General features: G+C 35.8%; 56 protein-coding genes, 3 tRNA genes and 1 riboswitch. Of the genes, 28 read left to right on the forward strand and 31 right to left on the reverse strand.

Translation table 11 applies throughout. The features are described from left to right. Window positions 1–259 precede the first annotated feature (259 nt). Window positions 260–1,675 carry a sugar transferase gene (locus tag KKG99_12595; GenBank protein ID MBU1013836.1) on the forward strand — a complete coding sequence of 472 codons (1,416 nt, stop codon included), beginning with the start codon at window positions 260–262 and terminating at the stop codon, window positions 1,673–1,675. Between the two features lie 6 nt (window positions 1,676–1,681). On the opposite strand, the gene KKG99_12600 is transcribed toward KKG99_12595, so the two are convergent. From KKG99_12600 to KKG99_12625, 6 genes are all read right to left on the reverse strand, one after another. Then, window positions 1,682–2,206 (reverse strand): DUF4294 domain-containing protein, encoded by a 525-nt coding sequence (locus KKG99_12600; GenBank protein MBU1013837.1) that lies wholly within the window; start codon window positions 2,204–2,206, stop codon window positions 1,682–1,684. Between the two features lie 153 nt (window positions 2,207–2,359). Then, on the reverse strand, window positions 2,360–3,595 hold the full coding sequence (clpX, locus tag KKG99_12605) for an ATP-dependent Clp protease ATP-binding subunit ClpX (protein MBU1013838.1): 1,236 nt from the start codon (window positions 3,593–3,595) through the stop codon (window positions 2,360–2,362). 12 nt (window positions 3,596–3,607) lie between these two features. After that, window positions 3,608–4,282, reverse strand: coding sequence for an ATP-dependent Clp endopeptidase proteolytic subunit ClpP (gene clpP, locus KKG99_12610; protein MBU1013839.1), 675 nt, complete (start codon window positions 4,280–4,282; stop codon window positions 3,608–3,610). A gap of 10 nt (window positions 4,283–4,292) precedes the next feature. Next, on the reverse strand, window positions 4,293–5,645 hold the full coding sequence (tig, locus tag KKG99_12615) for a trigger factor (protein MBU1013840.1): 1,353 nt from the start codon (window positions 5,643–5,645) through the stop codon (window positions 4,293–4,295). A gap of 114 nt (window positions 5,646–5,759) precedes the next feature. Beyond that, a tRNA-Leu gene (locus KKG99_12620) sits at window positions 5,760–5,841 on the reverse strand. 402 nt (window positions 5,842–6,243) lie between these two features. Continuing rightward, window positions 6,244–7,482 (reverse strand): ABC transporter permease, encoded by a 1,239-nt coding sequence (locus KKG99_12625; protein ID MBU1013841.1) that lies wholly within the window; start codon window positions 7,480–7,482, stop codon window positions 6,244–6,246. Between the two features lie 127 nt (window positions 7,483–7,609). Here KKG99_12625 and KKG99_12630 point away from each other — a divergent pair. Further along, window positions 7,610–7,685: transfer RNA gene (locus KKG99_12630), tRNA-His, on the forward strand. 534 nt (window positions 7,686–8,219) lie between these two features. Next, window positions 8,220–8,402: a hypothetical protein gene (locus KKG99_12635; GenBank protein MBU1013842.1), complete on the forward strand. Its 183-nt coding sequence runs from the start codon at window positions 8,220–8,222 to the stop codon at window positions 8,400–8,402. A 51-nt stretch (window positions 8,403–8,453) separates the two neighbouring features. Here the strand turns inward: KKG99_12635 and KKG99_12640 are convergent, their stop codons facing one another. From KKG99_12640 to KKG99_12655, 4 genes are all read right to left on the reverse strand, one after another. After that, window positions 8,454–8,987 (reverse strand): DUF255 domain-containing protein, encoded by a 534-nt coding sequence (locus KKG99_12640; protein MBU1013843.1) that lies wholly within the window; start codon window positions 8,985–8,987, stop codon window positions 8,454–8,456. 14 nt (window positions 8,988–9,001) lie between these two features. Continuing rightward, window positions 9,002–9,451 (reverse strand): SsrA-binding protein SmpB, encoded by a 450-nt coding sequence (smpB, locus tag KKG99_12645; GenBank protein ID MBU1013844.1) that lies wholly within the window; start codon window positions 9,449–9,451, stop codon window positions 9,002–9,004. Window positions 9,452–9,580: 129 nt separating this feature from the next. Further along, a complete protein-coding gene (locus tag KKG99_12650; GenBank protein MBU1013845.1) occupies window positions 9,581–10,417 on the reverse strand; it encodes a prohibitin family protein in 837 nt (278 codons plus the stop codon). Between the two features lie 97 nt (window positions 10,418–10,514). Continuing rightward, window positions 10,515–12,884, reverse strand: a complete 2,370-nt coding sequence (locus tag KKG99_12655; protein MBU1013846.1) for a TonB-dependent receptor — start codon at window positions 12,882–12,884, stop codon at window positions 10,515–10,517. Between the two features lie 44 nt (window positions 12,885–12,928). After that, window positions 12,929–13,023: riboswitch (TPP riboswitch) on the reverse strand. A gap of 422 nt (window positions 13,024–13,445) precedes the next feature. Here KKG99_12655 and KKG99_12660 point away from each other — a divergent pair. Further along, on the forward strand, window positions 13,446–13,865 hold the full coding sequence (locus KKG99_12660; GenBank protein ID MBU1013847.1) for a 3-dehydroquinate dehydratase: 420 nt from the start codon (window positions 13,446–13,448) through the stop codon (window positions 13,863–13,865). Here KKG99_12660 and KKG99_12665 read toward each other — a convergent pair. Genes KKG99_12665 through KKG99_12675 form a run of 3 tightly spaced genes read right to left on the reverse strand, consistent with a single transcriptional unit; the run spans window position 13,862 to window position 16,103 of the window. Further along, on the reverse strand, window positions 13,862–14,191 hold the full coding sequence (locus tag KKG99_12665) for a multidrug efflux SMR transporter (protein ID MBU1013848.1): 330 nt from the start codon (window positions 14,189–14,191) through the stop codon (window positions 13,862–13,864). The two genes, KKG99_12660 and KKG99_12665, sit on opposite strands and share 4 nt — an antisense overlap. Further along, on the reverse strand, window positions 14,191–15,213 hold the full coding sequence (locus KKG99_12670; protein ID MBU1013849.1) for a glycosyltransferase family 2 protein: 1,023 nt from the start codon (window positions 15,211–15,213) through the stop codon (window positions 14,191–14,193). The genes KKG99_12665 and KKG99_12670 overlap by 1 nt, the downstream gene beginning before the upstream one ends. Window positions 15,214–15,227: 14 nt before the next feature. Next, window positions 15,228–16,103 carry a lysophospholipid acyltransferase family protein gene (locus KKG99_12675; GenBank protein MBU1013850.1) on the reverse strand — a complete coding sequence of 292 codons (876 nt, stop codon included), beginning with the start codon at window positions 16,101–16,103 and terminating at the stop codon, window positions 15,228–15,230. A 203-nt stretch (window positions 16,104–16,306) separates the two neighbouring features. Between KKG99_12675 and KKG99_12680 the strand changes: the two genes are divergently transcribed. The 20 genes from KKG99_12680 to KKG99_12775 all read left to right on the forward strand — a co-directional run bounded on the left by KKG99_12680 (window position 16,307) and on the right by KKG99_12775 (window position 31,593). After that, window positions 16,307–16,391, forward strand: a tRNA-Ser gene (locus tag KKG99_12680). A gap of 376 nt (window positions 16,392–16,767) precedes the next feature. Beyond that, window positions 16,768–17,067, forward strand: a complete 300-nt coding sequence (locus KKG99_12685) for a metalloregulator ArsR/SmtB family transcription factor (GenBank protein ID MBU1013851.1) — start codon at window positions 16,768–16,770, stop codon at window positions 17,065–17,067. Window positions 17,068–17,123: 56 nt separating this feature from the next. Then, on the forward strand, window positions 17,124–17,357 hold the full coding sequence (locus tag KKG99_12690; protein MBU1013852.1) for a TM0996/MTH895 family glutaredoxin-like protein: 234 nt from the start codon (window positions 17,124–17,126) through the stop codon (window positions 17,355–17,357). A 10-nt stretch (window positions 17,358–17,367) separates the two neighbouring features. After that, window positions 17,368–17,778, forward strand: a complete 411-nt coding sequence (locus tag KKG99_12695; GenBank protein ID MBU1013853.1) for a hypothetical protein — start codon at window positions 17,368–17,370, stop codon at window positions 17,776–17,778. Between the two features lie 2 nt (window positions 17,779–17,780). After that, on the forward strand, window positions 17,781–18,479 hold the full coding sequence (locus KKG99_12700; protein MBU1013854.1) for a sulfite exporter TauE/SafE family protein: 699 nt from the start codon (window positions 17,781–17,783) through the stop codon (window positions 18,477–18,479). A gap of 73 nt (window positions 18,480–18,552) precedes the next feature. Continuing rightward, window positions 18,553–19,896: a permease gene (locus KKG99_12705; protein ID MBU1013855.1), complete on the forward strand. Its 1,344-nt coding sequence runs from the start codon at window positions 18,553–18,555 to the stop codon at window positions 19,894–19,896. Between the two features lies 1 nt (window position 19,897). Then, window positions 19,898–20,269 carry a metalloregulator ArsR/SmtB family transcription factor gene (locus KKG99_12710; GenBank protein ID MBU1013856.1) on the forward strand — a complete coding sequence of 124 codons (372 nt, stop codon included), beginning with the start codon at window positions 19,898–19,900 and terminating at the stop codon, window positions 20,267–20,269. 63 nt (window positions 20,270–20,332) lie between these two features. Beyond that, the gene (locus KKG99_12715) at window positions 20,333–21,751 is read left to right on the forward strand and encodes a rhodanese-like domain-containing protein (protein ID MBU1013857.1); all 1,419 of its coding nucleotides are present in this window, start codon (window positions 20,333–20,335) and stop codon (window positions 21,749–21,751) included. A gap of 10 nt (window positions 21,752–21,761) precedes the next feature. Beyond that, window positions 21,762–22,133: a putative zinc-binding protein gene (locus tag KKG99_12720; GenBank protein ID MBU1013858.1), complete on the forward strand. Its 372-nt coding sequence runs from the start codon at window positions 21,762–21,764 to the stop codon at window positions 22,131–22,133. 18 nt (window positions 22,134–22,151) lie between these two features. Beyond that, window positions 22,152–22,925 (forward strand): NAD(P)-binding domain-containing protein, encoded by a 774-nt coding sequence (locus KKG99_12725; protein MBU1013859.1) that lies wholly within the window; start codon window positions 22,152–22,154, stop codon window positions 22,923–22,925. 3 nt (window positions 22,926–22,928) lie between these two features. After that, window positions 22,929–23,399, forward strand: a complete 471-nt coding sequence (locus KKG99_12730) for a thioredoxin family protein (protein ID MBU1013860.1) — start codon at window positions 22,929–22,931, stop codon at window positions 23,397–23,399. Window positions 23,400–23,474: 75 nt separating this feature from the next. Then, entirely contained in the window at window positions 23,475–23,801 is a 327-nt protein-coding gene (locus tag KKG99_12735; protein MBU1013861.1) for a metalloregulator ArsR/SmtB family transcription factor, read from the forward strand. Beyond that, the gene (locus tag KKG99_12740; protein MBU1013862.1) at window positions 23,802–24,215 is read left to right on the forward strand and encodes a rhodanese-like domain-containing protein; all 414 of its coding nucleotides are present in this window, start codon (window positions 23,802–23,804) and stop codon (window positions 24,213–24,215) included. Then, window positions 24,212–24,646 carry an arsenate reductase ArsC gene (locus tag KKG99_12745; GenBank protein MBU1013863.1) on the forward strand — a complete coding sequence of 145 codons (435 nt, stop codon included), beginning with the start codon at window positions 24,212–24,214 and terminating at the stop codon, window positions 24,644–24,646. Before KKG99_12740 ends, KKG99_12745 begins: the two co-directional genes overlap by 4 nt. Window positions 24,647–24,696: 50 nt before the next feature. Continuing rightward, window positions 24,697–25,773, forward strand: a complete 1,077-nt coding sequence (gene arsB / locus KKG99_12750) for an ACR3 family arsenite efflux transporter (protein MBU1013864.1) — start codon at window positions 24,697–24,699, stop codon at window positions 25,771–25,773. A gap of 162 nt (window positions 25,774–25,935) precedes the next feature. Further along, the gene (gene mnmH, locus KKG99_12755) at window positions 25,936–26,976 is read left to right on the forward strand and encodes a tRNA 2-selenouridine(34) synthase MnmH (protein ID MBU1013865.1); all 1,041 of its coding nucleotides are present in this window, start codon (window positions 25,936–25,938) and stop codon (window positions 26,974–26,976) included. After that, a complete protein-coding gene (gene selD, locus KKG99_12760) occupies window positions 26,966–28,003 on the forward strand; it encodes a selenide, water dikinase SelD (protein MBU1013866.1) in 1,038 nt (345 codons plus the stop codon). Before mnmH ends, selD begins: the two co-directional genes overlap by 11 nt. A gap of 36 nt (window positions 28,004–28,039) precedes the next feature. Beyond that, the gene (locus tag KKG99_12765) at window positions 28,040–29,458 is read left to right on the forward strand and encodes an IgA Peptidase M64 (protein ID MBU1013867.1); all 1,419 of its coding nucleotides are present in this window, start codon (window positions 28,040–28,042) and stop codon (window positions 29,456–29,458) included. A gap of 82 nt (window positions 29,459–29,540) precedes the next feature. Beyond that, window positions 29,541–30,287, forward strand: a complete 747-nt coding sequence (fabG, locus tag KKG99_12770; GenBank protein MBU1013868.1) for a 3-oxoacyl-[acyl-carrier-protein] reductase — start codon at window positions 29,541–29,543, stop codon at window positions 30,285–30,287. A gap of 67 nt (window positions 30,288–30,354) precedes the next feature. Then, window positions 30,355–31,593: a M48 family metallopeptidase gene (locus tag KKG99_12775; GenBank protein ID MBU1013869.1), complete on the forward strand. Its 1,239-nt coding sequence runs from the start codon at window positions 30,355–30,357 to the stop codon at window positions 31,591–31,593. 1 nt (window position 31,594) lies between these two features. On the opposite strand, the gene KKG99_12780 is transcribed toward KKG99_12775, so the two are convergent. From KKG99_12780 to KKG99_12790, 3 genes are all read right to left on the reverse strand, one after another. Then, window positions 31,595–32,404 (reverse strand): sugar transferase, encoded by an 810-nt coding sequence (locus KKG99_12780; protein MBU1013870.1) that lies wholly within the window; start codon window positions 32,402–32,404, stop codon window positions 31,595–31,597. A gap of 66 nt (window positions 32,405–32,470) precedes the next feature. Beyond that, on the reverse strand, window positions 32,471–33,274 hold the full coding sequence (locus tag KKG99_12785; GenBank protein MBU1013871.1) for an ABC transporter permease: 804 nt from the start codon (window positions 33,272–33,274) through the stop codon (window positions 32,471–32,473). Beyond that, window positions 33,258–34,169: an ABC transporter ATP-binding protein gene (locus KKG99_12790; protein ID MBU1013872.1), complete on the reverse strand. Its 912-nt coding sequence runs from the start codon at window positions 34,167–34,169 to the stop codon at window positions 33,258–33,260. Before KKG99_12790 ends, KKG99_12785 begins: the two co-directional genes overlap by 17 nt. A 166-nt stretch (window positions 34,170–34,335) precedes the next feature. Here KKG99_12790 and KKG99_12795 point away from each other — a divergent pair, with 166 nt between their 5' ends. Beyond that, on the forward strand, window positions 34,336–34,845 hold the full coding sequence (locus tag KKG99_12795; GenBank protein ID MBU1013873.1) for a peptidylprolyl isomerase: 510 nt from the start codon (window positions 34,336–34,338) through the stop codon (window positions 34,843–34,845). 139 nt (window positions 34,846–34,984) lie between these two features. On the opposite strand, the gene KKG99_12800 is transcribed toward KKG99_12795, so the two are convergent. From KKG99_12800 to KKG99_12850, 11 genes are all read right to left on the reverse strand, one after another. Next, window positions 34,985–35,704 carry an SAM-dependent methyltransferase gene (locus KKG99_12800; protein ID MBU1013874.1) on the reverse strand — a complete coding sequence of 240 codons (720 nt, stop codon included), beginning with the start codon at window positions 35,702–35,704 and terminating at the stop codon, window positions 34,985–34,987. Continuing rightward, complete coding sequence (locus KKG99_12805; protein MBU1013875.1) at window positions 35,705–36,661, reverse strand: pyridoxal-phosphate dependent enzyme; 957 nt, start codon at window positions 36,659–36,661, stop codon at window positions 35,705–35,707. Window positions 36,662–36,669: 8 nt separating this feature from the next. After that, complete coding sequence (locus tag KKG99_12810; protein ID MBU1013876.1) at window positions 36,670–37,134, reverse strand: low molecular weight phosphotyrosine protein phosphatase; 465 nt, start codon at window positions 37,132–37,134, stop codon at window positions 36,670–36,672. Window positions 37,135–37,234: 100 nt separating this feature from the next. Further along, the gene (gene dnaA, locus KKG99_12815; GenBank protein ID MBU1013877.1) at window positions 37,235–38,671 is read right to left on the reverse strand and encodes a chromosomal replication initiator protein DnaA; all 1,437 of its coding nucleotides are present in this window, start codon (window positions 38,669–38,671) and stop codon (window positions 37,235–37,237) included. Window positions 38,672–38,918: 247 nt separating this feature from the next. Continuing rightward, window positions 38,919–39,533 carry a YigZ family protein gene (locus KKG99_12820; protein ID MBU1013878.1) on the reverse strand — a complete coding sequence of 205 codons (615 nt, stop codon included), beginning with the start codon at window positions 39,531–39,533 and terminating at the stop codon, window positions 38,919–38,921. 66 nt (window positions 39,534–39,599) lie between these two features. Beyond that, window positions 39,600–40,760: an aminotransferase class V-fold PLP-dependent enzyme gene (locus tag KKG99_12825; GenBank protein MBU1013879.1), complete on the reverse strand. Its 1,161-nt coding sequence runs from the start codon at window positions 40,758–40,760 to the stop codon at window positions 39,600–39,602. A 38-nt stretch (window positions 40,761–40,798) separates the two neighbouring features. Next, entirely contained in the window at window positions 40,799–42,094 is a 1,296-nt protein-coding gene (locus tag KKG99_12830) for a (Fe-S)-binding protein (protein ID MBU1013880.1), read from the reverse strand. 4 nt (window positions 42,095–42,098) lie between these two features. After that, the gene (locus tag KKG99_12835) at window positions 42,099–42,725 is read right to left on the reverse strand and encodes a hypothetical protein (protein MBU1013881.1); all 627 of its coding nucleotides are present in this window, start codon (window positions 42,723–42,725) and stop codon (window positions 42,099–42,101) included. Between the two features lie 15 nt (window positions 42,726–42,740). Further along, window positions 42,741–43,058 carry a TusE/DsrC/DsvC family sulfur relay protein gene (locus tag KKG99_12840; protein MBU1013882.1) on the reverse strand — a complete coding sequence of 106 codons (318 nt, stop codon included), beginning with the start codon at window positions 43,056–43,058 and terminating at the stop codon, window positions 42,741–42,743. Window positions 43,059–43,471: 413 nt separating this feature from the next. After that, entirely contained in the window at window positions 43,472–44,326 is an 855-nt protein-coding gene (locus tag KKG99_12845; GenBank protein ID MBU1013883.1) for a DMT family transporter, read from the reverse strand. Between the two features lie 46 nt (window positions 44,327–44,372). After that, entirely contained in the window at window positions 44,373–45,629 is a 1,257-nt protein-coding gene (locus KKG99_12850) for a glycosyltransferase (protein MBU1013884.1), read from the reverse strand. 82 nt (window positions 45,630–45,711) lie between these two features. Here KKG99_12850 and prmC point away from each other — a divergent pair, with 82 nt between their 5' ends. After that, window positions 45,712–46,584 (forward strand): peptide chain release factor N(5)-glutamine methyltransferase, encoded by an 873-nt coding sequence (gene prmC / locus KKG99_12855; protein MBU1013885.1) that lies wholly within the window; start codon window positions 45,712–45,714, stop codon window positions 46,582–46,584. Between the two features lie 74 nt (window positions 46,585–46,658). On the opposite strand, the gene KKG99_12860 is transcribed toward prmC, so the two are convergent. Both KKG99_12860 and KKG99_12865 read right to left on the reverse strand, forming a co-directional pair. Next, entirely contained in the window at window positions 46,659–48,911 is a 2,253-nt protein-coding gene (locus KKG99_12860; GenBank protein ID MBU1013886.1) for an inorganic phosphate transporter, read from the reverse strand. A 154-nt stretch (window positions 48,912–49,065) separates the two neighbouring features. Further along, window positions 49,066–49,509, reverse strand: a complete 444-nt coding sequence (locus KKG99_12865) for a VOC family protein (GenBank protein ID MBU1013887.1) — start codon at window positions 49,507–49,509, stop codon at window positions 49,066–49,068. 139 nt (window positions 49,510–49,648) lie between these two features. On the opposite strand from KKG99_12865, the gene KKG99_12870 reads away from it, so the two are divergent. Next, window positions 49,649–51,265 (forward strand): sodium/sugar symporter, encoded by a 1,617-nt coding sequence (locus KKG99_12870; GenBank protein ID MBU1013888.1) that lies wholly within the window; start codon window positions 49,649–49,651, stop codon window positions 51,263–51,265. Here KKG99_12870 and KKG99_12875 read toward each other — a convergent pair whose 3' ends face one another. Next, window positions 51,266–52,729, reverse strand: coding sequence for a hypothetical protein (locus tag KKG99_12875; GenBank protein MBU1013889.1), 1,464 nt, complete (start codon window positions 52,727–52,729; stop codon window positions 51,266–51,268). Between the two features lie 132 nt (window positions 52,730–52,861). Between KKG99_12875 and KKG99_12880 the strand changes: the two genes are divergently transcribed. After that, on the forward strand, window positions 52,862–53,377 hold the full coding sequence (locus tag KKG99_12880; GenBank protein MBU1013890.1) for a hypothetical protein: 516 nt from the start codon (window positions 52,862–52,864) through the stop codon (window positions 53,375–53,377). 14 nt (window positions 53,378–53,391) lie between these two features. Here KKG99_12880 and KKG99_12885 read toward each other — a convergent pair whose 3' ends face one another. Beyond that, window positions 53,392–54,843, reverse strand: a complete 1,452-nt coding sequence (locus KKG99_12885; GenBank protein ID MBU1013891.1) for an aminoacyl-histidine dipeptidase — start codon at window positions 54,841–54,843, stop codon at window positions 53,392–53,394. Between the last annotated feature and the right edge of the window lie 278 nt (window positions 54,844–55,121).

A 55,121-nucleotide genomic window follows, 5' to 3' on the forward strand; every position in this document is an offset into this window, starting at 1 on the left:
AAATAATGAATGTTTATTGACAATCAACAAAACAATTAATAAACAAGAATTAGAGTTGGAATTAAATGGATTTATGTACAGATATAACTATCAAAGAAGGCATTCTGCTTTAAATTATAATACCACTTTAGATAAACTGAAAAAAATCGTTAATTTGTTACCCGAATTATGAAGTATGACACTGCGGCAGGCAGGTGCTCGATTTGACTAGTAATTATTCACTTTGGTATTTTAGACAGTCCTATAATTAATGAAGCTGATGAATAAAAAATGGCAAACAGCGAAATATGTAATCTCAGATTTGATATCTGTTATTCTTTGCTGGCATTTTTTTTATTCATATTTTATTTTAAACAATACGCAGAGTGAGTTTTCATCATTCTTTTCATTAATCCAAAATTCCAACTATCTATATGGCTTAATTGGGTTTTCATTGATCTGGCTATTTCTATATACCATCATCGGTAATTACAGAAGAATATATCGTAAATCGAGATTAAGCGAATTGGGCCAGAGTTTAATTGTATCATTTATTTGGACATTCGCCTTACTTTTTTATTTTGATAATTTACCAATAGGAGCTAAATATCAGCCTACATTTATTTTGTTTTTAACACTTTGGTTGATATTTCTTGCGGTTAATTTTTTGCCCCGATTTTTTATTACCTCAATTACAGCCCATAAAATTCATAAACGTAAGATTGGGTTTAAAACCATCATAGTCGGTAATAATGGAAATGCGATTGAAATATATAAGGCACTTGAGAATCAAGAAAAATCAACCGGGAACATCATTGTTGGCTTTGTAAATGTAAAACAGGATATTGCATATAAAATAGAAGAATACACCCCTCATCTGGGAAATTATAAAGAACTGAATGAGATTATAAAAAAATACAATATTGAAGAAATTATTATCGCTATTGAAAGAAATGAGCAGGAAACAGTTGATAATATTATTTCCATCATCGAGGATGCTGATATTATAATTAAAATTATTCCCGTCATGCAGGATTTCTTGATTGGTGCAGTCAGGGTTTCTTCCATTTTTAATGCGCCATTGATTCAGATTTCCCCTATCTTGATGCCTGCTTGGCAGCAGTCAATCAAAAGAATATTTGATATCGTAGTCTCAATTTTGGCAATGGTTTTATTAATTCCTGTTTATATGTTTGCTGCCATTGGTGTAAAAATTTCTTCTAAAGGGCCAATTATATATTCTCAGGAACGAATTGGTTATAAGGGTCGTCCGTTTATAATGCGTAAATTCAGATCCATGTATCATGATGCTGAAAAAGACGGGCCACAACTTTCAAGTAAGATGGATAGCAGAATAACCAATTTTGGACGCTTTATTCGAAAAGTCCGAATTGATGAAATTCCTCAATTTTTCTCTGTTATTAAAGGAGAAATGTCGATTGTTGGCCCTCGTCCAGAAAGGCAATTTTATATTGATAAAATTATGGAGCGTTCGCCTCACTATCGTTTATTAATGAAAGTGCGACCGGGGATTACGTCTTGGGGGCAGGTCGAGTATGGGTACGCCTCAACGGTTGATGAAATGATTGAAAGATTGAAATATGATATCTTGTATATTGAAAATATGTCCTTAGCCGTTGACTTTCGGATATTAATTTATACGATATTGATTGTATTTCAGGGCAGAGGAAAATGAGAAGTGTTAAATGCTGCCATTTTCTATCATCATCACGATAAGTTCAATTAAGCTGTCCTCGCCTCTAGGGTCATATTTTTCTTTCAAATCATAACCAAATATTCGGGCAAATGCTTGATAAAAGAAAGCGGTAAAACCACCCCTGAGCTCTTTAACCAATTCAAAAGAACAATTTCCTGTTTCACGATCAATAAGCTTTATGAGAATTTTTCCTTGCGAAAAAGTCAACTGTTTTAAATCCTCGCCAAACTCATCCTTTAATTCTTGTTCGGCACGCTTTAGGATTTTTTTTTGTTCTTTCTCATCAGGAGTTTGTAAAAGAATATCGTTATATTCCTTCAGTTTTAAACCGGCAATCTTGGCATATGGATAAACTTTTTTAACATTTCTTATGAATCGGGTCATCTGCCGAAATTCATTTTTTTCAACAATTCGGTATGCCGATACATTAACTTCTTTTAGTTGAACAACAGGAATGGTATCTCCATTAACTATTTTCGCATAAGAAACTACTTTTTTATCTTGAGCCATTACCTGGCTCAAGTTAATTAGGACAAAAAATAGTATTAGGATATGTTTTCTCATGACTAGATCAAATCAATATTTGTGCCAACGGAAGATTTCTTTCTGTTATTAATTGAGATGTGAAAATACGAATGAGTCAGATTGAAAAAAATAACAGGGTCAAGCCACTTTTAATTTTGATAGATTGGCCTTTACAAATTGTTGTTTTGCGTAAGAAAGACTAACATTCAAACTTTTCACTGATTTCTTTGAAGGTAATTCAAACATAGCATCCGTTAATATTGCCTCTACTATAGAACGCAAACCCCTCGCTCCTAACTTAAATTCAATTGACTTATCAACAATAAAATCAAGAACTTCTTTATCAAAAGAAAGTTTGATGTCATCCATCTCAAATAATTTCACAAATTGTTTAACCAGTGCATTTTTGGGCTCGGTCAAAATTAGTCGGAGCGTGGCTCTCTCGAGCGGGTTTAAATGTGAAAGTACTGGTAACCTTCCAACAATTTCCGGAATAAGTCCAAATTTTTTAATGTCAGAAGGTGAAATGTACTGGAGTATCCGCTCTTTGTCAATATTGTCTTTTTCTTTGTCGGAACCATAGCCAATCATATTGGTATTTAAACGGGATCCAATAATTTTGTCGATTCCATGAAATGCGCCTCCGGCGATGAATAAAATATTTGTAGTGTCAATTTTAATCATTTTTTGCTCAGGGTGTTTTCTGCCACCTTGTGGAGGAACATTCACTTCCGAACCTTCAAGTAGTTTTAATAAAGCTTGTTGAACTCCTTCTCCCGAAACATCTCTGGTTATAGAAGGATTGTCGCTTTTTCGAGCTATTTTGTCAATCTCATCAATAAAAACGATGCCTTTTTCAGCAGCAGAAACATTGTAGTCGGCCACTTGAAGTAAACGAGTGAGTACATTTTCCACATCTTCTCCTACATATCCGGCTTCAGTTAATACTGTGGCGTCAGCAATGCAAAATGGAACATCCAGGAATTTGGCAATGGTTCTGGCCAAAAGCGTTTTTCCTGTTCCGGTATCTCCAACAATGAGGATGTTTGATTTTTCAATCTCAACTTCATCAATTTCGTCAACGGGTTGGGTAATCCTTTTATAATGGTTGTAAACTGCTACAGATAGGACTTTCTTTGCTTCGTCCTGTCCGATAACATATTTATCCAAATGAGCTTTAATTGCACTAGGTTTGCTAAGTTTAATCTCCGATAATTGATCATATTCTTTAGTAGAAAACTCCTCTCTAACGATCATCTGTGCTTGCTCAACACAATGATTGCAAATATGAGCATTCATACCTGCGATCAGAATTCCGCTTTCTTCTTTAAGTCTACCGCAAAACGAACATTTATCAGGCGAATGTTTAGCCATAATTAAATTTTCTTAGTTTTTGTTCTTAATCAATACTTCATCAATCATCCCATATTCCTTTGCTTCATCTGCAGTCATCCAATAATCACGATCCGAATCTTTCCAAATTTTGGCATATTTCTGACCACTATGCTTAGCAATGATATCGTACAATTCCTTTTTAAGCTTTTGAATTTCCCTTGCTGTAATTTCAATATCCGAAGCTTGCCCTTCTGCGCCACCCATCGGTTGATGAATTAAAATACGAGAGTGTTTTAAGGCTGTTCGTTTGCCTTTTTCGCCGGCACATAATAATACAGCTCCCATCGATGCTGCCATTCCGGTACAAATAGTTGCAATGTTAGATGAAATATACTGCATGGTGTCGTAAATGCCTAATCCGGCATAAACTGATCCCCCGGGTGTGTTAAGATAAATCTGGATGTCTTTTTTCGCATCAACAGATTCGAGAAATAATAACTGAGCTTGAATGATGTTGGCAACATAATCGTTAATTGGAACTCCCAGAAAAATGATCCTGTCCATCATCAACCTTGAAAAAACATCCATGGTGGCAATGTTCATTTGGCGTTCTTCAATGATGGTAGGAGAGATATAATTGCCATAAACAGAAGTATATCTTTCTAATGTAAGGCTGCTTATTCCGCGTTCTTTGAGCGCGTATTTTTTAAATTCGTTGGAATCCATAATCAATTTCTTATTTAATTTGTGTTGCTAATTTAACAAATTCTTCGTAATTGACTTCTTTCTTTACTTGCTTAATGTTCGATTTAAAGAAATCCAGAAGTTTTTTATCATAAAGCTGATCGTAAATTTTTCTGACTTCCTCCTTGTTTTCCATGATAGAATTAACGATGGTATTCATGCGTTCGTCATTTTCTTCAGAACTTGTCATGGTCATATTCATGAAATAACCTTTGATGTGATTTCTCACCTCTTCTTCTTTAACCTCTATACTATGTCCTTTAACAATTTTACTCTCGATCAACTGCCATTTTAATGATTTTATATAGCTATCGTATTGAAGTTCTAATTGTTCCGGCGTGACTTTACCCTGGTTATTTTCAAGCAACCATCTTTTCAGAAATTCATCAGGTACCGAAATATCTGCTTTTTCAATCAACATTTCAACCGCGTTGTTCATAAACTGACGATCGCTTTCTGACTGGAATGAGGTTTCAGCATCTTTTTTGATTCTTTCTTTCAACTGCTTTTCGTCCTCAATTTTATCCTGAGGATAAACTAATTTGAAAAAATCTTCATTCAGTTCAGCAAGTTCTGTTCTGTCGATTTCAGTAATGGTTAATTGAATGTCGTTTTTAAAATCTGCTGCTTCAGCGGTGTTTAACCCAAGTAAGGCTGCCACTTCAATATCACTTTTAAGTGCCTTAGCAGGATTAAAGATAATTTGATCGCCTTTTTTGGCACCAACAAATTTAGTCAAGGCAGTTTTTAATTTAATATTTTCGAGTTTTAGTTGAGATGAACCTTTTAATCCCCCTTCTATCACTATTCCTTTTGTATCAACTTCAACAAAATCACCAAATAATTTATCTGATTCTTCTGCGGTTTCAGGTTTGCTTGTTTTTCCGTTTCGACCTCTTAAGTCTGATAGATATTTGTTTACGATATCTTCATCGGCTTTAATATTATAATAATTCACTTTGAATTTATCATCGAGGCTGATTTCAAATTGAGGAGTCAAGCCGATATCAAAAAAGAACTCAAATTTTTCTTGAGTGTCAAAATTCAATTCAGTGGTTTTTTCTGTATTCGGCAAAGGATAACCTAAAATGTCAATTTTATTATCAATGATATACTGGTTGAGCGAATCAGAAATAAGTTTATTAACCTCTTCTGCTAAAACAGATTTCCCATACAATTTATTTATCATACCAAAAGGAACCTTTCCGGGACGAAATCCGGGGACATTGGCTTTTTTCTGATAATCTTTTAATAAGGTCTTAACTTTTTCCTGATAATCTTCTTTTAAGAGTTCAATCTTAATGATTGCTGTAAGATCGCTTGTGTTTTCCTGAGTAATGTTCATTGAAAATTTGTTTTTGAAATTGGAGGTGCAAAGATAAATATAAAAATGATGCTGATTGACTTTCAAATATTAAAAAAACCTTAGTGCCTTTTGGGACTAAGGTTTTTGATGTTGTGCGGATGAAGGGACTCGAACCCCCACGCCTCTCGGCACTAGATCCTAAGTCTAGCGCGGCTACCAATTACGCCACATCCGCATAGGTGGTCATTTTTTTGGTCTGCAAATGTAATATTTTTTTATTGAAAAAAAACTAATTTATTTCTGAATAATTAATGAATGATTTTGGATTGGAATTGTGTTTGTAAATTAGGCCCTAATCACTCAAGTTTCGCATATTATTTTTTTGAGCTCATATCTGATAGTCAATGAAATATAATTTAATTTTGACCTTTGTGTCACTTTGTGGCTTCTTTGTGGTTCTTAGTGGCATAGCTAATAAGTTGTTACACAGAGCTGCACAAAGAAGTCACAGAGATACACAAAGAGGATTTTTGAACAGGAATGGAATCTTTATTTAACTGTATATCAATGGTATTGATGTTCAATAAAAATTTAATTATTTGATTTTCACTAAATAGGTTTAACTGCGAAACTTGAGTTAATCATTTTTGCTTTTGATTCGGACATCCAATGCTTCACGCAAACTATTTCCTAGTAACATGAAAGCTAAAACCATCAACATGATTGCAATACCGGGCAATATTGCAAGGTAAGCAGAGTCCAAAATGATGTAGGCATAATTCTCTTTAATCATTGTTCCCCACGAAGGCATGGGTGGTTGTACGCCGATCCCCAGAAAACTTAATCCGGCTTCTATTAAAATTGCTGAGGCAAAATTGGCAGCTGAAATAACAATGATCGGACTCATAATATTGGGCAGGATATGATTGAAGATGATCCGGAAATTAGTAAACCCCAGGGCCCTTCCGGCCTCAACAAATTCTTTCTCTCTGATGGTGAGTATTTGCCCACGAACAATGCGGGCTACCTCAACCCACATGGTTAGTCCAACTGCGATGAAGACTTGCCAGAATCCTCTTCCCAATGCAAATGTAATGGCTATGACTAACAATAATGTTGGGATGGACCATACTACATTGATGAGCCAAACAATGAGATGATCGACCCATGAACGGAAAAATCCGGCCAATGAGCCCAATAAAATTCCAATAATCAAGGCGATAGAAACCGAAATGAACCCAACTGATAAGCTGACTCTTGCACCAATCATCAAACGACTTAGATAATCTCTGCCATAACGATCTGAACCTAAGATAAATATTTTTCGTTTCAGATTTTCGTTAACAATTAAATTTTGTAATTCTGCAATTGTCCTGTTTTTGAAAACCGAATCAACTGTTAAATATGAAACAGTTTGTTCCGATTCATTATAAGAATAGGTATCCGGTAAAATTGCATCATAAACGTCGGCTAATAAATAAAAATATTCCTGTAAATCACCTATCAAGTCTTGGGTGTATTCATCAGTAATAATTTGATCAGCTTCAAATCGATAGTTGGAGTAAGAAATGGCATCATGATTTGTTGATTGACCAAAAAGCATTCGATTGAAGATGTTATTTCTTTTATATGTTTTATTTTGGGTGATTAGCAAAATATTTACACTGGTTCCTGGTTTTAGTGCTGCTAATTCCAATGATTGTGCATTTGCAAAAGGGGTTGAGTCGGGTGTTATAAGATATCCAAGGATACTTATGAGTAAGATGAGCAAGATAAATATCATCGAACCTATCCCAATTTTATTTTGTAATAGTTTCTTCCATGCTAATTTAGACAGGGAAGTTCCTGATATGTATTCTCTTTTTTGAAATAACATTTTTTGAATAAAACGATTAATACAAATGTAGTTAAAAGGGCGGTTTAGGGTGTTTTATTGATAAAAAAATTGAATTAATTATTTTAATAAATGAAAATTATTATTGTATATTTGCACTCCTAAAAATGGTGATTGTAGCTCAGCTGGTTAGAGCACTGGATTGTGGTTCCGGGGGTCGTGGGTTCGAGTCCCATCATTCACCCAAGATTAAGAGAGTTCAATTTTGAGCTCTCTTTTTTATTCGTGAAACTCAGATTTCAAAAACAGCCTGTCCTGCAGTTTGTGCGGGATAGTGAATTGAAATCTGTAAGATGAACGAATCCCGATAGCGCAGCGTATCGGGATAAATGAGTTTAAAATGTCTGCGGATGGGATGTACTCCGATGCTTGCATCGTCAATAAAAAGAATTTCCAAATTGATACCTCGTCAGCTTGCTGCTAGGCAGTTCATTTTTTAATGGGACGAGAAGCCTGTCCGCCGGAGCTGCCGAAGGCAGAGAAGGAGGAAGTCCCATCATTCACCCAAGAGTAAGAGGGTTCAATTTTGAACTCTCTTTTTTATTTGATATAATTTATGGTTATCGAAACTCTCATTAAAGTCAGTATATGAATTTATTACAGAATTTTTGATAGTTCAACAAAACCTTATTTTTTTAAATTTTGAAATTATTTTTCCATAATAGGGTTACCTTTTGTGGTTTTATGGAATTAACTACAAAACTTAAAGATTAAATATCATGGCTTTCAATTACTATTTAGACAACGTAGGGTTCATCTCAAGAAATAGCATCAAGGAAATTATAAATAATCCGGAATATGGTTTTACAGGCTTTATGAGGAGAAACAGCGGAGAACCCGGAGCTTTTTGCTTCATTTCTTATCAACGAAAAACACTCAAACTTGATGTGATAACTCAATAGACCTAACATACTTACTTAGCAAAAAAAACCCGCCTATTCAGCGGGTTTTTTTTATTTAATCTTACTTTCAAATTTAGATTTAAAAACTTCCCATTTTTCTGATAAAAATTTATCTTCTGCAAAAAAGTGAACGATTGGATCAAAGTCCTTAGCCTCCATATAACCCGGAACAATGGTGATTAATTCCGATTTTTTATTCATAAAAACATAGGATGGGTATGACATCTGTCCGTTCAGCAATGCTTGAGCAAGCTGATGTGTTGGTCGGCCCCCTACGCCTTCATTGATAAATTTAGTGCCTTTAAACTCCACGGGTTCTTTTCCTTCAGCATTAAATTTAACGGCATAAAAATGTTCGTTCATGTATTCGGCTATATTCGGGTGAGAAAAAGTATTGGCATCCATCTTTTTGCACCATCCGCACCAATCAGTGTATACGTCGATAAATATTTTCTTTGGATTTTCGGTTTGAAGTTTAATTGCTTCTTCGAATGAATACCATTTAATTTTTTTATTGTCCAGATTTTGGGCGTAAATATTTACTGCAAAAAATAGGATGAATGTGAATGCGATTAGTTTTTTCATTTTAGCTGTTTTAGTTATGATTCGCGTGATCTGTCTATCTCCCGTTTCGAATCTTTTTGTTTTAAAGTTTCCCTTTTATCGTAAGTGTGTTTTCCTTTAGCCAGAGCAATTTCGAGCTTTGCCAAACCTCTGTCGTTTATAAATAATGAAACAGGAATAATGGTAAAGCCTTTTTCTTTCACTTTGGTGGAAAGTTTTTTTAACTCACGTTTATTCATTAATAATTTGCGATCTCGTTTTGGCTCATGATTGTTATAGGTTCCGAAAGAATATTCTGCAATGTGCATGTTTCGTACATAAAGTTCCAAATCATTGAAAGTACAATAAGCATCGGCAAGATTAGCTTTTCCCTCTCTGATCGATTTTATTTCGGTTCCGGTTAATTGAATTCCCGCAACAATTCGTTCAACCAGAAAGTATTCGAAACTGGCTCGCCTATTTTTAATCTTTATTGTATTATTCATTACCGTAAACTTGAAGCAAAGATAGTATTTATCGGATTTGTAAAATGCTAAAAAGGTGTTAAAAAACCCGATACCATTTTCATGGTACCGGGTTTTTTCTAAAGATTGTTGTAATGCTGATAATTCGATTTACTTAATATCACCTAATATTAAGGGCATCCCGTTTTTGCTATTTCCTATAACAACAATTTTTGTATTGGTCGATTCTGACAGTCTGAGGGTTGCTTCAATTCCTTTATCCATTAAAATTTTATCTGTAATACTTGCACTAAGAACCCTATTTGCAGTAGCCTTTCCTTCTGCTTCTATCCTCTGTCTTTCGGCCTCTTTCTGAGCAATCTGTAGTTTAAATTCATACTCTAATGATTCCTGCTCCTGCTTTAATTTTCCTTCAATGGCACTTTTGATTGTTGGTGGTAAAATGATTGAACGGATTAAAATCTGGTTTAACTGAACGTGTTTGCCATCTAATAGTTTTTTTGTTTCAATATAAATTTCATCCTGTATTACATCTCTTTTTGATGAATAAATTTGTTCAGGGGTATAACGACCAATTACACTTCGAGCCGAGGAACGTAAGGCTGGAATAACAACCCTGTTCAAATAATCGGTTCCTATATTTCCGTGCAAAAATCCCAATTCATTGTGCAATGGAAGATACCATGCCGATACATCAACCCTGATCTCTAGGCCGTTAGAGGATAGTACGTTGAGTTCTTCTGCAATCTCTTGTTGACGGGTTTCATAAATTATCATTTTGTTCCATGGTGATATTAAATGAAATCCTTCTCCATAAGTATTTTTCGTATCAATTCCTCCACTAAAAACACGGAAGAGGACTCCGCCGTGACCTGCATCGATATTGACTATCATTTTGCTTCCGAATACCATTAGCAGGATAACTGCAACCACGATGATCCCAACGGGGATAATTTTTTTTAAATTAATTTCTTCTTGTTGTGCCATAATATTTTAATTTATTGGTTAATATTTGATTTAAAGGTGAGCATGCACAAATTTACTAAATATTAATGAGTGTATTACATTTAATCGAACCCTGCCTTTAAAACTTCAGTGATAGGCCAGCCATAAAGTTAATTCCGGCCTGAGGAAAATAACCATCCATTGCATATTCTGCACCATCATAAAAATAACGATAAACCCAGGCATTGCTCTCGTATTTTTCATCAAAGATATTATTGACCATCAGTCGTGCGGTAATCCCTTTCATGAATTTTGTTTTAAATTCATATTCAAAATGAAGATTATTAATGAAATATGGGTCAAGGCATCTGGCAATATTCGCTGTATTATCAATATATTGTCGGCTAACATACTTTGAAATAAAACGAACTTGAAAAGCATCACTGGCTTTCAAACTAATTGTTGAACCTGCAACAATTGAAGGAGAAAAAGACAAATTAGAATTTCCATGATTCTCTGGAATCTGGGAGTAGGGTGGACTCCAATTATCAACATACGAAGTGAAATCTTTTATTTTATTTTCACTCAATGTAGCATTGAACTCCCAATTTATTTTTGAACTGATTTGAACACCTCCACTAATTTCGATCCCTGCACGATAGCTTTTGTCAACATTGGTTAAAATAGCAGCACCCACATCATTTATCTCTCCGGTTAATACTAGTTGATCATTGTAATTCATGAAATAAAAACTAGCATTAACCGATATTTTAGGTGTTTTATAGGCATAGCCCAATTCCCAATCGAGCAATCGTTCACTCCTGGGCTGATGGTTGACATCTGCATCGCGGTAATCGCTGCGACTTGGCTCCCGGTTTGAAATGGCGAATGAAGTATAAAGACTATGCTGTTTGTCAATTTCATAAAACAAGCCTGCTTTCGGGTTGAAGAAATTAAATTGATTTGATTGAGAGATATCCCGTAGGTCGTCATGAATGCCATTGATGTCGTAATTAATATTTCTAAACTGGATATCCCCGTAAAGATTTATTTTCTCACTAACTTGAAGAGTCGCTTTCCCAAATATATTAAAATCTGTTTTGTCTCCGGTATTCGAATACCAACGATGCCTGTAATCAGCATTGCTTGCAAATTTAGCCCAGATAATTTCACCAAAATGATCCCCTGTATATTTGTTCCATGCTCCACCAAGAATGGCATTCAGATTGTCTTTGCTGTAATTTAAGGAGTAAGTCAAACCATAAAAATTATTATCCAACCATTTTTGCTGAATCAGATCGGTTTCATCAATAATAGTTCCGTTGATTGAAATTGGTTCAAGCTGGTAATCACTAAAATCACGGTCTCCTTTAAATTGCTCATAATAACCTTCACCATGGGTAAAATGGAATGCCGTATTTAAAAGTAAGTTCGAATTGATTTTTTGTGAGAACAGTACCTGATAATGATCTTGCTGATAATTATCCGTTTCATTTTCATAAGTGTAAGAATTATAAGTCCGGTCGGTTTCAAGTTTTTCTTTTGGTACTCCGTTCCATGCCTGATAGGTTCTTTCTGCACCCGAAAACATATTGATTTTAACGATGCTTGATTTTCCATAAAAAGTTCCTGAAATAAAATAGGATTTCAGATCTGAAAAAGCACGATCAATATAGCCATCCGAAGTAATTTTTGAAACACGACCATCAAAGGTAAATTTGTCATTAATGAGACCTGAACCAAAGTTTAAATTGTTTTTAAAGGTGTTGAATGAACCGCCACTGCTGTTGATTTCAGCATAAGCTTCATCTTTCATATTTAATGTTTCGATGTTGATGCTTGCCCCAAATGCCGCGGATCCATTTGTAGAAGTACCAACTCCACGTTGAACCTGGATGCTTTCGACAGAACTTGAAAAATCGGGCATATTGACCCAAAATACGCCATGCGATTCAGGATCGTTGAGCGGAATTCCGTTCAGCGTTACATTAATACGTGTGATGTCTGTTCCCCGTATGCGAATTCCCGTATAACCAACTCCTGCTCCGGCATCTGAACTAATTACGGTCGATGGAATGGACTGTAGCATATAAGGGATATCTTGCCCCAGGTTTTTTTCTTCAATATCTTTTTTATCAACATTTGAAAAAGTGCTCGGACTTCGATCAGCAACCCGGGTTGCCAAAATAATTACTTCATCCTGTAGTACCGGATTGATTTCTAGTTCAAAATCATGACTTAGGTTTTCGGTAATCTTTAGCGTCTCCGAATGAGTTTTAAACCCGATGAATGAAATGAAAATTTGATAAGTTCCTGACGAGAGGTTTTTAATAGAAAACTCACCATTTGCATCCGTGACGGTTCTAAAATGCCCGTTTAAAGTAAGGTGCGCTCCGCTGAGTAATTCTTGATTGTTCTTATTTTTGATTTTTCCACTCAACGTAAATTGAGCAAACGTAAATGCCGGAATAAGCACCAGCAACAGTAAAATTTTGAATTTGTTTGTCATTTTATTGGTTTTTTGATGTTCATAAAAAACCAACAGAGGATAATTTAATTCGTTCACTTTTTCCCTACGCCAGCATTATCTGGATCAGGTTATACGAGTATGATCTCAGCCCTTTTTCAGGGCACCCCTATTGGAATAACTAATGCAAAGATATTAAATTAAATACAATCAAGTATTTAAACATATTATTTCAATAATTTTTATTCGTGAAACTAAATTTTTATAAGTGCTAGCGCTATAAAAATTCTAAGTTGAACGAATCCCGATAGCGCAGCGTATCGGGATGAATGAGACTAATACTCTGCCACTTGTGGTGAAAAAATTAAATACTATTCCAATTGATACCCCGTTGCTCTGCGGCGGGGAGTTTCATTTGGGCGCCTTTCGGGCTATCCGCTATATCTTTTATGCAAAATGGCATAAAAGGATGCCACTCCTATCCCGGGCGCGCTTCGCTAAAAAAACTCATGCATAAATCTCAATCTCAACCTCAATCCTTTAATAGATCACGATTTGTAATTTTTTGCCTATTCAAAATAAATATTCCATACTTTTGTGTATATGAAGATGATAATTATTAACGGGCCTAACTTAAACCTGCTTGGGAAGCGAGAGACAAGCATTTATGGTCAGGGCAATTTTGAAGATTATTTCAAACTACTAAAAGTCAAATACCCTCAGGTTCAACTCGAGTATTATCAATCCAATGTTGAAGGCGAAATTGTAAATAAATTGCACGAGGTGGGTTTTACTTATGATGGAATTGTTTTAAATGCGGCTGCATACACGCATACTTCCATAGCCATTGCCGATGCGGTAAAAGCCATAAGTACTCATGTTGTTGAAGTGCATATCTCCAATGTTTTTTCGCGCGAAGATTTTCGGCATGTTTCGATGATTGGCCCGGCAGTTAAAGGTTCAATAAGCGGGTTTGGTTTGGATTCTTATCGCTTGGCTATCGAAAGTTTTTTTAAATCTTAACTGGCAGAATTTCCGCTAAATATCTTTAAGCCAACAATTCCGGTAACAATAAATAGGATAAATATAATTTTTATCAAATCTTTCGATTCATCAAATAAGATCATACCAAGTATAACTGTACCAATTGCTCCGATGCCTGTCCAAACTGCATAAGCTACTCCAATTGGCAAGGTCTTTAGTGCCTGGGCAAGAAAATAAATACTGATGGCCATACCAATAGTTGTGATTACCGATGGCCATAATTTCGAAAAGCCATTTGAATATTTCAAAGCAATGGCCCAAACAATTTCAAAAATACCGGCTAAAAACAAATAGATCCAAGCCATTATTTCGAAAATTTATTTGAATGAAGTTGTGGAAAAAACTTCTTTCGCCATAAAAAATGATCGAAAGCAATATTCGAATTGTACATGCAACTCACCTTAACCTGATTAATTTGTCGGCGTTTCTGTTTCATCTTACTGAAATTTTTATAAAAACTAAAATGAGCCCTGACAACTGCCCAAGCATCAGCAATTCCACCTTGTACTAAAAATTTAAATGCTGCAACTGCATCTAAAAATAAGCGGGCAAGTATGGTCTTCAGAATTCGTTGCTTTGGTAAGTTTTTGTACATCAGGAAAAAATTATTCCTGAAATTGAAATATGTTTTACGGGAAGATGTTTTGGGCAAAGTACCACCTCCAACGTGAAAAATAATAGAATTTGGGCAATACATGATTTTATATCCTTCGTTTTTAAATCGCCAGCAAAGATCAATCTCTTCCATGTGCGCAAAAAAATCATCATCTAATCCGCCTAATTTGTGATACAAATCCGCTCGAACAAAAAAAGCTGCTCCTGAGGCCCAGAAAATTTCAATGGCATCGTTGTATTGCCCATTGTCTGTTTCGAGTGACTGAAAAATTCGTCCACGGCAAAATGGATAGCCGTATTTATCCAGAAATCCTCCGGCGGCACCTGCATATTCAAACTTTTCAGGTATGTGATATGATCTGATTTTGGGTTGACAAACTGCGATTTGCGAATCTTTCTTCATCATCTCTATAATCGGATTGATCCAATTTTCAGTTACTTCAATATCAGAGTTTAAAAGGATGTAAAATTCCGCATCTACTTGCTTTAAGGCTTCATTATAGCCTGTTGCGAAACCTCCATTCGTTTTATTCTGAATAATTCTGATCTCTGGAAATCCTGATTTTAGAACTTCAATAGAATCGTCGGTTGAAGCATTATCGGCAACAATAATCTCGGCATCATTACTACTATATTTGATTACAGTGGGTAGGAATTTTTTTAAAAATTCACGACCATTCCAGTTTAATATAACTACGGCTGTTTTTTTCAATTCGGTAAATTAGTTTAATTATTAGCTTCTTTTTTGTATTTCCATCGACGGTGCGACCATAACCAGTTATCTGGATGCTGAACTATGGAATTCTCTAGAAGTCGAATATATTCATCAATAATTTGATTTTCTGCGCATTGATTAGGGCTATCGGTTATTAGGTGAAGTTCAGCCTGATAATATCCTCGTTTTTTTCTTTGAACATCGAAATATATTACTGCAAGATCAAGTGCTTTCGCCATTTTTTCAATCCCGTCAAAAAATGGAGTTTCACGATTTAAAAAACCGGACCAATAATTTTGCTCGCTTTTAACCGGATTTTGATCTCCGGCCATTAAACTTGCAGTTGCTATGTTTTTATGGCGAAGCAGGGTGCGATAACTCAGTTTGAAATGAATAGGTTCAAATCCAAATCGTGAACGGATCGAGTTCATAAATTTATTAAAGAAAGGATCGTTTAATGGCTTGGCAGGCCCGAAAACTTTAAATTGAAATTGCGAAGCAAGCAATGGGCCTAGCCATTCCCAATTACCGCAATGCCCTATTGCTACCAGGATACTTCTATTCTGACTGTAAAGTTTGTTGAGTATCTCAGGGTTCATGATTTCAAAACGTTTATTCAATTCTTCGGCTGAAATTGTTTTAAGCTTGAGTATTTCAAAAAATAAGTCGGTTAAATTCCGATAGAATTTTTTGGAAATTTTTTTCCTTTCCTCAGCAGTTTTGTTTGGGAAGCAGAGTCTTAAATTTTCGGTGACTACTTTTTTTCTGTATCTAATAATATAATGAAGTACTAAATATAAAAAATACGATTTTATTTTTAGAATCCAAAAGGGCAGAAAGGAGATGATCCAAGACAGAAACAAAAAAAGTTTACGGAAAATTATCATAAGCTTAGTGAGCCTTAAAGATGTGTTTACAAAAATACGTTCTATTTTCGGAATTCATAAAGATGTACTAAAAATAATGCCATGAATACTATAGAAGTATTGATATAATGGTATTAAGAGTTGAATAAATGCGAAATCCTACTTCAATCTAAAAAGTTTTTTAAAAATATTTCGAGAATAAAAAATTATTGTACTTTTGCAGCGGAGAAATGGCAGAGCGGTCGAATGCGGCGGTCTTGAAAACCGTTGAGGGTAATACCTCCGGGGGTTCGAATCCCTCTTTCTCCGCAAAAAGTCTTTTAGTAGGTTTACACTAAAAGGCTTTTTTTATGTTCTTAACCCTGTATTTTCAATTATCAATATGCTTTCTGTATATTTTTGAAAAGTCAAATTTTCATTAGAACTAATCTTTAACCTGAGCTTTCGATTTAGTAATAACATCTAAGGCTTTAATGGCTAATTCATATTCTGGATTTAATTCAATGGCCTTTTTTTAATCTTTAATTGCCAGATCATATTTCTCCAGTTTCAAAGTATGGGCTGATAATATAATAATATTCAACCACTTGCATGGTTCCCAATATAAATCAATTAAAATTTTTTATAAGAAACTTGTTATTGACCAATCCTCGCCATATCTTTGTTCGCAATTTAACGAACAGAAATGGGAATAGAACCAAATATCGACAAGAATCAAGTTAAAATGGCAAGGTATGCCAAGGCATTGGGGCATCCTACCAGGGTTTTTATTCTCGATTTGCTTTCTAAGCAATCATGCTGTTATAGTGGCGATTTGAGTGAAGAGCTGAGTATTGCCAAATCTACCTTATCACAACATTTAAGTGAATTAAAGAATGCTGGCTTAATTCAGGGTGAAATAGAAGCTCCCAGAATTAAGTACTGTGTAAATAAAGAAAACTGGGCAGAAGCCAAATTATTATTAAAAGACTTCTTTAAAATCTAAAAAAAAATTGTCAAACATGTTCGTTGTTTTGCGAACTACTAAATGAAGTAATTATGATGGAAATTAAAGTTTTGGGCACGGGATGCCCAAAGTGTAAGGCTCTGGAAAAAGCCACAAAGGAAGCGGTTGAAAAAACCGGAATAAATGCCAATATTACCAAAGTAGAGGATATCGTTGAAATTATGCAATTTGGCGTAATGACTACACCTGCTTTGGTCATTGATGGTAAAGTCGTACTAAAAGGCAGGATTCCTTCTGTAGATGAATTAACACAATTAATAACTAAATAAATAATTAATCATGAAAAAAGCAATCAGTATTATTAGTCTTATGCTTTTTATTGGCGTTGTAGCTTTATCTGCACAAAACAATAATGAAGTAACTAAAAGTGACCAAACCCAAAACGTAAACCAGGTAAAAGCCTATTACTTTCATGCAAACACTCGTTGTGTAACCTGCAAGGCAGTTGAAGATGTTGCAAAGGAAGCAATTGAAGAATATTATGGCGACAAAGTATCTTATGTGGTAATTAATAGGGAAGAAGATAAAGATAATCCTTTATTGAAAAAGTATGAGATCAGTGGTCAAACACTGTTGATTGTAAAAGGAGAAAAAGCTGTGAATTTAACCAATGAAGCATTTTTAAATGCCCGTACAAATCCTGATAAGCTTAAAGGGAAAATAAAATCGACCATCGATTCAATGATGTAAATATGGAAGTATTGCAAAATTTTTTGGAAGCATCACAGTTTCCAATACTCACGGCATTTATTTTGGGGCTTATGACTTCAATAAGTCCCTGCCCTTTGGCAACCAATATTACGGCTATTGGGTTTCTTAGTAAGGATATTGCAAATCAGCGTAAGGTATTTATTAGCGGTTTAGTTTATACTTTAGGGCGTGCAATTACTTACACTGTTATTGGGCTGATCTTCTTTTTTGGTGCAAGCCAATTTAAATTCGCAGGTTTCTTTCAGGAATGGGGCGAAAAAATATTAGGTCCTCTACTGATCATTATCGGTTTATTTATGCTTGGAATTATAAAACTCAAAATTCCGGGTACTGGTTCATTAACTGAAATGATGGAAAAGAAATCGAATAGTGGTTTCTGGGGAGTACTTTTATTAGGGATGGTATTTGCGTTGGCATTCTGCCCATATAGTGGGGTACTTTATTTCGGAATGTTAATTCCCATGACCATTAGCAGTGCCAGTGGATTGTATTTACCTATTTTCTTTGCCATTGGAACAGGTGTTCCTGTTATCATTTTTGCCTGGTTAATCGCTTTCTCCGTAAGCTCAATTGGGGGGTTCTATAATAAAATGAAAACATTTGAACTCTGGTTTCGAAGGGTCATTGCAATACTTTTCATCGGAGTTGGCATTTATTATGTCATAACTGTATTCTTGTAATTTTTTTTGAAAACATTGTTCGTTTCTTTACGAACATTAAATCTTATTTAAAACTTTAAATTATAAATTCAACGTGGAAACTAAAAGAGAAATAAAAATATTATTTTGGATTGCTGTTATTTTTGGGATAGCATTTTTCCTACCCATCGATAGCACTCGGTTCAATACGGCCATTGCTGCCACACTCGATTTGGTGAAATGGTATGCTCGCGAACATGTCGTACTTTGTTTGCTGCCCGCATTTTTCATTGCAGGGGTAATATCCATTTTTGTAAGCCAGGGTTCAGTATTAAAATACTTTGGGGCCAATGCAAAAAAATGGCTGGCCTATACCGTTGCGGCGGTTTCGGGTACTATCCTTGCGGTTTGTTCATGCACCATTTTACCCCTATTTTCAAGCATACATAAACGAGGAGCCGGAATAGGCCCTGCAGTCGCGTTTTTATACTCTGGTCCGGCGATCAACATTTTGGCCATTATTTTAACCGCCCGTATTCTTGGGTTCGAAATGGGTGTTGCCCGTACCATTGGTGCAGTTTTGTTTAGTGTAGTCATCGGGATTACAATGTCTTTGATTTACCGGAAAGAAGAAAAAGTGAAAAAAGAACAGCAAATGAACATTGTAAATCCACCGGAGAAACGACCCATGTGGCAAACTTCGTTTCACTTCTTCACACTTGTATTGATCCTTGTTTTTGCCAACTGGGGCGCCCCTTCAGCAGGCGATACCTCAGGTACGTGGTTTCTTATCTGGAGCTACAAATGGTATATTACCGGATTCTTCGGGTTATTCCTGGCCTATTCTCTCATTTTTATCTTGAAAATAAAATGGCAATGGGTGATGGGAGCTATACTGGCAACAGGAGTTTCAGCATTTCTGGCAACAACGCTTATCGAAAATCAGAAATTGAGCCCATTAGTTCCGATGATTATTGGGATCGCTTCATTAAGTATCATTACGCTTTTCGATAAAAAAGATGAAGACAACAAAGAGTGGACACTCTCAACCTGGGGGTTTGCCAAACAAATCCTCCCGTTGCTAGCCGTTGGTGTTGTAACAGCAGGGTTCCTTCTGGGCTCAACGCACGATGGTCAGACCATTGCAGGAGTAATCCCCAATGAATGGATTTCGGCATTGGTCGGTGGGAATTCCATCTTCTCAAACTTATTTGCCTCGATAGTTGGTGCATTTATGTATTTTGCTACACTTACCGAAGTTCCCATTTTACAAGGATTGATTGCTTCGGGTATGGGAAAAGGCCCGGCACTTGCATTGTTATTGGCGGGCCCATCGCTCTCTTTGCCTAACATGCTGGTAATACGTGGAGTATTGGGAAATCAAAAAACTGGCATCTACGTGGCCTTAGTAGTAGTAATGGCTACTATATCAGGATTGCTATATGGTTACTTATTTTAAAATGAATACAGAAACGTATAATACCATTCCTTTAAATCTTGCACCCTTGCTGGGGGCACTATCGCACCCGGCAAGGTTGCAAATTATGCTGCACTTGTCAAAATTTAAAGGTTGCCAGGCAAATAGCATATCAAATAAATTACCGCTGGCAAAATCAACCGTTTCAGAACACCTGAACAAATTAAAAGAGGTCGGCTTAATTAGCTGTACCAATGAAGGGACCTGCTCCAATTACCGGATTAGTGAAGAGGGGTATGAGCTTTTAAAGATCTACTTTAATGAGTTTATTGGTGCTGTTGAACAGTGGCAAGGTAAACAAAACGTTTGTTCCATTGAAAATGATAATATTCAAAAAAACTGCACAAATTTATGAAATAGACTACCAATAACACTTCTATTCAGAAAGCTGTTAATTTGGAAATGAGATAATTTGAAAATGAGATACAAAATAATATTAGTAATTGGGTTGTTTTTGCTTTTCAATGAAGCGTATACTCAAACAATAAAAAGAATCACGGCTACTGAATTTCATAGCTTTCTGGAAGGTAAGGACAGAGACAAACTCACAATTATAGATGGTCGCGATAGTTCCATGTTTTATTCGGGGCACATCATGGGAGCAATTAATTTGAATGCTTTTGCCAAAAGTACCCAAACAAAACTGGCTGAATTTATAGATCAAGAACAACTAATTGTTTATTGCACAAATTATACCCGTACAGAAACACTCGTTGATTTGTTGTCGAAATCCGGTTATAATGGCGAAATAATTTTTGTAACCGATGGCATTACCGGATGGAAAAAAAATGGTTTTGATATTGTTTCCAATGATCCTGAAAAGGCTTCAAAACCAATGTCAAAAGTGCCTCAAGAATTGTTGCTTGGACTAAAGCCTATAGTACAGGTATTCGGAACAGCTTCATATGATATTGAAAATAATCTTTACAATTATAGTTTTGGCCGTGCCCATCTGGGATTCCAATACCAGTTTAATGAAAAATGGAGTGCGAAAATCATCATTGACCGGGGCAGGGCAACTACAGTCGGTGAAATAACTGTGAGCAATTCTTCAGGAGAAATTTTTAACGTAAAGAATACGTCATCGGAAGGGGCCTTTAACACCATGTTCCTGAAATTTGCCAGCCTGCAATGGAAACTTAACAACAAACTTACACTTGAAGGGGGTGCAATCCTTCAAAATCATTACATGACCCAGGAACAGTTTTGGGGATTCCGTTATGTGGCACAGACCTTTCAAGATTTATACTGGAACATTCCGAGTAGCGATCTGGGCTTTATCGTTTACTATAAGCTAAGCGAGGTGTTCTCTGTTGATGCAGCGCTTACAAACGGCGAAGGGCCACGGAAAATTCAGGATAGCTTCGGGAAGGTAAAAATATCGGGAGGAATAACTATTGATCCCTCGGAAAAATTACGGGCCAGATTGTATTACCACAATCGCAAGTCGGGCCGGCCGGATTTAATAACAGAACAAATGTATTCCGTTTTCATTGGTTACAAACCATTGACAAAATTTCGTTTTGGTGGAGAGTTTAATTACATGGAAAACCTTAATAACATAAATAGCCTTAACAGTTATGGTTTTTCGTTTTACTCAACATATCGACTGACAGCCAAAACAGAATTTTTTGCACGTTTTGACCGGATATTTAATGAGGCTCCTGATAACTTCAACACAGATGCTAATAGAAATGGTTGCACGATTATGGGAGGCATTTCACATTCGCCCGTAAAAGGGGTTAATATTTCATTGAATTACCAGGGATGGCTGCCCAATGCAACTGAAATTCAGAATGTGAACAACATTTTGCTCAGTATGGAATATAAATTTTAAGACAAACAAAATGGGGAACAATCAAGAAAAATGTTTATGTGGCGCAGGCGATTACATTGTAATGGCCTGTTCCGGGGCTTCCGATGTGGGACAGATATCCGACCTGGTTGCCCGAAAACTTCAGGATAACGGAGTCAGAAAAATGAACTGCCTTGCAGTAGTCGGAGCAGGTATTGAAAAATCAATTGATAGTTTTAAAACCAAGGAACTATTAATAATAGATGGCTGTCCTGTCGACTGTGGAAAACGGATGTTGGAGCAGCATAATATCTTGAATTATAAATACCTACGAGTAACCGACCTTGGTTTGGTAAAAGGCAAAACACCTGTGAACCAAGAAAATATTAATAAGGTTTACGAAAATGCGGAACTTATTTTTTAATCCTAAAAAGCAATAATTATGAAAACAAAATCACTCGGATTTATTGGTGGCGGCAGAGTTACAAAGATTTTTCTGCAAGCCCTGTCGAACAAAAAAATCGAATTGTCATCAGTATTGGTTTTTGATACAAATTCGGAAGTACTGACTGCACTCAAAAAGCAGTTCCCTCAGATTAAATTAACCGATTCGTGCAAAAAGGCAGCAAAGCAAGACGTTGTTTTTATTGCGCTGCACCCTCCTGTTATTATGGAAACACTTGAACAAATTAAAGAAACAGTTTCAGAAATGACGCAAATCGTTTCGTTGGCCCCAAAAATCAGCATTGAGAAAATTGCCTCTAAACTGGCAACAAAGAATATTGCTCGGATGATTCCAAACGCCACTTCATATATCAACGAAGGTTTTAATCCGGTTTCATTTTCCAGCCAATATAATGCTGTCGAGAAGCAATCCCTGCTTCAAACCTTAGGCTATTTGGGGCACACCTTCGAAATAGAAGAATCAAAACTTGAAGCTTATGCCATTGTTTCTGCCATGTTGCCAACCTATTTTTGGTTTCAGTGGAAAGAGTTGCAAAGTTTGAGCCTGGAGATGGGGCTGGACGAACCGGAAAGCAAAAATGCCATTCAACAAACATTACTGGCTGCAATTAATTTATTCTATAATTCAGGTTTAAGCAGCACCGAAGTAATTGATTTGATTCCGGTAAAACCTATCGGGGAACACGAATCGCAAATCAGCGAAATTTTCCGGACCAAACTCATGGGATTGTTTCAAAAAATAAAACCTTAAATGATGATCAAACGAATTCTACCTTGGATTATTTTTGGCTTTTTATTGGTGTTGTTTGTCGTAGGCTACAGTTTTAAGGACAGCATGAATAGACATATATCCAAAATGATGCGGGATCAAACTTCTCCTGAACTAAAAAAAGAGGGTAGTAATATCGTTGATTCACTTTACAATTATTCAGTAAATGGGTTAGAATATCAGATCACTTTCCTGGAGTTCGGAGCAAAAGGATGCGCGGCATGTAAACGTATGGAGTCGGTACTGGATGAAATCAGGAACGTTTACACACAAAAGGTTAATGTGGTTTTTTTGAATGTGCTATTACCTGAAAATCAAACCCTGATGAAATACTATGGCATTGCTACAATTCCAACTCAAGTGTTATTGGATAAAAATGGAAAGGAATATTTCAGGCATAGCGGCTATTATTCATTTGAAGATTTGGTGAGGGAAATTAATGTTTCCGACAAATAAAATGTAATAAATTCTTAATAAAATATTTTTTAAGAATTTGAATAATGTCGTATATTTACGTCTTAAATTATTCTAATGGCCAAGACTGAATTATTTGATCGGGATTTACAGGAAATAGCAACAATTGCTAAAGTACTTTCCCACCCTGCACGCCTGGCAATTTTACGTTATCTGGCTAATTGTAATACTTGCATTTCGGGTGATATTAGTAATGAGATTCCACTCAGCAGAACTACTGTTTCACAACATCTGCAGGAACTTAAAAAAGCAGGGTTGATCCATGGTGAGATTGATGGTTTAAAAGTTAATTATTGTCTCTGTAACGATGGTATTTTAAACATAAAAAAGTTAATCGATAGCTTCATGAATGAAATTTCTAACGGACAAAAATATCAATGTTAAATGAACGATTCTTTTAATAGCAAAGGGATGATGTCTTTGGGTATTTTACATTTAACTCCTAAAGAAGCGTATGAATTATCTAAACAAGGTGCAGTTGTTGTGGATGTTCGTGAAGAATATATGGGGCGATTTAAAATGTTTGATGTTGCTGAATTGATATTTTGCCCGAAAAGTATATTGGAAGAAACCTATATGGAACTCCCCCAAAACAAACCCTTGATATTTGCAGATGCGGTTGGATTAAGAAGCCGCGAAGCGGTATGGTTTCTGAAGGAAAAAGGGATCGATAATATTGCAAATATGGCAGGTGGTTTGGTTGAATGGGAAAGGGATGGGCTGCCATTAAAAGTTGATAAATCGGAAATACTGACCGGTTCATGTATGTGTACGCTACGTAAAAGAAATAAAAAATGAAGGTTTTAATATTATGCACAGGTAATAGTTGTCGCAGCCAGATGGCACACGGCATTTTGCAATCACTCGATAAGGATATCACTGTTCGATCGGCAGGTACGGAACCGGCAAAACTGATCAATGCGACAGCCGTAAAAGCCATGAAAGAAATTGGTATTGACATCAGCCATCATACCCCAAAAATGGTCGACCAATACCTTAATGATGAATGGGATTTTGTAATAACTGTTTGTGGCGGAGCTCAAGAAACATGCCCGGCATTTATGGGTAAAGTAAAACATCGTTTACATATTGGTTTCGACGACCCTTCACATGCAATCGGGACAGATGAATTTATTTGGAGCGAGTTTATCCGTGTTCGGGATGAAATAAAAGTAGCTTTCATAAAATTTCATAATGAGAATATAAAAAAATTAAACCTTAAACATTAATCATTTTTCAATAATCAATAATCATTCATAAATAATCATTTATTAAAGTTATGCCATCAAAAAAAAGACTCAAATTTTTAGATCGCTATTTAACGCTTTGGATTTTCATGGCTATGGCGATTGGGGTATTATCCGGATATTTATTCCCGGCAATTGCTAATTTTTGGGAATCCCTGAAACCATCCCCCGAAAGTACCACAAACCTACCAATCGCGATTGGGTTAATTTTAATGATGTACCCACCTTTGGCAAAAGTAAAATACGAAGAGTTGGGAGATGTTTTCAGAAACTTCAAAGTTCTTACTTTGTCTTTGATTCAAAATTGGGTCATTGGTCCGGTTTTGATGTTTGTTTTGGCCATCGTATTCTTTAAATTATTTCCGGGTGAAAACAATTCCAACTTGCCCTATATGTACGGTATTATTATGATTGGGTTGGCACGGTGCATTGCCATGGTAATAGTCTGGAACGATTTAGCAAAAGGTGATACCCAGTATGCAGCGGGTTTGGTTGCGTTTAATTCAATTTTTCAGGTGATTTTTTTCTCGGTTTATGCCTATGTTTTTATTGCAATTTTACCTGCATGGTTTGGCGTTCCAACCAACGATGCAGTTGAGAATATTACCATTGGTCAAATAGCTGAAAGTGTTTTTATCTATCTGGGAATCCCATTTATAGTAGGGTTCCTGACCCGTTATATCTTAATCAGGGTTAAAAGTAAAGAGTGGTATCACAGCAAGTTTGTACCCAAAATAAGCCCGATTACATTAATTGCGCTATTATTTACAATCATCGTGATGTTCTCATTAAAAGGGGAATACATTATAAAAATACCCATGGATGTTGTTTTAATTGCCATTCCTTTGCTCATCTATTTTATTGTAATGTTTGTGCTCTCCTTTTTTATGAGTAAAAAATTTGGCGCGAATTACGAACAATCGGTAACCTTATCGTTTACGGCAGCCAGTAATAACTTTGAATTGGCGATTGCTGTTGCCATTGCCATTTTCGGGATGAATTCAGGTGAAGCTTTTGCCGCAGTTATTGGTCCCTTGGTAGAAGTCCCTGTAATGATTGCTTTGGTAAATGTCGCCTTTTGGTTTAAACGGAAATATTTTATTTCTTAAACATTAGATCTAACATAAAAAGGTTATCAAAAGTTCCTTGTTTTTTTAAGAGTTATCTCTTTGTGATAAACAAGTTGAGAGTAGATTTAGATAGATAATTTGTTAATTTTGCCAAAAGATCAATCCTGAAAAATTTTACAGGCTATTAATGAATTCTTATTGATGAATCAGGACCCGAAAATTATAACAATTGCAGATTATTTTTTGAAATTTTCCGATCTTCATATCATCGATGTTCGCTCACCCGGTGAGTTCGAAAAGGGTCATATTCCTCAGGCAAACAGCATCCCTTTGTTTACAGATGAAGAAAGGGCAAAAGTTGGTACTGCCTATACTCGGCAGTCGAAGGAAATAGCCATGAACATCGGACTAAAAATTGTTAAACCCAAGCTCCGGAATTTTATTGATGAATCAAGAAAAATTGCACCCGAAGGAAGAGTGGTAGTTCATTGTTGGAGGGGAGGGATGAGAAGTGCTTCTTTCGCACGACATCTTACCGAGAATGGTTTTTCGGAAGTTTTTTTGATCGAAGGTGGTTATAAGCATTATCGTAGGCACGTTTTGCAATTTTTTGAGCATTCATTTCATCTATATATTGTTGGCGGTTATACAGGAAGTGGTAAAACCAGAATTTTGGAAATTTTACGTGAAAAAGCACAACAAGTCATCGATTTGGAAGGAATTGCTCACCATCGTGGTTCGGCGTTTGGTGGAATAAGCATGGGTAAACAACCGAGCGTCGAGCAGTTCGAGAATAATTTGTATGAGGAAATGCGGCACCTCGACCTTGATCAGCCAATTTGGTTGGAAGACGAAAGCCATCATATTGGCTCAGTATTTGTCCCCAAAGCCTTATTCGACCAAATGGAAGCAAGCAGGGTTTATTTCCTCAATATTCCACGCGAAGAGCGTGCAAAATATCTGGTGAATGAATATTCAAATCTGGATAGAGAGGAATTGGCTGTTTCAATTAAAAAAATAGCAAAACGACTGGGTTTCGATCAGGCAAAATATGCGCTTGAATTCCTCGGAAAAGAAGATTTTTATAATGTGGCAATGACCACCTTAAAATATTATGATAAGTTTTATTTAAGAGGGTTATCCCTTCACGATAAATCAAAAATACGGAAGATTAACATTGAATCAGTCAGGCATGCTGATAATGCCGACCTGCTTCTAAAAGTAGTAACAAATGAAAGCTGAGTTCAGGTTAACACAATACAGCCATGGAGCCGGATGTGGGTGCAAAATTTCTCCAAAAATGTTGGATTCAATTTTAGAAACATGCATACCTCAGGATATTGATAAGAATTTGCTGGTGGGGAACAGTGATCGTGATGATGCCGCCGTGTATAATCTGGGCGATGGCACTGCCATTATTAGTACTACCGATTTCTTTCTTCCAATAGTTGACGATCCCTATATTTTTGGAAAAATTGCCGCAGTAAATGCCATTAGCGATGTTTATGCGATGGGTGGAAAACCAATGCTCGCCATTGCTATTTTGGGCTGGCCGATCAATAAAATCCCAGTTGAAGTGGCTGCACGAGTTATGGAAGGCGGAAGAGCTGTATGTAAAGAGGCCGGAATAATTCTGGCCGGCGGCCATAGCATTGATAATCCGGAACCTATATTTGGCCTGGCTGTTACCGGTCGGGTTGAAATATCAAAATTAAAACAAAACAGCAGTGCAAAGGCCGGATCAAAATTGTATCTGACTAAACCTTTGGGTGTTGGAATACTGGCCACGGCGCAGAAACAAGGAAAAATCAAGGACGAACATTTGCAAATCGCACAAAATTCGATGATGCTTTTGAATAAGGTAGGAGCAGAGCTTGCAGAAATTGAAGGGGTCACTGCAATGACCGATGTTACAGGATTTGGCTTGATGGGCCATTTACTTGAAATGTGTGAAGGAAGCAAAGTTTCAGCAGTCATAGATTATAAAAAAGTGCCGATATTTCCAGAGGCAATAACTTATTTGAACGAAGGTGCCATACCGGGAGGTACAAAGAGAAATTGGAATAGTTATGGACATAAGCTAAATTTGAAATCGGAGGAACAGAAAAACATTTTATGCGACCCACAAACAAGTGGCGGGCTTCTGGTTGCTGTTTCAGAGAAAGATGTTCGACGGGTTGAAATAATTTTAAAACAACAAAATCTTTTCGCTCATTCTTTTGGTTATTTAACTGAAACAGGGGCAGAACTAATAAAAGTTGTAAATTGAAAATTTTAATATTCATCATAATTAAAACATAGGGTTATGAAAAAATTAATGCACTTAATTTTCGTATTTGTTGTTGCAAATTCATCTATTAATGCCAATGTGGCTGAGTTTGATCATTATTTTAAAGACAAAACCATGCGAGTCGATTATTTCCACAGTGGAACTGCCACAGAGGAACATTTCGCGATCGATCGAATTGTTTCAGATGGAGCATGGGCCGGAAGCCTATCGCATTTAGTTGACGAAATAAATTTTGGGCTTTATCAGTTTGACGTAATTAATTTAGCTGATGGAAATCTGATCTATAGCAGGGGTTTTGCCAGTGTTTTTGGTGAGTGGCAAACCATTCCGGAAGCAGGTGAACAATGGGGCACTTTTCATGAATCAATCCGATTTCCATGGCCTTTAAAGCCTGTAAAAATTCAGATGAAAAAAAGAAATGAAAAGAATAATTTTACGGTTATCTGGGAAACAAATATTGATCCTGCTTCAAGAAAAGTTACACCGGCCGATTTAATTTCGCCATTCAAAACCAAGAACTTTTTAGTAAACGGATCGCCAAAAGAAAAAGTGGATATTGTGATTTTAGGAGATGGATATACCGCCAAAGAAATGGATAAATTCCATAAAGATATTGAACGATTAACTGCAAGTTTGTTTGCTGTTGAACCATTCAAATCAAGGAAAAATGAATTTAATGTCAGGGCTGTTGAAACTCCATCGGCTACTTCAGGTGTGAATAAACCACACCCCGGTATTTTCAATCGTACCCCATTAACCGTACATTACAGTAGTTTTGATAGTGAGCGTTATGCTTTGAGTTATGACAATAGGGCCATCAGAGAAGCTGCTTCAGCAGTGCCTTATGATTTTATGTTTTTGTTGATTAATGAGCGAACATATGGTGGAGGCGGCATTTATCAGTTATATGCTTCGGTTTCGGTTGATAATCAATTTTCTGACTATATTTTCGTACACGAATTTGGGCATCATTTTGCTGCTTTGGCCGATGAATATTATTCTTCTTCGGTTTCATACCAGATGCCGGAAATTACCGTAGAACCTTGGGAAGCAAATATTACAGCTTTATTGGATGGGAAGTTGAAATGGCAGGATATGGTAAAAGAGGGGACTCCGATCCCAACTCCATGGAATAAAGAAGTGTTTGACAAACATGCCATCGAAATACAAAAAGAAAGAGAACGCCTTCGCGCGGCCAACTCTCCCGAATCGGTTCTGGAGGATTTATTCAACAAACAAAAGAAGGAAGAAACCCGCATGATTAGCGAAATGGAGAATAAGGGTAAAATTGGTGCTTTCGAAGGAGCGTCTTATTATCAATATGGAATGTACCGCTCATCAATCGACTGCATTATGTACACCAGAAATAGTAATGATTTTTGCCCTGTTTGCCAGCGTGCCATCTCAACTGTTATTGATCAGTACACAAAATAATGCGTATTGGGTCAAATACACATTATTTAAAAAAATAGAATAAATTTGTTTTTTTAAATTTTAAAACTAAAAACCATACTATATGAAATTACTTGAAGGAAAAACTGCTTTAATTACTGGTGCATCACGCGGAATAGGAAGGGAAATTGCATTGAAATTTGCAGCTCAGGGTGCCAATATTGCTTTTTCAGATTTGGCTTATGATGATAATGCAAAAAGCCTTGAGGTGGAAATCGAAGCCTTGGGACTTAAAGCTAAAGGATATGCATCCGATGCAAGTTCATTTGATGGAGGAGAGGCCTTGATTAATGCTGTGATGGAAGAATTTGGCCGTATTGACATCCTGGTTAATAATGCAGGAATAACACGCGATAACTTATTGATGCGAATGACCGAAGCAGATTGGGACTTAGTAATCAAGGTTAATTTGAAATCAGTTTTCAATCTTACAAAAGCCGTTCAAAAGGTCATGTTAAAACAACGCTCAGGAAGTATTATCAACATGAGTTCTGTGGTTGGTGTTAATGGCAATGCGGGCCAATCAAATTATTCAGCGTCAAAAGCCGGATTAATTGGTTTCACTAAATCAATTGCTCAGGAATTAGGTTCACGGAATGTAAGATGTAATGCAATTGCGCCGGGTTTTATAGAAACTGATATGACTGCCAAACTTCCGGAAGACGTTAAAAAGGAATGGATTAAAACAATCCCATTACGCCGTTCGGGCCAGGCAGACGATGTTGCAAATATTGCCATATTCCTGGGCTCTGACTTATCTGGTTATGTAACCGGTCAGGTAATAAGCGTTTGTGGTGGAATGAGTATGTAAGTTTTTTGTTCCCATATTATTGCTTCTTTCTTAATTCAGTTTTAAGGCTTAAACTCCTGATTTTATGATCTCTGCTGAGGTTTTATTTGTTATTGTACTTACAGTAATTATATTTGATTATTTGCTGGAGCAGTTTCTTGATTTTCTCAATGCTCGTTATTGGTCGGATAAATTACCCGATGAACTGAAAGGTATTTACGATGCTGAGAAGTATAAAAAATCACAGGAGTATGCTAAAGCCAAGAGAAAAATATCCACCCTGTTAAACACACTCTCAACCCTATTGATTATTGGACTCTTCTGGTGGAAGGGATTTGTAATACTCGACGACTATTTACGTATTATTACACAAAATCAAATTTTGCTTGGCTTGTTGTTTTTTGGGATAATTGGATTTTTAGCTGATATTTTATCCATTCCTTTCGATCTTTATAATACATTCATTATTGAGGAAAAATTCGGGTTTAATAAAACTACTATGCGTACTTATGTTATAGACAAACTAAAAGGATGGCTACTTGCCGCGGTTCTTGGTGGAGGTTTGTTAGCTTTGATTATTTGGATTTATTTAGAAACAACTTCTTTATTTTGGCTGTTTGCCTGGGGTTTAATTGGCATATTTATGATTTTTATGAGTATGTTTTACTCCAATCTCATAGTTCCTTTATTTAATAAACAAGTGCCTTTAGCCGATGGAGAGTTGCGTAATGCAATTGAAAAATTTGCAGTCAAGGCCGGATTTGCTTTGGATAATATTTATGTGATTGATGGTTCAAAACGATCGTCGAAAGCAAATGCTTATTTTAGTGGATTTGGACCAAAAAAGCGGATTGTTTTATTTGATACCCTAATTCAAAACCATACTGTCGAGGAATTGGTGGCAGTGTTGGCTCATGAAATTGGGCATTATAAGAAAAAGCATACTTATTTGGGATTGGGCATTTCTCTTGTTCAAACGGGGTTTATGTTTTTTATTCTCTCCTTATTTATTGGAAATCCTTTATTATCAGAAGCTCTTGGGTCTTCAAATATAAGTTTCCATATTGGTGTTTTAGTATTTGCAATTCTTTATAGCCCTGTGTCGCTTGTTCTAGGTTTATTAACCAATTTTTTATCGCGAAAGCATGAATTTGAAGCCGATCAATTTGCAAGTGAAAAGTATGATGCTGATTCGTTGGGTAATGCATTAAAAAAACTATCTGTAAATAATTTGAATAATTTAAAACCCCATCCAATTTATGTATTTTTTTATTATTCACACCCTCCACTTTTACAGCGGCTTGAAGCAATAAAAAAAATAAAATAGATTAGGTGCGTTGGTTTTTGAAAACAGCCGGGATGGTTCGGAGTATTAGTTTGATATCTCCCCAAAAAGATGAATTCAGTACATATTGGTTGTCAAGGCTTTTTCTCGATTCAGAGGATAATTTAGGTGAGGCACTTTGTCGTACTTGCCAGAGACCCGTTATTCCTGCAGGAGCTAAAAATCGTAAGGCCCATTGATCGTCGGTAAGTCTTTCAGCTTCATATAATGGTAAAGGCCTGTTTCCGACAATAGACATATCGCCTTTTATCACATTTACAAATTGTGGTATTTCATCAATATTAAAGTTTCTGATAATTTTTCCGCATTTTGTTAAGCGAGGATCATTTTTGATTTTAAAAAATGTAATGGAATTCGTTTGTTCACGTTTGCGCTTAAGATATTGATTTTCGCAAATTTCGGCCCCATCAATATGCAAAATCGGAGAGCATGGTTTGCCAAGCCTTTCGCAATCAATACATTTTTCATTTTTGGCAAAGCTCTTCCCGCTCTTATACTGGTCAATTAAATATTGGTTGAGTTCAGAGAGTTCGGCTCTTTTTTCATCTGAACCCATATACATTGATCTTAATTTATAAAAATTGAAAATGTCGTATCCTGTTCCAACTCTTCGTGAGATATAAAATACAGGACCTCTTGATTCAAGTTTTATAAAAATCATTGCCAGTAACCAAACCGGGCTTAGGATTGTCAGTGCAAATACAGAAAATACTATATCAAAAATCCTCTTAGAAGTACTAATTTTGAAATCTTCGAAGGTTTCTTGGCCTTTTACTTTAAACTTATCACGCATTATTTATTCTTTTCGATTCAAATATAATGCATTTTTTTAAATATTAGTAGCGAATCATTCGAACAATTACAAATCACTTTTCTTTAAAGTAAGTTGCATTAAGTAAATAAATAAAAAGGAATAAACAAAAACTACGATTACATCTTCTATTGAAACAAATGTTCTGAAGTTGAGGCCAAATATTTTCATCAATGAAGTATTGGGAATGTCAATTAAATTTCCAATTGAACGTAAAGGAAGGTAGTCGCCCCATCCATCCGGTAATTTATAATAGATGTATTTTTCAATGATATAAAAATACAGAAAAAGCAACCCAATTGTAAGACCCGATCGTTTTGTTAAAATGCCTAGAAAAAGGGCAAAGAGCATGAAGGCAAATAATTCAAGAAAATAGGTGAAAACAAATGTTAGATTGATAAACATCATCGAAAGTGTCACTTCCGGTGTATTTGTAAAACCGAGAATGAGCCCGATGATGAAAAGGAACATCGTGGCTGCAGCACTTATCAATAAAATCATTAGAAGTTTTGACAATAAAAAATCCCATCTCGACAATCCTGTGATAATATTTTGGCGTATCGTTCGATATGAATATTCGTTGGTAATAAAAATAATCACAACAATCGCGAGTATTATTTTAAAGTAACCAGCAACATAGGTTAGGTTTTGCCAGATACCGGGGAAGTCATAGAGTGTAATTTTCGTGACTGGAATAGGTGCTTTTTTCCCTGCATCAATCATCATTTCATTAATAACGGATTGAATGCCAAAAAAAATAGTACCTAAAATGAGGGCATATAATCCCATTAATATCCAAAAGGTTTTATTGTTGGCAACCTTTTTAAATTCTATTTTAAGAAGTCTTATCATGAGATTCAGCTAATAATTCTAAAAAATAATTTTCTAAACTTTTCTTTCGAAGTGAAATGTGTGAAATGGTGACTCCTTGTTCAACCAAGGATTTATTGATGGCTGAACTGTCAAGTCCTGTTTTCAGTTCTACGATGAACATCTTATCATCTCGATATATCTTAGATACGAATTCAGATTTGTTGAGTACTGCTTCTATTTTATCCATTTCAGGTCCCGCAATTTCAACGAGGATTGAACTCCCCAAAAGCTCATCTACTTTTCCGGCAAACAATTTCTTTCCTTTTTCAAGCACTACAACATGAGTGCATACTTTTTGAACTTCATCAAGTAAATGACTTGCCAAAACTATGGTCAATCCATCGTTTGCAATTTTTTTAATCAGGTTTCTGATTTCGGCTATTCCCTGCGGATCCAGACCGTTTGTAGGCTCGTCAAAAATCAGAACTTCTGGATTTCCAATTAGGGCAGCAGCAATTGCAAGACGTTGTTTCATCCCTAAAGAATAGGTTCTGAATTTACTGTTCTTCCTGGCTGTTAAATCTACTATTTTTAGTACTTCCGGAATTTGATTATAAGAGACTTCTTTGATATCTGCGATGATTTCCAGATTTTTAACGGCGCTCATATAGGGATAAAATACCGGAGTTTCCAAAATGGCACCAACTCTTTTTCTTATAGCCTTAGTTGGGGTTTCCCCAAACCATTTGAAACTGCCGGATGTAGCATTAATGGCATCAAGAACAATCCCCAAGGTAGTTGTTTTGCCGCTTCCGTTGGGGCCAAGGATTCCATAAATATTGCCTTTTTCAATTGTAATTGAAAGTTCGTCAACGGCCTTTAACTTTCCATATCGTTTGGTAAGTTTATCAATGACCAATACTTCTTCACTCAAAATAATATTATTTAAAAGGTTATTAATATAAGTTGAAGACGAATTTAATTAAAAATCATTACAAATTAATGGATATTTTTTTTGGACAATAATTGATTGTACCTTTGCCATTCGCAAATTGCGTTTGAATTATTATGTAAAAATATGTCTTATTAAGAACTATCAAATGAAAATTTCAGAAAACAAGGTTGTATCCTTGACCTATGAATTGAAGTTAAATAACGAAAATGGAGAACTGGTCCAAAAAGTTGAAAAAAACAAGCCTTTTGTATATTTATTTGGAATAGGAGGACTATTACCGGTTTTTGAAAAAAGCCTTGAAGGTTTAGGTGCTGGTGAAACTTTTTCTTTTGGACTATCCCCTGATGAAGGTTATGGTCATTATAATGATGAAGCCATTGTAGCTTTGGATAAAAATATCTTTGAAATTGACGGCCAAATAGATGAGGAAATGCTTCAAATGGGTAAAATAATCCCAATGCAAAATGAACACGGTCAGCCTTTAAATGGGGTTGTTATTGGCCTTGAAGACGATAAAGTAACCATGGATTTTAATCATCCATTAGCTGGAAAACATTTGCATTTTACAGGTGAAATCCTTGAAGTAAGAGAAGCCTCAGCCGAGGAACTAAATCATGGTCATGCTCATGGCCCGGAGGGTCATCATCACCATTAGAATAATGGTGAGATGATGTTTTCATTCTTAAAAGGATTGAGTTTTAACTTTGAATCAGTCCATTATGTATGTAAGATGTGACTAAAATTTTGTTAATGATTGAAATCTTCATGGCATTGTCATGGAGATTTCGTTTTTTCTATGCCGAGATTAAAAAAACAGCAGGCCTTTTTTGTAAGTTGGGAGGCGATTTTTTCCAATTAGCAATGTTTTTGCTTTTTATAAATTCTGTTTCGAGCGAAATATCAGCAGCAATGCACAGCATTGTATCCGCATTGCAATTTTCCGTGATTGATTTGAAAAGTTGATCGTTACGATAAGGAGTTTCTATGAAAATTATTGTTTTTCCTGTTCTTCGCGATTCGATTTCAATTTCTTTAATTTTTTTAGCACGTTCATCGGGCTTAAGCGGAAGATAGCCTAAAAAGCTAAAATTCTGACCATTAAATCCTGATGCAATTAAAGCAAGCAAAATGGATGAGGGACCAATTAATGGAACAACTTGATAACCCAAATTGTGAGCTTGCGCAACAATTAAATTTCCGGGGTCGGCCACGCACGGAACTCCTGCCTCCGACATCAATCCAATATTGATGGAATCCTGCATCGGGTTGAGATAGGAATAAGTTTCTTCTTCTTTTATGTGTTTGCTTATTTCCTGAAAATTTACGTTATCGAAATTACCCGGGTAATTAATACTTTTAAGAAATCTGCGTGCAGATCTGATATCTTCAATAATAAAATTTTCGAGGCCTAATATAATTTTGCGATTGTATTCAGGAAAAACCCGTTCATAAGAAGTGGGACCCAATTTTGTTGGGATTAAATAAAGAATGCCTTTGGTTTTTTTTGCTTCCATTTACAACCAGGGTAGTTTAGCTAAATCAACATTCCCTCCTGAAATAATAATTCCAATTTTTTTATTCTGACTTTCAAATTTATTTTCAAGAATGGTTGCTAAAGGAACTGCCGATGAAGGCTCAATGATTATTTTCATATGGTCCCAAACTAATTTCATCGCTTCGATAATTGCCGATTCGCTGGCTGTTACAATTTGATCAACATGATTTAAAATGATTGGAAATGTAATTGAGCCTAGAGAAGTCAATAATCCATCAGCAATTGTATTTGGATTTATTGAAGGAATCAACCGATTTTTATAATAGGATCGAAAAGCATCATTAGCTTTGTCTGGTTCTCCGGCAATCACCTTTGTGTTGGGCGAAAAATATTTTACGGCAAGAGCTGTCCCACTTAATAAGCCTCCTCCGCCAACAGGAGTCATAATGATATCAAGGGCTTTATGATCCTCAATTAATTCTTTAGCAGCAGTCGCCTGACCGGCAATTATTTTTACATTATTGTAAGGATGAATCTCAATTGCGTTCGTTATTTCTATAATTCTCTTGATGGTTTCTTCCCGGGCAGCAAGAGTTGGTTTACAAAATGTAATTTCGCCACCATATTGTTTGACCGCAGCAATTTTTACTTTTGGTGCTGTTTCGGGCATTACGATATATGCTTTTATATTTCTTAATTGCGCAGCACGGGCCAAAGCTTGAGCATGATTACCGGAAGAATGCGTACAAACACCGAATTCAAGTTCATTTTCATTTAATGACATCACCGCATTTACGGCACCTCTTGATTTAAAAGCGCCAACTTTCTGAAAATTTTCGCATTTAAAATAAATTTCAGTTTTAAAGATGTCGTTTAAAATTTCGGAAGAGAGAACGGGTGTACGATGAATATAGTTTTTGATTCTTTCGTGAGCCTGCTCAATAATAAGGGCGCTGGGAATTTCGGGATTATTCATTTAAGGTATCAGACAGATTTATTAGCAACTTGGTCCGCGATGATTTCGCAAGCCTCATCCAGAATTTGATGCATTTCTTCCAGGCCTTTTTCTCCTTGCCAAAACAATTTCGGTAGTGAGAGGTTTCTGCCATCTATTACACTTAATAAGTATTGAACCTTTTGCATGTCTGCTTCATTTCTGGAAAAATATTCTACATCACGGAAACTGGCAGAATCTATTGCATAAATTTTGTCGAATTTATCAAAATCATTACTGGTAAATAAACGGCATTTATTTTCGGAAAGGTCAATCCCCAAATTTTTGGCAAATTTTATGATTTGTTCATCTGGTGGTTCGTTTATATTGAATGATTCGAAACCCGCGGATTCTACATACGCTTCGATCTGCTTTTTCTCAAATTTAGATTTAAGGATGCCCTCAGCAAATGGCGAGCTACAAATGTTTCCAAGGCTAACAAATAATATTTTCATTTTTTACTTAATTAAAAAGGTTAGTTAAAAGCGTTCAGATAGCTTTAAGCAATTTACTAATTTAACTAAAAAATGTGATAAATTAAAGAAATAACAATACTTACAGCTTTATTTTTTTGTCTAATTCATCAACATAAGTGCGGAATTGCTTATCAGTTTCAACAAGGTTGTTAACTGTACGACAAGCATGTAGAACAGTTGCATGGTCCTTGTTCCCGCAATGCATCCCAATAGTTGCCAAGGAAGACTTGGTGTGTTTTTTTGCAAAATACATGGCTAATTGACGAGCCTGAACAATTTCACGTTTTCGGGTCTTTGAGTTAATGACATCAAGTGGAAGATTAAAGTAATCGCAAACTACTTTTTGAATATAATCAATTGAGATTTCTCTTGAAGTATTTTTAACAAATTTATCAATCATTTGTCGGGCAAGGTCAAGAGTTATTGCTTTCTTATTTAAAGATGATTGCGCCATTATTGAAATCAAAGCACCTTCCAATTCCCTGATATTTGTAGTGATGCTATAAGCAAGGTATTCAATTACTTCATATGGCATCTCAATGCCATCATTATATAGCCTTTTCTGTAAGATTGCAATTCGTGTTTCTAAATCAGGAATTTGTAAATCGGCGGCAAGGCCCCATTTGAAACGTGACAATAAACGGGGTTCCATCCCTTTCATCTCTACTGGTGGCTTATCGGAAGTGATAATAATTTGTTTGCTTTTTTGATGAAGAAAATTGAATACGTGAAAGAAAACATCTTGTGTTTTTTCTTTCCCTGCTAAAAACTGAATATCATCAACGATCAATACATCTATCATTTGATAGAAGTGAACAAAATCATTTTGGTTATTGTTTCTTACCGAATCAATATATTGAGCAATGAATTGTTCGGCAGAAACATACAACACGGTTTGATTTGGGAAATTGCTTTTAACCTGAAGTCCGATAGCATGTGCTAGGTGCGTTTTTCCCAGTCCAACATTGCTGTATAAGTAGAGTGGGTTAAATGCAGTTCGTCCAGGATTTTCAGCCACGGCATAACCTGCAGATCTGGCCAAACGATTGCAATCACCTTCCACGAAGTTTTCAAATGAATACGAGTCCACAAGTTGAGATTGGACATTTAATTTTTTTAACCCAGGTATGATGAACGGATTCGGGATATCTCTGGATTTGCCTTTGTTAAGATCTATTGGCATAGAAACAGCAGGGTTTTTAGTATCTTTTTTGTTTGATGTTGGAACTTTTATGGAGTAAGGAGATTTACTGTTAACTGAATTATCCATGATGATGCTGTATTCTAATCTTCCTTCAGGACCTAGCTCTTTGCTAATAGTTTTCTTCAGTAAACTGATATAATGTTCTTCCAGCCATTCATAAAAGAATTGACTTGGCACTTGAATAGTTAATACGTTGTTTTCTAATTTAAGCGGCGAAATTGGTTCAAACCATGTTTTGAAGCTTTGGTAGTGTATGTTGTCCTTTATAACCCGGAGACAATTGTCCCATACTTCAACGTGATTTTTTTTCATCAGAGGAATGAATTAAACGATGTAATTTTAATCTTTATTTTAACTATGAGTGAAATTCAAGCTTTAAAAAATCGACTTATTGTTGAACTTCACTTATTTAGGAAACCGCAATAGCAATTAACAAATATGTGATTAAAAAAGTTAAGAAAAAAATAAAAATATACTTGATTATTATGTTTTTTATTCGTATATGTTGAGAGTGTTATCTCTTTTATTTTTTATGTTAATTAGAGGGTGTCAACTTTTTCTAAATTGACTTTAAGAAATTGATATTTAATGATTTAATACTGATAAGTTTTTCGCAGACTTGATTGGACTCACTTTTTCTAACCACAAAATCCAGTCGACAATTAATCTCGAAAATTTGATTGCATTGATCGAGGTTATAAGTCTTCATAATCTTCATAACTTCATTCATATCTGCGTATTGAAATTCAATACGATAAAGATCACGAATTATATTAGTGACAATTTCTCCGTTTGAAATTGACTCCTTGCTAGCTGTTCGATACGCATTAATCAATCCACTTACTCCTAATTTTGTTCCTCCAAAATATCGGATTACAACTATTAAAATATTTGTCAGGTCATGCGAATTGATTTGTCCAAAAATTGGTTTTCCGGCAGTTCCGGATGGTTCTCCGTCATCATTTATTCGATAAGCCGATTTATCAAACCCCAATTGATAGGCATAGCAATGGTGTCGTGCATCATAATAATCTTTGCGAAGTGTTTCAAGATGAATTTTGATGTCATCTTCGGTTTTCACCGGAAATGCTTTTGCAATAAATTTACTGCCCCTGTCCTTGAAAACTCCCTCAGATGGTGAAGCGATGGTTTTGTATGTATCTTCAAAAAGCATGACAGGAAAATATTCTCGTATGAATTTCAAAGATAAAAAAAGCCTCGCAAATAACGAGGCTTAAGGTTATCTTTTTATTGATGCAATATCTTTCACTGCTTCAAGGGCGGCATCAATATGTTCTTCTGTATTGAAAGGTCCAACACTTAAACGACAGGTTCCATGAATATCCTTGGTGCCTATTCTTTCATGAACTTTTGGGGCACATTGTAAACCGGTCCTGCTTGCAATATTATAGTCAACATCCAGCATCATTCCAACATCACCGGCTTCAAAACCTTTTACATTAAAACTTAAGACTGCATTTTGATTTTGTGTACTTTCGGCACAATAGGTCGTTACGCCATCAATTTGTTGTAAACCTTTTCGAAGTTTATCCCAAAGCGTAATTTCATAATTATGAAGCTTTTCAATGCCTTGATCAAGCACCCATTTAATTCCTGCATTAAGGCCTGCAACTCCAACTAAGTTCAATGTACCGCATTCCATTCGATAAGGAAATTCTGTAAGGTGGGTTTCTTGAGCCGAACGTACACCTGTTCCACCAAACCGTGTTCCTTTGATAGGAACATTTTCCATGACATATGATCCTCCAATACCGGTGGGTCCCATCAGGCATTTATGACCTGTGAAAACCAATATGTCGATGTTCATGGCCTTCATATCAATGTGAATAATTCCGGCACTTTGACTGGCATCTACAACAAAACACACACCTGCTTCTTTACAGATATTTCCAATTTCCGCGATTGGTTGAACTGTTCCAATAATATTTGAACTATGATTTACAATCACCATTTTGGTGTTCTTTTTAATTGCTTTTTTGATATCCTCCGGATTCACATAACCATGATCATCAAAAGTTACATGTTCAACTTCAATGATACCATCCAACATTAAATGATGCAGTGGTCTAAGAACAGAGTTGTGTTCAAGCATGGTTGTTACAACATGGTCCCCTTTTTCAGCCATGCCATATATTACCATATTTAATGAATCACTGGCATTATAGCTAAAAGTCAGACGATTCGGATCATCGCCATTGAATAATTTGGTGAGTATTTTTCGTGTACCCATCACTACTTCTTCAGCTTCGATTGCTGCATCAAAACCTGATCTTCCGGGACTAACACCGTGAGTACGGTAAAAGTGATCCATGAATTTGTAAACCTCTTCCGGTTTAGGAAAGGTCGTTGCTGAATTGTCTAGATAAATTTGTTTACTCATAATCTATTGTATGAAATTATTAAAAGCTGTTAATATCATTATTCTAAAATTAGTGCATCTGCTACTAATTCGGCCAAGGTCATAATTTTAACGTTGAGTTTATATTCAACATTGGTTTGCATGAGTTGATCAACACAATTATGACAAGGGGTTACCACAATGCTTGCTCCGGTTTTTCGAATTTGATCGGCCTTTAAACCGGCTGTTTTCATTCTTCGGGTATTATATTCGCTCATTGCTAATTGTCCGCCACCGCCTCCACAGCATAAGTTATCCGTCCCGTAAGGAGTCATTTCAACAAAATTCTTTGCAATTTTTCGCATTACATAACGCTGTTCTTCGATTACACCTCCTTCTCTGGTTAAATTGCAAGGATCATGAAGTGTAACAACTTCAGTAAGGCGATCAGCGTCGACCTTTATTTTTCCTTCACGGATATATTGTGCAAGTAATTCAACCGATGTTAAAACTTCATAAGGCAATCTTTTTTGAATATAATTAGGCCCTTCCCATTTAAATGCTCTTGAACCGTGTCCACATTCAGCTAATACACATTTTTTCGATTCCATTTTATTCATTTCATCATCCATCCGCTGTGCAATTACATTAGCCTCATCCATATTCCCGGAAAAAAAAGCATAATTAGTCACATCATACATTTCGGTAGACAGACTCCAGCTTTCATTAGCTGCATAAAATACCTTAGCCATCGCTGAAATTGACAAAGGAAAGAACTTCGGTTCACGTGGGTTAAGTGTATAAAGAATATCCTTACCTTTTTGATTCAGTGGGATATTTGCATTGTCATCATTCAGCTCAAATTTTAAATCATCTTCAAGCCATTCAATGGTATCCACAAATTCTTTTGTGGGAATTCCCATATTATTTCCAGTTTCAATAGCGGCATTGACACTTGCATTAAGTGATGCAGGAACATAGCCCATTCGGGATAACATTTCACGGCCTATACGAACCACATAATTAATGTCCACACCTATCGAACAATGCATAGTACAACGTCCGCACATGGTGCATGATCCATATAAAAGGTCAACCATTTCCTCAATAGTTGCGTCATCAAGATCTCGTGCCTTTGTCAGCCACGGAATTTTTTTCCCGAGAAAAGTGTTGTACCTCCTATAAATGGAGGCAACAATGTCAACTTTTTTTGCTGGTACATAATGTTCGTCGGGTTCTGATCTGTAATAAATGCAGCTATCTGCGCATAAACCACAATGAACACAACTATTTAGATGGGTGATTAATTTACTGTCCTCATGAGAACTCAATACTTCCAACCCCAACTTCTTTTTTTCTTCTGATAATCTTCCCATGATTTTATTGTTTAGGATTCATGATTGGCCATATTCCTCTCCATCCATAGAAAAATCCCAAATGATATCGCGCTGCAAAAAAGTAAATGGTATGCTTGAGTTTACCCATTGGTAAATACAATAATAATGCTGTAACAAGAGTATAATATAAAACAATGCCATCACTCATAAATAGTATTAATGCAGTTGCCAATTGGAATAAAGTGACCAATAGGTTTGAGATAAAATCATCTGGATTTGAAAGCGAAAGAAGCTCAGATTTCAGTATTCTCTTTATTAAAATTCCTAAACCAGAAATGCTGGAAATGATCAAAAAGCCAATTAAAATATAGTTTGTTAATTGATTAAGTTCAATTTTAAACAGAAACGTAAAAAATAAAAAAATGGATAAAAAAGTTCCAAGATGATAAATAATTCCTGCCATATAGGTAGGCAAATGCAAATAAGCGGATTCTTTTTTAGCCGGACTCATGGCCTTTGTAAAAGAATATTGTACAGCTTTAGAAATATTTCCACGCTGTTTAGAAAAATCATGCGGGTTTCCTAATCGAATAAGTCTGATTAAATGAAATAAAAGGGAACCTATGCAAATTACCAAGGCTGCTAGTGCCATCCAGTGATACCAATACATAATTTCATCGTTTTATTAAACGCAACCATCAGGTTTTGGTAATCCGGCGATACGACAAGCACCCCGTGCTGGACCCAACGGAAATAACTCGTAAATCTCTCGAAGACGAACGCCTGTTTCCTGGCAAATAACCCTAATCATCGGAGCCATGCCTTTTTCTTCCCAATTCTTGCGAATTATTTTTACAATGGCCCAATGTTTTTCGTTCATTTCTTCAATACCATCACTCTTTGCAAATAAATTTGCAACTTCTTCATTCCAAATTTCCGGATGTGACAGAAATCCGTCCCCATCAACTTCAAAAATTTTCCCTCCTAATTCAATAGTAGCCATACCTAGATTTTATTTGATTAACACTTAAATTAATTCATTATCAAATTTGTCAATAATTTCCTCTGGAGTAAGAGGTGTGTCAGGTAGAACGAAATCGGGGCAGAAATTTAGTGTTGCTTTAGTAATGTATCTCTTACATGTGCTCCAGTATTTTTTATCCTGAAGGCAGTAATTTGTCATATAATTTTCCTTGGCTTCTAAAGTAGCTACAATTATAAGGCTATTTACAAGTTTGCAATCATTATAATTCGGACAATGGTAATCTGCCATGACTGATAAAAACCCGAAATTTATAAAAAATTCTGATTGATATTATTGATGAAATCCAATATATACTCAGTATAAATAAAACTCACTAATATAGATGTGTTTATATGATATTGGATTAAAAATATTTTTTGGAGAAATGTTTTTTAAGCCAATGCAATCAGTAAAATAGCTAAAATCGAAAGGAAAATCCCTATCCAATTTGTCAAACTTAATTTTTCACGGAAAAAGAAAATCCCTAAAAGTGCAGATAGCATTACGATACCCACATTTTGTAATGGGAACAAAACGTTGCTTTCAAAGAGGTTCATTGCCAAGAGCATGAAATAAGTGGTTGAATAATTGAACAGTCCTAAAATAGTACCTCCAATAATACTCTGAATGGTAAAGGCTTGTTTTGTTTTAAAATATCGATAAATAGAAATGATTGAACCTATTATTAAGGCCGTAATAAAAATCATGGTTAGAAACAAAGTATAATCTCCGGCAATATGATAATGTTCAATGTATTTCAGCAAAGTATCGATAAGTCCGTTGGCAAAAAATATAATTATTGGAAGGACGATGATTGATATTTGAATTTTATTTTTGCCTCTTTTATAAAAAATGAGAATAAAAGCTGAAAAGGTCGAAATAATCCCCAAAACAATAAGTGCATTTAATTTTTCTGAATACAGAAATATTCCTGCAATAACAGGAATAATTACCGACATTTTACTGAATACAGCTGTTATTGCAACACCTGCTTTTTGCGATGATAGGGCAAAAAGAATAAAGGTAAAGATGAATACAAATCCGATTAATAATGAAAATGGCAACCATGATTTTGTAATTATCATTTCGTAATTAAATTCAGAACCTAGAATGATTATACCAATAGTAGATGCTGCCAAATAATTAATGGTCAGAGCTTGAAAATTATCAATTTTAAATCGTGGAAATAACTTAAAAGCAACAAAAATCAAAGAGGAAAAGAGAATGGTTAAAAAGATAAAGATCATTTTTCGCTATATGCTATAACAAAATGTTATTAGATTTTCACTTCACTTAAATGTACTGCTCATAAAATTCAAGAAAGCGGGTTGCAATTGCTTCCCAACTGAAATTATCCTGAACAGTTTTATAAGCATTATTGCCAATTATTTTCGTTCTCTCCGGGTTTTCGAGAAGCCTTATCATGGCATCTGCAAATTCACTGCTGTTTGATGGATCAACTAATAATCCATTTTCACCATGCTCAATTACATTTCTGATCCCGCCAAATTTCGATGCGATAACCGCTTTCCCACAAGCCATTGCTTCCTGAGCTGTCATTCCAAAAGGTTCAAATAATGAAGGTAAAACAAACATTTCTGATTGCTGGTAATAAACAGGCATCAAATCATCAGGCACATAACCAATCAAACGAACACGTCCGTTCATCCCATTTTCATCGATGATATCTTTCATTTTTTGATACAGATCAACTTCTCTTTGTTTTGGATTAGGGGATCCGCCTCCAATTACGAGGTCAATATCTGCTATTTTTTTTCTGACTATATCAAAAGCGTGCAATAAAAAATCATGACCTTTATTGGTCTCAATGCGGCTGATGCAAAACACATATTTTTGAGGCAGCCCTGTTTTTTGTGCAAGCACTTCCTGAGCAGGCAGTTGATAAGTATGAATATCTACCCCAGGTGGTATATCGATGATATTTGTTGGTTTAAAATGATAAAGTGCTTCCAGTTTCTCCAGCTGAACAATCGAAGTAACCGTTTGAGCATTCACATTTTTGAAAATCCTCATTTCTTCTTGAATACGATGTTCGAAATTGAATTTCTTTTCCATTTCAGCAGGATCACCGCCCATTTGATCTTTTTTCCAAGCACCCAATGAGTGGGCCGTGAAGAAGCTAGGTTTATGAAATGCTTTTGCTACTTCGAGAGTGACAATTCCTGCGTCGACATAATGACCATGATATAAATCGTAATCCAGCATATTTTGCCTGATAAAACTGATCATGTTTTTTGATAGTTCGGGTAATATTTCATAAATAAACTCCTTAGGAATGAATTCCCAAGGACCTGCTTCTATTCTGATTACATTAACTTCGGGATATCCCGGAACAGGATCGATTTGTTTCTTGCTTTTATCAAACCAGCGGGTGTAAATATCAATTTTAATTCCGAGTTTTGATAAAGCCTTGGCTAATTCCAAAACATAAACTACCTGCCCTCCTGTATCGGTTATGCCAAGTTGTGGGATCGGATCAAAATACCCGTGTGTACTTAGCATGGCAATCCGCTTAATTTTTTTATTCAACATCATAAAGATAGTATTGCGGCAGTTTTTCGATTTGGTTTTGAAAGAACCAAAAGTACTAAAAATTGACTAATTTCGGGGCATGAAAGTGCCAAGCAATAAATTGATACATGTTATAAAATATTATAGCGACCAGCTTACAAAAGTTTATGATGAGCTCGAGAGTAAAAGTATAATGTATCAGTTGGTTAGACATTTTTTTAAATATGAAAGAATCGATTTCGTAAAATCGCAGGAAATCAGATTGAGCGAATCAGAACTGCTGACAGTTCATTTTGCGGTAAAGGAACTGTTATTAAATAAGCCATTGCAATATGTAATTGGTGAAACTGAATTTTTGGATCTAAGAATTAAGGTGAATGAGCATGTATTGATTCCAAGACCTGAAACTGAGGAATTAGTGCAATTGATTTGTAAAAGGGAGTTTCCGAAAAATGGAGTATTGCACATTTTAGATGTCGGCTGTGGGAGTGGTTGTATAGGGATAGCCCTGAAAAAGAATCTTGGATCATCTGATGTTTATGGTTTAGATATTTCTGAAAATGCGCTTAAATTGGCAAAAGAAAATTCAGAACTAAATGATGCTGATCTCCATTTTATTTTATGTGATATTTTAGATGAAACGAAGTGGGATGATTTAGGGACTTATGAAATGGTAGTCAGTAATCCGCCTTATATAAGGGAATCGGAGAAGGAATTGATGAGGGAAAATGTATTGGAATTTGAACCTTTGCATGCTCTATTTGTGAAGGATGATGATCCCTTGCTTTTTTATCGAAAAATAGCTCTATTCTGCGAAAAGCATTTAACAAAAAACGGAATATTATATTTTGAAATTAATGAAGCCCTTGGTAAGGAAACAAAAGAGATGCTTGCTTTAATGATTTTCAAATCCATAGAAATTTATAAAGATATAAATGGAAAGGATCGATTTATCCGTGCAGAGAGGATTTAACACTATGTAAAGAAAAAGTAAGGGGCAGATTGGTGTATTTCAATCTGCCCTTTTATTCCGATATTTTTCGCACTTTATTTAAGGCTCTTTTTTTCGTGGTATTTCGTAAAATCGCGTTGCGATTTTAATAAATTGATGGCATTTAAAAGTAAGTTTTTAGTCTCGCTTAAAATGGCAAGATAGAGTAAGCTGTTTTTTGTTCCAACCTCCATGCGCTTAATTCGTTTTATTTGCTTTTTGTTTTTGGAAGCAATAATCTCAATTAATTCATGTTGCATGATAATAATCTGATCAATATTTTGATATTCTTTTTTAAGAATCACAGACTGAATGGTCATCAATATTTCATTTACCTTTTCCTTTAGCAACATTAATTCTTCTACCTGAACATCGATGAGGCTTTTATGATTATTATTAAGATGATTATGACAAGGATTGCTTATGAATGTAATATTATGAGCCAATTCTCTAAGATAATCAAGCACTTGTACATAATAATGACCTGATTCAACAGAATCTTCATTTAGCCTGCTAATGGTGGCACTTAAACTATTTTTTAGTTCTTTAGTATCAAGATTGAGTTTTTTGATGTCTTTCATTACCTTCTTAACCTGTTTGAGGTCTTCGGCAATGATCCCATTCAAAATTTCCTGATAATAATTGTTCACATCAACAATCATAGTTGAAACAGTCAAATTACAACGCTGTACAATATTCTTCTCACCAATGTCTTCGATCTGATCTGTAAGCTCTTTTTTCGTTACCCTGTTTTTGTGGATTCGATGAGTACGATATACCGTAATGATTGCAACGGCAACCATCAGAGATATTCCGAATATCCCGGTATAATAGAAAATAAGAGCCATTATAAATGCAAGTGTAAAAGCAGAAAGTGCAGTAAAGAACCATCCGCCAATAACACTTAATACTCCGGTAATTCTATAAACAGCGCTTTCTCTTCCCCATGCTTTATCAGATAAAGAAGACCCCATGGCTACCATAAATGTGACATAAGTAGTGGATAAGGGAAGTTTCATTGAGGTGGCAAAAGATATTAGAATACTTGCCACTACTAAATTGACTGTAGCCCTGATCATGTCAAAAGCCGGGGCATCTTCTATGGAGTGGCTAACTTCGCTTGTTATTGGCTCAAATTGTTTTTCTATTCCGGCTTTTATTTTTTCAGGAACAATATTGCTGAATGTTTTACCGAAATTTAAACTTACCCGTACAATCGATCTTGATAAACCTGAAGATCCAAATCTTTCACTTCCTTCATCCTGTCTGCTAAGATCAAGTTCAGTTTTTGTGACTGATCTGGCCTTTTTTGAGAACCAAAGTGTTAAGACCATAACTATACCTGCAAACAATAAATATAGCGTAGGGGGTTTTACTGCACCTTGTAGGGAAGTCATTAAAAATGTATCTGCATCAGCACCAGGTTGAGCGATAAATGCCTTAAACGACTCAAATCCGGCAAGCGGAACACCAATAAAGTTTACCAAATCATTCCCTGCAAATGCCATTGCCAAGGCAAAGGTACCAACCAAAACAATCAGTTTTAAGATATTGAATTTGAAGGCCCAATGTAATATTTGTAAGAGTACCGACCATGAAATAAAACTTACGGTAAGTATTAAATTAGTGTTATTGTGAATAAAATCCTGAGTTTCATCACTCATAAACGTGGCTCCTTTCGCCCCTTTAATTAATATGAAATAGATGATCGCTGTAATTGCGAAGCCGCCCCAAAGTCCTCCAAAATAGTTCAGCCTCTTTTTGTAGTTAAAAGTGAAGATGATACGGGTAATATATTGTACGATGGCCCCAACCGAAAATGCAATCACAACGGATAACAAGATACCGGATATAATACCGAGTGCCTTACTTGAATTAATGTAAACGCTTATATCCTTTGATCCTTCAGGCATTCCGTAAATTTTGATAATGGATACGGCAACTGCGGCTCCCAGTAATTCAAAGACGATGGAAACAGTTGTGGAAGTTGGCAATCCATAAGTGTTAAATAAATCCAGGAGTATAACGTCTGTAATCATTACTGCCAAAAAGATGATAATAATTTCAGAAAAATAAAATTGTTGTGGATGAAAAATCCCTTTTCGTGCAACTTCCATCATCCCACCAGAGAAAGTGGCACCAACCAATATCCCTACGGCAGCTACGAGCATGATTATTTTAAACGGAGCAGCTTTTGAACCTATTGCCGAATTTAAAAAGTTGACCGCATCGTTGGTAACACCAACTACTAAATCTGAAATTGCAAGCAGGAAAAGTACCCCAATCAATACAATGTACACTGTTATCATAATGCTTTTATTAGTAAAACCCTTGAATTAAACAAGTATCTATTTGATTATCTTATTAATAACTTTGGTGTTAAGATTCGGTTAAATTAATGTTAAATTTATATTAAGCATTCCGAAACAATAAATAAGTTATTAAAAATTATTCACAATAAATTTAAGCCCAATGCTGGATTTCAATAATGTTTCCCTCGGGGTCGTTAATGTAAACAAAGGTGATGGTACCCAGGCCCTTGATCTCTTTATTAATTAAATCCCCAACCTGACTGCCACCATTCGCCAGTGCTCTTTTTAAAATAACTTGTACATCGTCAACTCTGAAAGCAAGATGAGCCAATCCTTCAGTATTGATTTTCTTGGGATGGGGTGAAGAATTATTGTCATATTGGAATATCTCGAGTGTTGGGCTGCCTACCTCAAATCCCGGCAATCTTAAATGAACTCCATTAATATGAACATCCTTAATCGAGGTAGCTTTATCCATCCAATCACCACTCAGGTCCCTTTCGGGCCAAAGCGAAACACATTCGAATACCTTGGTGTAAAAATCGGCTAATTTCTTCCAATCTTTGGAAATAATATTTACATGTACGAATTTCATATGCTTTAATTTTAAATTATAGAATGATGAAAGATTCAATCATGAATTACAGTTAAAGTTAATCAAATAGGAAATGCTTCCTATTTTTTAGGATGTTATTTTTATTAATTTGCGGGTTAATTATTAACATAAAATGCATATGTCGAACCAAGGCTTTTCATCTCTGGATTATATTGTTTTTATATCCTACTGTTTTTTAATTATTTTCATTGGACTTTGGGTTTCAAGGACTAAAAAGGGAACTAAGAAGACGGCCCAGGATTATTTTTTGGCAGATAAATCATTGCCATGGTGGGCCATCGGAGCTTCATTGATCGCGGCTAACATTTCGGCGGAGCAAATGATCGGGATGTCGGGTTCGGGCTATGCAATTGGTTTGGGAATTGCCTCTTACGAATGGATGGCTGCCATTACCTTGATTATTGTTGGGAAGTATTTTTTACCTGTTTTTCTTGAAAAGAAAATTTATACCATGCCCCAGTTTTTAGAAATGCGTTACGACGGTAGGGTGCGTACTGCCATGGCTTCATTCTGGTTAGTAGTTTATGTATTCGTCAATCTGACATCTGTTTTATACCTTGGTGCGTTGGCCATGGAAACCATCATGGGCATTCCGATGAATTACGCAATCATGGGATTAGCAATTTTCGCGGCAGTATATTCTATTTATGGTGGATTAAAGGCTGTGGCATGGACAGATGTAGTTCAGGTTGTTTTTTTAATTGGTGGTGGATTGGTAACTACATTTTTGGCTTTGGATGCCGTATCGGATGGACACGGATTTATTGCAGGTTTCAAAGTTTTACTCGAACAAGCTCCTGAAAAATTCAATATGATTTTGCATGAAGGAGAATTATTGATCCCTGACGGAAAAGGTGGTTTGAAGGATGCTTTTATGGATTTGCCGGGAATAAGTGTATTGGTAGGCGGGATGTGGATCGCGAATTTATCGTATTGGGGATTTAATCAATATATCATTCAGCGTGGATTGGCTGCTAAGAGCATAAAAGAGGCCCAACGTGGAGTTATTTTTGCTGGTTACCTGAAAATATTAATTCCATTAATCGTGGTGATTCCGGGAATTGCAGCGTTTGTGCTTACAAATGGAAGCGGGGTCATTGATCCTTCTGATAAGGCTTATCCATGGTTATTGCATAATTATGTACCTGCAGGGATTAAAGGTCTTGCCTTTGCAGCTCTCGCCGCTGCTATTGTTTCTTCTTTGGCGTCAATGCTTAACTCCACTTCGACCATCTTTACCATGGATATTTATCGAAAATTTATTAATAAAGATGTTGGTGACTCGAAAATGGTTAGTGTGGGACGAATTACTAGTTTTGTGGCTTTGGTGGTAGCTGTATTATCGGCACAGCCATTGCTTGGCAATCTCGATCAGGCCTTTCAATACATCCAGGAATTTACGGGCTTCGTAACCCCTGGTGTAGTTGTCATATTTTGTTTTGGGCTCTTTTGGAAAAGGATTACTTCAAATGCAGCGCTCGCAGTTGCCATATTAACCATTCCTCTGTCATTCTTGTTTAAAATTTTATTACCCGAAATCCCTTTCATTGATCGCATGGGATTGGTATTTTTGATGCTGGCCCTTGTTGCTATCATCATAAGTTATACTGATAAGCATTTACAAGCCAAAGGCCTTGAGTTAAAAAGAAGCATGTTTAAAACAGATGTCAAATTTAATGTTTTAGCTATCTTTTTAAGTGTAATAGTAATGGTATTATACCTGTTGTTTTGGTAATCAATTTTGGATTCTAAATTCGAAAACACCTAAATCAGGATTTTCGGTTCTTCGAATACCAAGTATATCAAAAGGGGCTTTAGCTGCAATATGTGTTGAGCCTTTATCAACAGCAGGAGATAGCCTTTTTAGTTGGAAATTCAAATTTCGAACATCAAAAAAAAGTGAATCAGGATTTGTGATACACTGAATAAAACGATCGTCATTTATTATATTCAATCGTGTTTTCAAAGAATTGTGATCAAATTTTAATATAGGGTTACCTGCGTTCAAAAAGTCTATTAACAATTCATCATTCTCTCTTCCGTCGATAATACAATTTCCAATATGGGCCTCAAATTCACGAACAGATGAATTTCCGTCGCTGTCACGAATATAATTGTTCAAATAAACAGATGGTGTTTTACGAACCGTTGAAGTCCAATAATTTGCGAAGGTTGAATGAATAAAACTATACTTACCGCCCATTGTTAACGAGAGTAAGTAATCTCCGCAATTGGTCACTAAATTATTACTTGCTGTAATTTGATAATTTCTTGCTAAAATACCTCCTCCGCTCATGTTCGAAATTCTTGTGTTATTAAGAATTAAGGAGTTCCCCATAGGATTGTCAAGTGTTTCAGCCTGAATACCAATAAACCCATTTTTGATGATGGCATAATTGATCTCATTATTTACACTTCCCTCATTGATCCAGATCCGATCCCATTGTCCGGGCAAATCCCGATAATCTTCATCTAAACGATCACCGGTAAAAATAACAGGATCTTCAAGTGTTCCGTTTACTTTGATACTGCCACCTTTATAAACCCAAAGTCCTGAATTATTGTGGAAATGGATTTTTGCCCCTTTATCAATTTGTAACACTGCACCTGAATCAACCACTGCATAACCATAAATAAGATAGGGTCTCGTGCTCTTCCATTGAACTTTTGAATTTTCAGGAGCTACAATCCGAAAGGGTGGAAGTCCCGGAATATTTTGATTTGCGATGATGTAATTTGCATTCTGACCCCAGGCTACCAATGAAATAATTTGAAAATTTAGATCGGTCGTAAATCTAAGTTGGTCGGAAACCACAAAAGGGCTATTTATATTATTTGGATCGATAAGTACCTTGACAAAAATATAAAGACTGTCCCCACCATCAAGTTCGACATCATTCAATTTTAAGGCTGCCAAACCATCAATGTTCAGCCGATATGCAGAAGCTTCACCTCCGGCTAATTCTATTGATCTGATTAATATTTTATTACTAGAATTGTTGTAAACTTTGAGCTGTTTTGTAATTGACCCGATGCTTGTAAAAACGGTATCAAAGACAATGGAATCAGTTGAAAAACTGAGTGTTTGTCCAACCGGAAGATCAGTAAATTTGTCTTTTTTACAGGAAGAAAAAAAGAGTAGAACAGCAATCGGAATTACGAAAAAGAAGCGATAATATTTGGTTGTAGCTGTAAGCATAATTAATTTTGATTCTCAAAGATAAACAAACCCATATTTATACGGTAGATTTTAATTAATATTGTGTTTTAATTACGAAGTGTTTGTTACGTAAATTTTGAGGTTGTGAAAAATTGGTTTAAAATTAGGATTTTGTGCCTGCTAATTATAGGGTTTTCCTCCTCGGTTAAATTGAATGCTCAAGAAAATGATTATAAAAATTTTCAACCAAGGCGAAGTTTTATTGGTGGCAATTTAGGGATACAATTTGGAACGCTTACTATTATAGATGTATCACCATTTCTGGGATACAAGCTAATAAATAATTTGTCGATTGGGGCGGGCTTTACTTACCAGTTTTATAAGGATTCCAGAACTGAACCTTCCTATACCAGTAATATTTATGGAGGCAGAATATTCTCAAGTTATACTTTTATACCCGAGGTTTTTGCCTATGCCGAGTATGAGGTGCTAAATATAAAAATCCCTATCGGTTATGAAGAGTATGCAAGAAAAAATGTCAGCAGTGTCCTTGTAGGTGCAGGTTATCGTCAAATGATCGGGCCAAACCTCTATTCAGATATTATGATTTTGTGGAATCTTACCGAATCACCGGATTCTCCATACGCTAATCCCATATATCGAGTTGGATTGGTCATAGGATTGTAATTTGATTAATGCTTTTAAATTTTCTTTAAAACATCAATCAGTAAATTCCAAAATTTCACGGTGCTTTCTATGCGCAATCTTTCATCAGGTGAATGGGCTCCTTTAATCGTAGGGCCAAACGATATCATGTCCATTTCCGGATAAATATCACCGATCAGTCCACATTCAAGTCCGGCATGAATTGCCAGTACTTTAGGGTCTTTATTAAATAATGAACGATAAGAGGCTGCTGTAAGTCTGACAATTTCTGAATTTGGATTTGGGGTCCATCCGGGATAACCATCAGAATGATAGATTTTAGCCTTGGTATGCGTAAATGTTGCCCGTACCATGTTTGTCGCATCTATTTTTGAGGACTCCACAGAGCTTCGCTGACTTGTTGTTATTTTGATAAAATCATCTGAAAATTTTACCGCAGCAAGGTTTGTGGATGTTTCTACAAAATCAGCAATTGATGCTGAATAGGCCAATACTCCGTGAGGACAAGCATAAAGAGAGTTTAGCAAATTGTCTTTAGAATATTGATCAATGATAAATTTAGGCTTATCAGTTTTTTCTATCTGGATATTCAAACCGGCATCTGTGAGTTTGTATTCATTTTTTAATGTTGAAAAATAGGTTGCCACAAAATCCTGAATGCTTTTCGAATCACTTTCTGAAACACAAACAATTGCATAAGCCTCCCTGGCTATGGCGTTACGTAAATTTCCACCATCAAAAAGAGCTAATTTGAGGTCAAACTTCGATGAGACCATCCATAGCAAACGATTTAGAATTTTGTTGGCATTGCCTAAGCCTTTTTGGATATCATCACCTGAATGTCCACCTTTCAACCCATTAACAGTGATTTTGAGACTAACGAATTCTTTAGGAACTGCTTCTTTTTTATAGGGCATTTCAATAGTTGTATCTTTTCCACCTGCACAACCAATATAAAGCTGGCCTTCATCTTCCGAATCAAGATTCAATAAAACTTTTCCTTTAAGAAGGGAAGGGGCAAGATGTCTTGCTCCAGTCAATCCAGTTTCCTCGTCAGCCGTAAATAAGCACTCTAATGGGCCGTGCTCAATTTCTTTAGATTCCAGAATGGCAAGCTGAGCAGCGATTCCGATACCGTCATCTGCACCAAGAGTGGTTCCTTTTGCTTTCACCCACTCACCATCAATGTAAGCTGTTATGGGATCCTTCTCAAAATCATGAATTTTGTCACTGTTTTTTTCACAAACCATATCCATATGGCTCTGTAAGACCACAGTCTTTGCTTTTTCTTTCCCTGCACTTGCAACTTTTTTAATAATAACATTCCCCACTTCATCCTTGTACGTTTCGAGGTTGTTTTTCTTTCCGAACTTTAAAAGGTATTCAATAATTTTTTCTTCTTTTTTTGAAGGCCGGGGGATTTCCAGTATTTCATTAAAATAATGCCAAAGACGTTCGGGCTTAAGGTTAGCAATTTTTTGATCCATTTTTAAAGACTTTAGTTAAAGCAGTAAAGTTAGTAAATTAGATTGAAGTTCGGCTTCAGGAATAGATGATTTAACTTAACCTCAGTTCGATCTAAGTGTTTCTCATGAAACTGATTCAGTATGTCTGAAATTCAGCTTTTTGAGCTAATAAGACGTTAGAATTTTGACTTTCTAATATCTAAAGTCTAACGTCTTATATCTTAATTCATTAAAACGCTTATGACATAGGAAGTATGTATTTTAATGATTTCTTATATCGAATTGAGGTTATTTGTCAA

The sequence above is a fragment of the Bacteroidota bacterium genome (assembly GCA_018816945.1).
Classification (GTDB): domain Bacteria; phylum Bacteroidota; class Bacteroidia; order Bacteroidales.

Excerpts from the sequence above, each read along its gene's own strand:
- KKG99_12595 (MBU1013836.1), top strand. The coding sequence starts at position 260 with ATGAATAAAAAATGGCAAACAGCGAAATATGTAATCTCAGATTTGATA.
- KKG99_12600 (MBU1013837.1), bottom strand. The coding sequence starts at position 2,206 with ATGGCTCAAGATAAAAAAGTAGTTTCTTATGCGAAAATAGTTAATGGA.
- clpX (MBU1013838.1), bottom strand. The coding sequence starts at position 3,595 with ATGGCTAAACATTCGCCTGATAAATGTTCGTTTTGCGGTAGACTTAAA.
- clpP (MBU1013839.1), bottom strand. The coding sequence starts at position 4,282 with ATGGATTCCAACGAATTTAAAAAATACGCGCTCAAAGAACGCGGAATA.
- tig (MBU1013840.1), bottom strand. The coding sequence starts at position 5,645 with ATGAACATTACTCAGGAAAACACAAGCGATCTTACAGCAATCATTAAG.
- KKG99_12625 (MBU1013841.1), bottom strand. The coding sequence starts at position 7,482 with ATGTTATTTCAAAAAAGAGAATACATATCAGGAACTTCCCTGTCTAAA.
- KKG99_12635 (MBU1013842.1), top strand. The coding sequence starts at position 8,220 with ATGGCTTTCAATTACTATTTAGACAACGTAGGGTTCATCTCAAGAAAT.
- KKG99_12640 (MBU1013843.1), bottom strand. The coding sequence starts at position 8,987 with ATGAAAAAACTAATCGCATTCACATTCATCCTATTTTTTGCAGTAAAT.
- smpB (MBU1013844.1), bottom strand. The coding sequence starts at position 9,451 with ATGAATAATACAATAAAGATTAAAAATAGGCGAGCCAGTTTCGAATAC.
- KKG99_12650 (MBU1013845.1), bottom strand. The coding sequence starts at position 10,417 with ATGGCACAACAAGAAGAAATTAATTTAAAAAAAATTATCCCCGTTGGG.
- KKG99_12655 (MBU1013846.1), bottom strand. The coding sequence starts at position 12,884 with ATGACAAACAAATTCAAAATTTTACTGTTGCTGGTGCTTATTCCGGCA.
- KKG99_12660 (MBU1013847.1), top strand. The coding sequence starts at position 13,446 with ATGAAGATGATAATTATTAACGGGCCTAACTTAAACCTGCTTGGGAAG.
- KKG99_12665 (MBU1013848.1), bottom strand. The coding sequence starts at position 14,191 with ATGGCTTGGATCTATTTGTTTTTAGCCGGTATTTTTGAAATTGTTTGG.
- KKG99_12675 (MBU1013850.1), bottom strand. The coding sequence starts at position 16,103 with ATGATAATTTTCCGTAAACTTTTTTTGTTTCTGTCTTGGATCATCTCC.
- KKG99_12685 (MBU1013851.1), top strand. The coding sequence starts at position 16,768 with ATGGGAATAGAACCAAATATCGACAAGAATCAAGTTAAAATGGCAAGG.
- KKG99_12690 (MBU1013852.1), top strand. The coding sequence starts at position 17,124 with ATGGAAATTAAAGTTTTGGGCACGGGATGCCCAAAGTGTAAGGCTCTG.
- KKG99_12695 (MBU1013853.1), top strand. The coding sequence starts at position 17,368 with ATGAAAAAAGCAATCAGTATTATTAGTCTTATGCTTTTTATTGGCGTT.
- KKG99_12700 (MBU1013854.1), top strand. The coding sequence starts at position 17,781 with ATGGAAGTATTGCAAAATTTTTTGGAAGCATCACAGTTTCCAATACTC.
- KKG99_12710 (MBU1013856.1), top strand. The coding sequence starts at position 19,898 with ATGAATACAGAAACGTATAATACCATTCCTTTAAATCTTGCACCCTTG.
- KKG99_12715 (MBU1013857.1), top strand. The coding sequence starts at position 20,333 with ATGAGATACAAAATAATATTAGTAATTGGGTTGTTTTTGCTTTTCAAT.
- KKG99_12720 (MBU1013858.1), top strand. The coding sequence starts at position 21,762 with ATGGGGAACAATCAAGAAAAATGTTTATGTGGCGCAGGCGATTACATT.
- KKG99_12725 (MBU1013859.1), top strand. The coding sequence starts at position 22,152 with ATGAAAACAAAATCACTCGGATTTATTGGTGGCGGCAGAGTTACAAAG.
- KKG99_12730 (MBU1013860.1), top strand. The coding sequence starts at position 22,929 with ATGATCAAACGAATTCTACCTTGGATTATTTTTGGCTTTTTATTGGTG.
- KKG99_12735 (MBU1013861.1), top strand. The coding sequence starts at position 23,475 with ATGGCCAAGACTGAATTATTTGATCGGGATTTACAGGAAATAGCAACA.
- KKG99_12740 (MBU1013862.1), top strand. The coding sequence starts at position 23,802 with ATGAACGATTCTTTTAATAGCAAAGGGATGATGTCTTTGGGTATTTTA.
- KKG99_12745 (MBU1013863.1), top strand. The coding sequence starts at position 24,212 with ATGAAGGTTTTAATATTATGCACAGGTAATAGTTGTCGCAGCCAGATG.
- arsB (MBU1013864.1), top strand. The coding sequence starts at position 24,697 with ATGCCATCAAAAAAAAGACTCAAATTTTTAGATCGCTATTTAACGCTT.
- mnmH (MBU1013865.1), top strand. The coding sequence starts at position 25,936 with ATGAATCAGGACCCGAAAATTATAACAATTGCAGATTATTTTTTGAAA.
- selD (MBU1013866.1), top strand. The coding sequence starts at position 26,966 with ATGAAAGCTGAGTTCAGGTTAACACAATACAGCCATGGAGCCGGATGT.
- KKG99_12765 (MBU1013867.1), top strand. The coding sequence starts at position 28,040 with ATGAAAAAATTAATGCACTTAATTTTCGTATTTGTTGTTGCAAATTCA.
- fabG (MBU1013868.1), top strand. The coding sequence starts at position 29,541 with ATGAAATTACTTGAAGGAAAAACTGCTTTAATTACTGGTGCATCACGC.
- KKG99_12780 (MBU1013870.1), bottom strand. The coding sequence starts at position 32,404 with ATGCGTGATAAGTTTAAAGTAAAAGGCCAAGAAACCTTCGAAGATTTC.
- KKG99_12785 (MBU1013871.1), bottom strand. The coding sequence starts at position 33,274 with ATGATAAGACTTCTTAAAATAGAATTTAAAAAGGTTGCCAACAATAAA.
- KKG99_12795 (MBU1013873.1), top strand. The coding sequence starts at position 34,336 with ATGAAAATTTCAGAAAACAAGGTTGTATCCTTGACCTATGAATTGAAG.
- KKG99_12800 (MBU1013874.1), bottom strand. The coding sequence starts at position 35,704 with ATGGAAGCAAAAAAAACCAAAGGCATTCTTTATTTAATCCCAACAAAA.
- KKG99_12805 (MBU1013875.1), bottom strand. The coding sequence starts at position 36,661 with ATGAATAATCCCGAAATTCCCAGCGCCCTTATTATTGAGCAGGCTCAC.
- KKG99_12810 (MBU1013876.1), bottom strand. The coding sequence starts at position 37,134 with ATGAAAATATTATTTGTTAGCCTTGGAAACATTTGTAGCTCGCCATTT.
- dnaA (MBU1013877.1), bottom strand. The coding sequence starts at position 38,671 with ATGAAAAAAAATCACGTTGAAGTATGGGACAATTGTCTCCGGGTTATA.
- KKG99_12820 (MBU1013878.1), bottom strand. The coding sequence starts at position 39,533 with ATGCTTTTTGAAGATACATACAAAACCATCGCTTCACCATCTGAGGGA.
- KKG99_12825 (MBU1013879.1), bottom strand. The coding sequence starts at position 40,760 with ATGAGTAAACAAATTTATCTAGACAATTCAGCAACGACCTTTCCTAAA.
- KKG99_12830 (MBU1013880.1), bottom strand. The coding sequence starts at position 42,094 with ATGGGAAGATTATCAGAAGAAAAAAAGAAGTTGGGGTTGGAAGTATTG.
- KKG99_12835 (MBU1013881.1), bottom strand. The coding sequence starts at position 42,725 with ATGTATTGGTATCACTGGATGGCACTAGCAGCCTTGGTAATTTGCATA.
- KKG99_12840 (MBU1013882.1), bottom strand. The coding sequence starts at position 43,058 with ATGGCTACTATTGAATTAGGAGGGAAAATTTTTGAAGTTGATGGGGAC.
- KKG99_12845 (MBU1013883.1), bottom strand. The coding sequence starts at position 44,326 with ATGATCTTTATCTTTTTAACCATTCTCTTTTCCTCTTTGATTTTTGTT.
- prmC (MBU1013885.1), top strand. The coding sequence starts at position 45,712 with ATGAAAGTGCCAAGCAATAAATTGATACATGTTATAAAATATTATAGC.
- KKG99_12860 (MBU1013886.1), bottom strand. The coding sequence starts at position 48,911 with ATGATAACAGTGTACATTGTATTGATTGGGGTACTTTTCCTGCTTGCA.
- KKG99_12865 (MBU1013887.1), bottom strand. The coding sequence starts at position 49,509 with ATGAAATTCGTACATGTAAATATTATTTCCAAAGATTGGAAGAAATTA.
- KKG99_12870 (MBU1013888.1), top strand. The coding sequence starts at position 49,649 with ATGTCGAACCAAGGCTTTTCATCTCTGGATTATATTGTTTTTATATCC.
- KKG99_12875 (MBU1013889.1), bottom strand. The coding sequence starts at position 52,729 with ATGCTTACAGCTACAACCAAATATTATCGCTTCTTTTTCGTAATTCCG.
- KKG99_12885 (MBU1013891.1), bottom strand. The coding sequence starts at position 54,843 with ATGGATCAAAAAATTGCTAACCTTAAGCCCGAACGTCTTTGGCATTAT.